We start from the raw sequence: 56,962 nt of genomic DNA on the forward strand, positions 1-56,962 counted from the left end.
CCTTGGCCGCCGCGGTCACCGTGACGTGCGCGCCTTCGCGAAGTTCTCTCAGATATCTGCCGAGCTGCCTACGCGGGACGGTGCTTCCCGAGTCGTCCACGTCATCTCCTTTGGTGTTGTCGCGTAAGGCACCTCATCCCTTGGTCTGCATTCTGCCGCGAAAGATTGTCCCGGGCCAGAGGGGAATTGACCATTGTGGTGCCCGCCGGGGACGCGGCGGGTTCGCGGGGACGGATGCCTTTCCCCGAAACCTCATCCCGGCATCCGTCCCCACGCCTGGCGTCAATCCACAAGGGAGAGTCATGGACTCGATCGATCGTATCCTCGGCGACATTCCGCTTCCGCCCTACATCACCGCCGAGGATGTCGCCTTCGCGGTCCGGGCGATCACCGTGCACGCCCCCGAGCAGTGGCCCGAGGGACCGCGCTGTCGCAACGACCGGGCGCCGCACCCGTGCCGGCTGCACCGCTGGGGCCGGCGGGTGCTCGACGAGCGCGGGCTCACCGACCGCCAGATCCACGCGCTCATCGCCGAGCAGACGGCGCCCGTGCGGTGATCTACGTGACCGGGGAACGCCTGCTCCCGCACCACGTCCGGGCCGCCTACTTCGACCGGCGCTGGCGCGGCCTCGACCCGACCCAGGTGCGCGACCACCTCGACCGGGTCGCCGACGAACTCGAACGCCTGAGCCGTGAGCTGGTCACCACGCGAACCGAGGCCGAACGCGTGCGCCAGGCGCTGCGGCAGTGGCAGTCCCAGCATCGCGCCTGCCGTCTCCGCGACCCGGACGCCCCGCCGGGCGGATGGCCCCGATGACGGCACAGCGCTGGATCATCCACCTGCCCACCACGCTGACCAGCGCCGACGAGGCGGCTGCCCTCGCGGTGACGCTCCGCGACTCGCTCGGCCACGTCACCGTCATCGACTTCGGCGAGACCACGCTGAGCGAGGAGGACAGCCAGTTCGTGCGTACCCGGGTCTGGTGCGACGCCCGGCTCGACGGCGCCGGCCGGTGCGGCCACCTCAACGACCATGACGGCCCGTGCGCGGCGTGAGCGCGGCGGGCGTCAGGGGCGGGGGCGGTCGCGGTCCTTCGACGGCTGGACCCGCTTCGGCTCGCCGGGCATCTTCGGGTATTCCGGCGGGTACGGCATGTCGCCCAGCCCGTCCGCCGCGTCCCGCTCGGCCCACTCCAGCAGCGGCGTGATGTCCCACGGGGCGTCGTCGATGCCGGCGTGCGGGTCGCCGCGCTCGGCGAACCGGGCCGGCACCGTGCCCAGGTGGAAGTCGTCCGGGTCGACCTCTGGCAGTTCGTCCCAGTCGACCGGGGTGGAGACGGTGGCGCGCGCGTTGGCGCGCAGCGAGTACGCGCAGGCGATGGTGCGGTCCCGCGCCATCTGGTTGAAGTCGACGAAGACCCGTTCGCCCCGTTCCTCCTTCCACCAGGCGGTGGTGACCAGCTCGGGGCGGCGTCGTTCCAGCTCGCGGGCCAGCGCGATGGTGGCGCGGCGGACCTCGACGAACGTCCAGCGCGGCTGGATGCGCAGGTAGACGTGCACGCCCCGGCCACCGGAGGTCTTCGGCCAGCCGGGCACGCCCAGCTCGTCCAGCAGGCCGCGCAGCTCACCGGCGGCGGTCACCGCGTCGGCGAAGTCGGTGCCGGGCTGCGGGTCGAGGTCGACGCGCAGTTCGTCGGGGCGGTCGGTGTCGGCGGCGCGCACCGGCCACGGGTGGAACACGACGGTGCCCATCTGCGCCGCCCAGGCCACGTGCGCCAGGTCGGCGGGGCACAGCTCGTCGGCCGGGCGGCCGCTGGGGAAGGCGATCCGCGCGGTGCGGACCCACGGGGGTACGCCCCGCTGCGGCACCCGCTTCTGGAAGAACATCTCCCCCTCGATGCCGTCGGGGAAGCGCTGGAGCGTGGTCGGCCGGTCGCGCAGGGCGCGCATGATCCCGTCGCCGACGGCCAGGTAGTAGCGGAAGACGTCGGCCTTGGTGAAGCCCCGCTGGGGGAAGATCACCCGGTCGGGGCTGCTCAGCCGCACCGTGTGCCCGGCTACCTCGATCTCTTCGACCGTGCCCTTGCCCGCCATCACGCGACCATATGCGATGCCACCGACAGCCGACGTACCGTGAAGGGGTGAGTCTTTCCGACAACGAACTGCCCCGTACCGAGGACGAATGGCGCGTGCGGCTGAGCCCCGAGGAGTTCCGGGTGCTCCGCGAGGCCGGCACCGAGGCGCCCTGGACCGGTGAGTACGTCGACACCAAGACCCCCGGCGTCTACCACTGCCGGGCCTGCGGGCTGGAACTGTTCCGCAGCGAGGACAAGTTCGACTCGCACTGCGGGTGGCCGAGCTTCGACGACGCCATCCCGGGCGCGGTCAAGGAGATCCCGGACAACACGCTCGGGATGCGCCGGATCGAGATCCGCTGCGCGCGCTGCGACAGCCACCTCGGGCACGTCTTCGAGGGTGAGGGTTTCACCCCGAAGGACACCCGGCACTGCGTCAACTCGATCTCGGTGCGGCTGGAGCCCAGCGCCGGCTGACGGCGGCGTCACAGCCGCAGCAGGCCGCCGGCCTCGTCCACCCGGTCGGCGGCCTCGTCGTCCAGCCACACGCCGCCGGTGGCCAGGTAACGGAAGCGGTACTCCCCCGGCTTCAACCGGACCGTCACGGTACGGGTGCCGTCGCGGCGCGGCACCAGCTCGTGCCGGCCGGGCTCCCAGCCGTTGAAGCAGCCGACCACGCTCACCGTGCCGGGCGGGGTGTCCCGGGGCAGCGAGAACGTCACCCGGGTCTGGTTGCCGAAGAGTTTGTTGCGCTTGATCACGGATCCTCCGGGGATTTTCGGCGGTCACCGGAGTCAACGCTCGACACGCCGGGAGCGACTCGCCGTAGGGCCGGATCAGGTTCGCCGGTTCCGGTTGCTCGATGGTGTCGTCTGCGCGACTCTCGGATGACAGGTCCGTTTTCGGGGGGTTTCGCATGGCAACCTGCGAGGTTTGCGGTAACGACTACTGGATGGCGTTCGAGGTGCGCACCGTCGACGGGTCGCGGCACACGTTCGACTGCTTCGAGTGCGCGGTGCACAAGATGGCGCCGATCTGCGAGCACTGCCAGATCAAGATCGTCGGGCACGGCGTCGAGGTCTCCGGCCGCTTCTTCTGCTGCGCCCACTGCGCCCGCGCCGTCGAGGGCGAGCAGGGCGCCGAGGTACGCGACGCGGTCGGCGCCCGCCCCGCCTGACGCGGGCGCTCCCCGGGGCGCCACGGGCGTCGATCTCCGTCTAGCATCCCTCCGGTGTCCCGACGGTTGATCATCGCGGCGGCGCTGGTCGCCGGCCTCGCCGGCCTCGCCGGCTGCGGTTCCGCCACCGAGCCCGGCGCTGCCGCCGCCCCCGCGCCGGCCCTCGCCGCGCCCTCACCCACCGACGGGGGCGCTGCCGAGGCGCTGCGCGACCGGTACGCCGCGACCGGCAGCCTGGCCGGCCTGGCCGAGAAGCCCGAGAACGCCAGCGAGCAACTCGACTCCGACGGCGTCGTGTGCGGTCGCCCGCTGCCCCTGCTCGACCGGCGGCTCGTCGTGTCCACCCGGGTCTTCGGCACGCCGGAGGGCACCCCGGCCGGCGAGTTCGTCGAGATCGCCCAGGAGACGGTGGTCTATCCGGACGAGGCGACCGCCGCGGACGCGGTCCGGCAGGTCTTCGACGTGCTGGAGGCGTGCGAGCGCGACGAGGAGGCCGGCCAGATGACCACCGGCCACACCGCCGGGACGCTGCCCGCCGGGCTGGGCGTGCCGGGCCGGACGGTGTCGGCCACCATGACCCTGTCCGACGGCACCCGTTTCCCGCACCGGTACGGCTGCCTGCACCAGGGCCGGGTCACCCAGTGCGTGGCGGTCTGGACCCGCTCGGCGGCCGACACCGGCACCTGGTTCGAGCGCGCCGTCACCGCCACCGCCACCGGGCTGCGCACGTCGAAGGGCTGAACCGCCGCCCGAGCCGGGGTGCGCACCGCCGGCCGGAAGCGCGCCGCCTAACCTGGGCCGATGCCCGTCGAGTCCCACCTGGCCGGTTTCGCCGACCTGGATGCCCGCACCTTCCACGACCTGCTCCGGCTACGCATCGACGTGTTCGTGGTCGAGCAGTCCTGCCCGTACCCGGAACTGGACGGCCGGGACGTCGAGCCCGGCACCCGCCACCTGTGGCTGACCAGCGACGGCGCCGTGGTCGCGTACCTGCGGATCCTGGCCGACCCCGGCGGCGTGGCGCGGATCGGGCGGGTGGTGGTGGCGTCGGCGGCCCGCGGCGCGGGCCTGGCCGGCGCGCTGATGGCCGAGGCCCTCGCGGTGGTGGGTGACCGGCCGTGCGTGCTCGACGCGCAGACGCACCTCGTGGGCTTCTACGCGGGATTCGGTTTCACGGTCGACGGCCCCGGTTACGTCGAGGACGGCATCCCGCACACCCCGATGCGCCGCGACCCAACTCATTGACGTTTGTCACTTTTTGTGGCAACGTGCGGGCGGAGCCGCCACGCGGGAGAGGGCAACTCCCGACAGTCCGGGCGTCGTGCACCGACACCCATCCCGGAGGCTTTCCATGTCCACTCCGTACCGCCGCCCGTTACCGCTCGCGGCGGCGATCCTCGGCGTCTGCGCGGTCGTCGCGGCGCTGCTCACCACCGCGTTCTCCGGCCCGGCCTCGGCGCACGGGTCGGTGGTCGACCCGGCCTCGCGCGCCTACAGCTGCTGGCAGCGCTGGGGCGGTGACTTCCAGAACCCGGCCATGGCCACCCAGGACCCGATGTGCTGGCAGGCGTGGCAGGCCGACCCGAACGCCATGTGGAACTGGAACGGCCTGTTCCGCGAGGGCGTGGCCGGCAACCACCAGGGCGCCATCCCGGACGGGCAGCTGTGCAGCGGCGGCCGCACCCAGAGTGGCCGGTACAACGCGCTCGACACCGTCGGCGCCTGGAAGACCGTGCCGGTCACCAACAACTTCCGGGTCAAGTTCTTCGACCAGGCCAGCCACGGCGCCGACTACATCCGGGTGTACGTGACCAAGCAGGGTTTCAACGCGCTCACCTCGCCGCTGCGCTGGAGCGACCTGGAACTGGTCGGCCAGATCGGCAACACCCCGGCCAGCCAGTGGACGCGTGAGGTGGACGGCGTGTCGATCCAGATCCCGGCGAACGCGCCGGGCCGCACCGGCCGGCACATCGTCTACACCATCTGGCAGGCCAGCCACCTGGACCAGTCCTACTACCTGTGCAGTGACGTGGACTTCGGCGGGTCCGGCCCGACCACCCCGCCGCCCACCAGCACCCCGCCGACGAGCACTCCGCCCACCAGCACGCCGCCGACCAGCACGCCGCCGACCACGCCGAACCCGGCCGGCGGCTGCACCGCGACGTACGCGATCACCGGTTCGTGGGGCGGCGGCTTCCAGGCCGACGTGAAGGTGACGAACAACAGCGGCTCGCCGATCCGCGGCTGGTCGGTGAGCTGGAACTACCAGAACGGCCAGCAGGTCAGCTCGGCGTGGAACGCCACTGTCACCACGAGCGGAACACTGGTGACGGCACGAAACGCCGCCTACAACGGCTCACTCGCGCCGGGTGTGAGCACCTCGTTCGGCTTCACCGGATCGGCCGGTGCGACGAACCCGGTGCCCAGCATCGTGTCCTGTACGACGACCGCCTGACGCCGGTCTTCCCGGTCGGGGCCCTGCTCGACACCCGCTGGGGTGTTAAGCGGGGCCCCTTCCTCTACCGCAGGCGTTAAGAAGGTGCCCTTCCTTTCACACCAGGCAGTTGACGATGTCGGCCACCGAGCGGCGGCGGCCGGTGTAGAACGGGATCTCCTCCCGCACGTGCCGGCGGGCGCCGGAGGCGCGCAGGTCACGCATCAGGTCCACGATCCGGTGCAGCTCGTCGGCCTCGAACGCGAGCATCCACTCGTAGTCGCCGAGCGCGAACGACGCCACCGTGTTGGCCCGTACGTCCGGGTAGCCGCGGGCCATCTTGCCGTGCTCGGCCAGCAGCTCGCGCCGCTCCGCGTCGGGCAGCAGGTACCACTCGTACGAGCGCACGAACGGGTAGACGCACAGGTAGGGGCGCGGCTGCTCGTCGGCGAGGAACGCCGGGATGTGGCTCTTGTTGAACTCGGCCGGGCGGTGCAGCGCCATCTGCGACCAGACCGGGGTGAGCGCCCGGCCCAGCGTGGTGCGGCGGAACCGCAGGTACGCGTCCTGCAGCGCGTCGCTGGACGACGAGTGCCACCAGATCATCAGGTCGGCGTCGGCGCGCAGCCCGGCCACGTCGTACGTGCCCCGGACCGTGACGTCCTTGCCGGCCAGCTCGGTGAAGAGCGACTCGACCTCGTCGACGACGTTCTCCCGCAGCGACGGCAGCGGGCTGGTGGCCCGGTACACCGACCACATCGTGTAGCGGATGGTCTCGTTGAGCTCCCGCAGCCGCGCCGCGTTGGTCTGCTCGGTCATGCTGCCGATCCTTCCAGTGCCGTGATGATCTCTTCGGCCGCCGTCTCGCCGGAGCGGACGCACACCGGGATGCCGACGCCGTCGTAGCCGGCCCCGGCCACCGCAAGCGTCGGGTACGCGGCGCGCAGCGCCGCCCGGACCGCCGCCACCCGGGCGGTGTGCCCGGGCGTGTACTGGGGCAGCGCGCCGCCCCACCGCTGCACGTGCCGGGCCACCGGAGTCGGCAGCGGCGCGCCGAGCACCGCCGACAGCTCCCGGTGCACCGCGTCGGCCAGGTCGTCGTCGGTGAGCTGCAGCGACGTCTCGTCGCCGTACCGGCCGACCGAGGCGCGCACCAGCGCCAGCCCGTCCGGCCGCCGCAGGTGCCCCCACTTGGTGGTGAAGAACGTGGACGCCTTGATCGTCAGCCCCTCACCGGCCGGCACCAGGAAACCGGACAGCTCCGGCAGGGCCGGACCGGGCAGGGCCAGGGTGATCAGGGCGACGCTGGCGTAGTCGAGCGCGCCCACCGTCTCGGCCGCCTCGGGCGCGGCGGCGGCGAGCAGCCGGGCGGCCGGGCGGGCCGGCACCGCGAGCAGCACCGCGTCGGCCTCGACGTGCTCGGCGTCGCGGGTCGGCCCGACGGTGAGCCGCCATCCGGACGGGGTGCGGCGCAGCTCGCGTACCGCGGCGCCGCGCCGGATCGTCGCGCCGCTCGCCGTCGCCGCCGCCTCGACCAGCGTGCTCAGTCCACCGGCGAGGGTGCCGAAGACCGGGGCGCCGGGCGCGCGCGGCGCGGCGGCCTGCGCGGCGCGTACCGCACCGACAAGCGTGTGCTCGGCGCGTGCCGCGCGGGCCAGCGCCGGCATCGTGGTGACCAGCGACAGGTCGTCGGCCCGCCCGGCGTACACGCCGCCGAGCATCGGGTCCACGAGGCGGTCCACCACCGCGTCACCGAGACGCTTGCGGACCAGCTCACCGACCGAGGTGTCCTCACCGTCGGCCAGCAACGGGTGGCCCGCGTCGCGGTCGGCGTCCGCGGCCGGCGGCGCCACCGCCGCCACCTTCTCCAGATCCCCGGGTACGCCGACGAGCGTCCCGCCCGGCACCGGGCGCAACGTGCCGTCGACGAGCAGGGCCGCCTGCCCGACGGTCGGGTGCACGATCGCCTCGGCCAGCCCGAGGCGCCGGGCCAGCGTCACCGCCGCCGACTCGCCACCGGCCGGGTCGCGCATCAGGAACGACTCCGCGCCGAACTCGACCGGCCCGCCGGCGAGCTCACCGGTGAACAGCTTGCCGCCGAGGCGGCCGGACTGCTCGTACACGGTGACCTCGGTGCCCTCGGGAGCGCTGTCGCGCAACCGGACGGCGGCGGCCAGCCCGGTGATCCCGCCACCGACGATCGCCACCCGCCACGGTCGCACCACTGTCGCCTCCTAGCGCTCCGGTCGCGCGGTCAGCTCGTGCACCAGCGCGACCACCCGGGTCAGCACCTCGGGGTCGGTCTCCGGCAGGACGCCGTGACCGAGGTTGAACACGTGGCCGGGAGCGGCCCGGCCCTGCTCGATGATGCGCCGCACCTCGGTCTCCACCACCGGCCAGGGCGCGAGCAGCACGGTCGGGTCGAGGTTGCCCTGCACCGCCTTGTCCGGCCCGATCCGGCCGGTGGCGACGTCCAGCGGCGTACGCCAGTCCACGCCCACCACGTCGGCGCCGGCCTCGCCCATCGCGCCGAGCAGCTCGCCGGTGCCCACCCCGAAGTGGATCCGCGGCACGCCGGAGTCAGCGAGCCCGCCCAGCACGTACGTCGAGTGCGGCAGCACGAAGCGGCGGTAGTCGGCCTCGGAGAGCGCGCCGGCCCACGAGTCGAACAGCTGCACCGCGGAGACCCCGGCGTCGATCTGCACCTGGAGGAACGCCAGCGTCACCTCGGCCAGCCGGGCGCACAGCGCGTGCCACAGGTCCGGGTCGCCGTACATCAGCGCCTTGGTCTTGGCGTGGGTACGCGACGGCCCGCCCTCGACCAGGTAGCTGGCGAGCGTGAACGGGGCGCCGGCGAAGCCGATCAGCGGGGTGTCGCCCAGCTCGACGACGAGCTGGCGGACCGCCTCGTCCACGTACGACACCTCGTCGCGGCCGATCGGGGAGATCCGCTCGACGTCGGCGGCGGTACGGATCGGCTCGGCCACCACCGGGCCGGTGCCGGGCACGATGTCCAGGTCGATGCCGGCCGCGGCGACCGGCACCACGATGTCGCTGAACAGGATCGCCGCGTCCACGCCGTGCCGGCGCACCGGCTGGAGCGTGATCTCGGTGACCAGGTCCGGCCGGCGGCAGGACTCCAGCATCGGCACGTTCGCCCGGATCTCGCGGTACTCCGGCAGCGACCGGCCGGCCTGGCGCATGAACCAGACCGGCGTGTGCGGGCCCGGCTCGCGCCGGCAGGCGCGCACGAAGGGCGAGTCGGCCGGCCCGCCGCGGCGGGGTTCTCCGTCTCGGGCGGCAGTGCCCGTGGTGTCGGTGGTCATCGCGGCAATCGTGCCACGCCCCCGGCACGCGCCCGCGCTCACCGTCCGCATTTGTGACGTAGAAGGAAGGGCCCCCGCTTAACGCCTCCGGTAGAGGAAGGGCCCCTTCTTAACCGTCGATCACCCGGCGCGCCGTCGCGCGCCGTACGGTGGGCGCGCATAGGCTGCCCGCATGGCCCCCCCGATCGCGCTCCCGGAAACGTTCGCTCGCGCGGTCGCGGGGCTGCGGTCGGTGACACCCCGCCCGGAGATCATCCTGGAGGAGGTCGGCGCGCCCCAGCGGCTGGCCCCGTTCGCGTTCGCGCTCTCCGCCGCCGTGATGCGCGACGACGACGAGGTGGCCACCGGCCGGCTGATCCTGCTGCACGACCCGGCCGGGCACGAGGCGTGGCAGGGCACGTTGCGGCTGGTCACGTACGTCACCGCCGAGCTTGAGGTCGACCTGGCCAGCGACCCGCTGCTGCCGGGCGTCGGCTGGACCTGGCTGACCGACGCGCTGGACGCGCAGGGCGCCGGGCACCGGGCGATCGGCGGCACCGTCACCCAGACGCTCTCCACCCGGTTCGGCGAGCTGGCCGGGCCGCCCGCCGCCGGTGACATCGAGATCCGCGCCTCCTGGACGCCGCTGCGCGCCGACCTGGGTCCGCACCTGCTCGGCTGGTGCACGCTGCTGGCCTCCACGGCCGGCCTGCCGCCGCCCGGCGTCACCGCGCTGCCCCGGCGTTCCGCCGGCGCCGCCTGACCACACCCGGCCGGATACGCGAAGGCCGCCCCGGCGAACCGGGGCGGCCTCGGGCGAGTACAGGTCAGAGATAGTTCTCGGCCTCGTCGCAGACCTTGTCCAGACCCTTGTTCGCCGCCTCGAAGGCAGCCCGGTCGCCACGCGACGCGGCGGCGATGGCGGTGGTCAGCTTGTCCAGGCAGCTCGCGATGACCTTCTTCTGCCGGGCCTGCTCGTCCCGGTCGTTCTTGGTGCCGGTCAGGTCCTGCTGGGTGTCCGACAGCCGCTCCTGCACCGTCTTCAGCTCACCCTTGAGCTTCTCGATCTCCTGCTGGTTCGCCGAGATGGTGCCGTCGCGCTGGCTGACCAGCCGCTGGGACTTGTCCAGCTCGCCGTCCGTGGAGACGTACAGGAAGGTCATCACGCCACCGAAGACGAACAGCAACGCGGCGACGAGGCCGAGGACCAGCGGGGCCCACCTCCGGCCGCCGCCGGCGGGCGCGCCGCCGGCCGGTCCGTAGGGGCCGGGCGGCCCGGACATCGGCGGCGGGCCGTAGCCGGGGCCGGACACCGGTGGGGCGGACAGCGGCGGGGCCGACAGCGGCTGCGGGTAGCCGGGGCCGGAGACCGGCGGTACGGAGACCGGCGGCGCCGACATCGGCGGGGGCACCGGAGCGGCGCCCGGCGCGTAGCCCGGCTGACCCGGCGCGGCGGGCTGGTATCCGCCGTACCCGGGTGCGCCGTCGGGCGCGGTGGGCTGGTGCAGGGTCGGGGCGGGCTGGTTCGGGTCGTACTGCTGGGGCGCGGGCCGGCTGCCGTACACGTTGCCGTAGACCGTGCCCCCCGGCGCCGGGGGCGGGTTGTCGCCCCCGGCCGGTGGGTAGGACATGTCGTTCCTCCAGATGAGCTGGTCCCCCGCGGGGTGGCCCGATGGGCCGGGGTCGATGCGCTGCGGTCGCCCCACACCGGCGTGGGCGACCGGTCAGCAGAGGCGGAACCGGTCGCAGGCGGTCTTGATCGGCACCGCCAACCCGATGCCCTCGGCGTTGCGGGCCTTGGCCGTGGCGATGCCGACGACCTCCTTGGCGCCGTTGATCACCGGGCCGCCGGAGTTACCGGGGTTGATCGGCGCGTCGAACTGGATCACCGGGCCGCCGCCGCGCTCGTCTTCGCGGAACGCGCTGACCACGCCCGTGGTGACGCTGTCCTGCAACCCGAGCGGCGCGCCGACCACGATGATCTGCTGGCCGGACCGCACCGGATCACTGGCCGCGACCAGACCGGCGAACTTGGCGGTGGTGCGCAACTGCGCCAGGTCCTTGTCCTTGTCGGTGGCGATGATCGTCGCCTCGAACCGCTGGTCCTTGCGCTCCAGGAACACCTTGCGCTCACCGGCGGTGAAGACCGACTCGACCACGTGGAAGTTCGTCAGCAGCGTGGTGCCGCCGCCGGACGGGGCCTTGCCGACGGCGAACGCCGTACCGGTGAACTGCCCGGCCCGCACCCGGAACACGCTCGGCAGCACCGCGCTGGCCACCGCCTCCGGGTTGAAGGCGGCTCCGGCCTGCTTCTCCAGGCTGCCGGCGCGCTGCTCCAGGCCGTCGAGCCGGCTGGCGTCCGCGCCCTGCCCCTCGGCCATCCGCTTGTCGGCGGCGGCGAGCCGGTCGTCGAGCCGGTAGATCTGGTACGCCTGCACGCCGCTGACCACCGCAAGCACGGCGGCCAGGGCCAGCGCCACCACCGCGAGCCGGCTGCGCCGGGGGGCGCGCCCCGGCGGACCGAGCGGCGCGCCGAAGCCGGAGACCTGCTGACCCGGGTACGCCGTCGGCTGGGCGGGGTAGGACGGCGCGGACACCGGCTGGCCCGGATAGGCGGGCGCGGAGACCGGCCGGCCCGGGTAGGACGAGCCGGAGCCGGACGGGGCGCCGGAGTGCCGGTCCGCGTACGGCGACGAGGCCTGGCCCGGGAACGACTGTGACCCGGCGGGCGCCTGGCCCGGGTAGGCCGGGGCGGACTGGGCCGGTGCCGAGCCGTAGGAGGACTGCCCCGGCTGGGTCGACGGCGTGCCGTAGGAGGACTGACCCGGCTGGGCCGGCGCGCCGCCGAACGACGACGGGCCCGGCTGGGACGGCGCGGCGCCGAACGACGGCTGGGACGCCGCGGGCGGGGTCGCGACACCCGACGACGCGGAGTAGGCGGCCGACGGCGACGCCCCGGCCGCGTCGGCGCGGCCCGGGTAACCGGCGGACGGCTGCGCGGTCGCCCGCGCCGGATGACCCGCGCCCGAGGACGGGGCCGGGTAACTCGTGCCCGACGAGGCGGGATAGCTGGTGCCCGAGGACCCGGGGTAGCTCGCGCCCGGCGACGCCGGGTAGCTCCCCCCGGACGATCCCGGGTAGCTCGCGCCCGGCGACGTGGCCGGGTAGCCCGTGCCCGGCGCCGCGTGGCCTCCGGTGCCGGCGCCGCTCCACGACGCGCCGACACCGCCCGCGGTCGACCCGGGCACGGTCGACCCGGACAGTGGAGCCGGACCGCCGGGCGGGTCGAAGCGTGGCGGCAGCGGGCCCGGCCGATCGGCCGTCGGGTCACCGCCCTGCCCCGGCACGCCGTCGCCGGTTCCGTACCCGCCTGTCATGCTCGACCGTCCTCCCCGTCGGCTTCGCCGACGCCCCCGACCGCTGTCGTCCGGCCCTGTGCGCCGCTCGCGGCTCGATGGACCGTACCGGCGGAAACGGGCTTTGTCTCCCCCGCTGTCCGACCCTCTCACGGCCCCGCAACCCGGTTCGTTCCGGACACCTGACGGACACCGCGCCGACACGCGCCGGACCGGCTGCGCACACCGGATCGTCCGGCCTACTAGGGTTGTCAGGTGACCGACGAACCACCCCTGCGCCGTCGGGCCGCCGAAAGCCGTACGGGAGAGGTCTCCGCCGATCCGACGTCGGCCCTGCCGGAGCCGGCGGACGCGGGGACCGAGACCGAGCCGGGCGCGGCCGTCCCCCTGACCGCGCCGCGCGACGGCACGCCCGCCCCGGTGGCCACACCGGCCGAGTTGAACGAGGTCGTGGCCCGTTTCGCGGGCGGCACCGGCCCGGTGGCCCTGGACGCCGAACGCGCCTCCGGCTACCGCTACAGCCAGCGCGCCTACCTGGTGCAGTTGCGCCGCGTCGGCGCTGGCACCGCGCTCATCGACCCGCTGCCGCTGCCCGACCTGTCCGCCCTCGACGAGGCGATCGCCGAGACCGAGTGGGTGCTGCACGCGGCCAGCCAGGACCTCGCCTGCCTGGCCGAGCTGGGCCTGCGCCCGCGCCGGCTGTTCGACACCGAACTGGCCGCCCGGCTGGCGGGATTCGAGCGGGTCGGCCTGGCCGCGCTGACCGAACAGCTGCTCGGGTTCAGCCTGGAGAAGCACCACTCCGCCGCGGACTGGTCCAGCCGGCCGCTGCCGGAGTCCTGGCTGACGTACGCGGCGCTGGACGTCGAGCTGCTGGTGGACCTGCGCGACGCGCTGGACGAGGAGCTGGGGCGGCAGGGCAAGTCCGGCTGGGCGGCGGAGGAGTTCGACGCGCTGGTGCGCAACGGCGCCCGTCCGCCGCGCGTGCGCGCCGAGCCGTGGCGGCGCACGTCCGGCATCCACCGGGTACGCGGCGCGCGCGCCCAGGCCCGGGTGCGGTCCCTCTGGTACGCGCGGGACCAGATCGCCGCCCGCCGGGACGCCGCGCCGGGCCGGGTGCTGCCCGACTCGGCCATCGTGGCCGCCGCCGAGCTGGACCCGAAGGACGAGAAGACGCTGCTCACGCTCCCCGGTTTCGGTGGGCGGTCGGTGCGCCGGCTGGCACGTACCTGGCTGGCGGCGCTCGACGACGCGCGTCAGTTGCCGGACGAGGCGCTGCCGGTGAGCCCGACGGTGGAGGGCCCGCCTCCGCCGCACCGCTGGGCCGAGCGTGACCCGGTGGCGGCCGGGCGGCTGGCCCGGGCCCGGGAGGTGGTGGTCGGCACCGCCGGGGCGCACCGGCTGCCGGCGGAGAACCTGATCGCGCCGGACTCGATCCGCCGGCTGGCGTGGCAGCCGCCGGAGGAGATCACCGACGACACCGTCGCGGAGGCGCTGCGCGCCTTCGGCGCCCGGGAGTGGCAGATCGGGCTGCTGCTGCCCGCTCTTACCGAGGCGCTGCGCACCCCCCAGCAGTAACGTCGGTGGCAGGTGTGAGGTGGGCCACGCGGGGGGTGGTGCCGCGTTTGGTTACTGGCGAGTAGCATCCGGGGAAATGCCCGTGCCGAGGGAGGCTCCAAGTGCCCCGTGAAGTCCGGGATGTCGTCTTCGTCGACGGCGTCCGTACCCCGTTCGGCAAGGCGGGTGGGATGTACGCCAACACCCGCGCCGACGATCTGGTGATCCGCTGCATCCGCGAGCTGATGCGCCGCAACCCGCAACTGCCGCCGGAGAAGGTGGAGGAGGTGGCGATCGCCGCCACCACCCAGATCGGTGACCAGGGCCTGACCATCGGCCGCACCGCCGCCCTGCTGGCCGGCCTGCCCAAGACCGTGCCGGGATTCGCCATCGACCGGATGTGCGCCGGCGCGATGACCGCCGTCACCACCGTGGCCAGCGGCATCGCCATGGGCGCGTACGACGTCGCGATCGCCGGCGGCGTCGAGCACATGGGCCGCCACCCGATGGGTGAGGGCGTCGACCCCAACCCGCGCATCGTCGCGGAGAAGCTCGTCGACCCGTCCGCCCTGGTGATGGGCTCCACCGCGGAGAACCTGCACGACCGGGTCCCGCACATCACCAAGGAGCGCACCGACGCGTTCGCGCTGGCGTCGCAGCAGAAGACCGCCAAGGCGTACGCCAACGGCAAGCTCCAGGGCGACCTGGTGCCGGTGGCGGTGCGCGACCCGGAGGCGGGCTGGGGTCTGGCCACCGTGGACGAGGCGCCCCGCGACACCTCGATGGAGAAGCTGGCCGGGCTGAAGACGCCGTTCCGGCCGCACGGCAAGGTCACCGCGGGCAACGCGGCCGGCCTGAACGACGGCGCCACCGCCGCGCTGCTGGTGGCCGAGGAGACCGCTCGTGAGCTGGGCCTGCCGGTCGGCATGCGCCTGGTGTCGTTCGGCTTCGTCGGCGTCGAGCCCGAGGTGATGGGCGTCGGCCCGATCCCGTCGACCGAGAAGGCGCTGCGCATCGCCGGCCTCAGCATCGACGACATCGGCCTGTTCGAGCTGAACGAGGCGTTCGCGGTGCAGGTGCTCGCCTTCCTCGACCACTTCGGCATCGCCGACGACGACCCGCGGGTCAACCCGTGGGGCGGCGCGATCGCCATCGGTCACCCGCTCGCGTCCTCCGGCGTCCGGCTGATGACCCAGCTCGCCCGCCAGTTCGCCGAGCACCCCGAGGTCCGCTACGGCCTCACCGCCATGTGCATCGGCATCGGCATGGGCGGCACCGTGATCTGGGAGAACCCGCACTGGGAGGGTGGAGACAAGTGAGCCTCGCCGCACCGAACGAGGTCGTCACCAAGGCGCTGCTGCGCCAGGTGGCCGTACCCGGGCTGGACCGGCCCGCCGCCCTCATCACGCTGGACAACGGCTTCGACCACACCAAGCCGAACACCTTCGGCCCGGCCGGTCTGACCAGCCTGGACGAGGCGATCACCGCCGCGCTGGCGGCGGAGCCGGCGTTCATCGCGGTCACCGGCAAGCCGTACATCTTCTGCGTGGGCGCGGACATCACCAGCCTGCCCGCGCTGGAGAACCGCGAGCAGGCGCTGGAGATCGGCCGGCTCGGCCACCGCGTGTTCGCCCGGCTCAAGGACAGCGCCGTCCCCACCTTCGCGTTCGTCAACGGCGCGGCGATGGGCGGCGGCCTGGAGCTGGCGCTGCACTGCCACTACCGGACGCTGTCGGCGGGCGCGGCGGCGCTGGCGCTGCCCGAGGTCTCGCTCGGCCTGATCCCCGGCTGGGGCGGTACGCAGCTGCTGCCGAACCTGATCGGCATCCCGGCCGCCACCCAGGTGATCATCCAGAACCCGCTGATGCAGAACAAGATGCTCAAGCCGAAGCAGGCGGCCGAGATGGGCATCGCGGACGTGCTGCTGGAGCCGGCCGACTTCCTGGAGCGGTCGCTGGAGTGGGCCGCCGGCGTGGTCCGGGGCGAGGTCGCCGTGAGCCGTCCCGAGGTCGACAAGGACATGTGGGCGGGCGTGCTCTACTTCGCCCGGCAGACCCTCGACCAGCGGCTGCACGGCGCGGTCCCGTCCGCGTACAAGGCGCTGGACCTGCTGGAGACGGCGAAGGACGCCGACTTCGCCACCGGCACCGCGGCGGAGGACGAGGCCCTCGCGGACCTGGTCTTCTCCGAGGAGCTGCGCAGCGGCCTGTACGCCTTCGACCTGGTGCAGCGGCGGGCCAAGCGCCCGGCCGGCGCGCCGGACAAGGACCTGGCCCGCCCGGTCACCAAGGTCGGCATCGTCGGCGCCGGCCTGATGGCCAGCCAGCTCGCGCTGCTGTTCGCCCGGCGGCTGCAGGTGCCGGTCGTCATGACCGACCTGGACCAGTCGCGGGTGGACAAGGGTGTCGGCTACGTGCACACCCAGATCGAGAAGGCCGTCAGCAAGGGCCGGATGGACAAGGGCACCGCGGCCAAGCTGTACGGCCTGGTCAGCGGCTCGGTCGACAAGTCCGTCTTCGCCGACGCCGACTTCGTCATCGAGGCCGTGTTCGAGGACCTGGGCGTCAAGAAGCAGGTCTGGGCCGAGCTGGAGAAGATCGTCAAGCCGGAGGCGGTGCTCGCCACCAACACCAGCTCGCTGTCCATCACCGAGATGGCCGCCGACCTGGAGCACCCGGAGCGGGTGGTCGGCTTCCACTTCTTCAACCCGGTCGCGGTGCTGCCGCTGCTGGAGATCGTCCGCGGCGAGCGGACCGACGACGCCACGCTGGCCACCGCGTTCGCTGTCGGCAAGCAGCTCAAGAAGTCGTCGGTGCTGGTCAAGGACGCCCCGGCGTTCGTGGTGAACCGGCTCCTGACCCGCTTCCTCGGCACCGTGTTCGCGGCCGTCGACGCCGGCACCCCGCTGGACGTGGCGAACAGCGCGCTGGACCCGCTGGGCCTGCCGATGCGTCCGCTGGCGCTGCTGCAGCTCGTCGGGCCGGCCGTGGCGTACCACGTCGGCGGCACCCTGCACGAGGCGTTCCCGGACCGGTTCGGCGTCAGCGAGAACCTCAAGCGGATCGCCGACTCGGGCCAGCCGATCGTGGTCGACGACCAGATCAACGACGAGGTGGCGAAGCTGCTGGTGGTCGGCGACGAGCCGCTCACCGCCGAGCAGGTGCGGCAGAACGCGCTGGACGCGCTGGCGCAGGAGATCCGGCTCATGCTCGACGAGGGCGTCGTCGCCGAGGCGCAGGACATCGACCTGTGCATGATCCTCGGCGCCGGCTGGCCGTTCCACCTGGGCGGCGTGACGCCGTACCTGGACCGGACCGGCACCTCCGAGCGGGTGACCGGCAAGCGGTTCCTGCCGCGCGGCGTGGCCAGCCTGCGCTGACCGATACCGCATCGATCGCGGTGGTCGGGCTGTCCGAGACGGACGCCCGGCCACCGCGATCGGCGTTTCGCGGGCAGGTCACGGGTCGGATGCGGTTTCGTCCCACCGGCCTTCCACGGACAGCGGCATGTCGGTGCTCCTGGCTACGATCACGCCTTCAGTTTTCTCACAGGAGCTGCCTACATGTCCCAGCCGCCGTCCAATCCCTACCCCGGCCACTACCCGCCGCCCCAGCACCAGCCCGGCGGCTTCCAGCCGCCCCAGCAGCCGCAGTACGGCGGTGGCTACCCGCAGGCTCCGCAGCAGCCCCAGTACGGCGCTGACTACCCGCAGATCCCGCAGCAGCCCCAGTACGGCAACCAGTTCGGCGCGCCGGTCCCGCCGAAGAAGTCCGGCGTCGGCAAGATCCTGCTGATCGTCCTCGCGGTGGTCCTGGTGCTCTGCGTCGGTGGCGGCATCGTCACCTGGCTCGTCACCAAGGACACCGTCGGCGAGGTGGTCACCGCCACCAAGACCCGGGTGGTCGAGCCGCAGACGCTCGGCGGCCGGCCGAAGGTCACCGACCCTCAGCTGCAGAACGCCGCGACGCAGATGAAGGCCTCGCTCAGCAAGGACGTGCCGGACGCGACGAGCACGGCCGGCGCCTTCTACGGCAACCCGGAGAAGAAAGACCTGGTCATGATCGTCGCCGTGTCCGGCGTCATGGCCGACCCGAAGAAGGAACTGGACGACGCCGCCACGGCGGTCACGCCGGACCTGGCCACCAAGGACTTCAAGACGGTCGACCCGGGCCCGCTTGGCGGCGACGCCAAGTGCTCCGACGGCAAGGCCTCGGGTGAGCAGGTGGCCGTCTGCATCTGGGCCGACCGGGGCAGCCTCGGCATGGTGGTCGTCTACTTCAAGTCCGCGGCCGAGCTCCAGAAGGAGTTCGTCACGATGCGCGGCGAGATCGAGAAGCAGGGCTGACACCGCTACGCACCGGGCCCCCGCCGCGACGGCGGGGGCCCGGTGTCGTTTCCGGATCAGGCGGACTCGGCCCGTTCGGCAGGGCTCCGGCAGACGCAGAACTCGTTGCCCTCGGGGTCGGCCAGCACCACCCAGCCGCTGCCGTCCGGCCGGCGCCGGTCGGCCACCAGCGTGGCGCCGAGGTCACGCAGCCGCGCCACCTCCTCGTCGCGGGTGCCCTCGGCCGCGTGCAGGTCGATGTGGAACGCGCCCTTGCCGTGCCGCTCGCCCACCCGGACGAACAACAGGTCGGGGCCGTCGCCGGCGGGCGCGGCGAGGACCGCCTCCGGGTCGTCCGGGTGGTCGTCGTCGGCGAGCCGGCGGTCGAGCACCCGGGCCCACCATCCGGCGAGGGTGTACGGGTCGTCGGATTCGACTGTCACGCAATGGAACTGTGCACTCATCGGTGCTTCCTCCTGTGGGGTACGCGCCCCGGCGGAGTGGGAACGTCAGCGGGGAACGCGGGGCGCGGGACGGTTCACGAAAGACATCGACCACACCCCCTTCCACCTCATCGGGCTGACCGGTTGATCATTCCACCGCCCTCCGGCGCCGGCAACCCCGCCCCGCCGCAAGGAAGGGCCCCTTGTTAACAGCTGCGTGTTAACAAGGGGCCCTTCCTCTACCGGAGGCGTTAAGAAGGTGCCCTTCCTTACGGGCCGACGAACACCGCCTTCGCGCGCCAGTCGACGCCGTCGACCGCCGGGCCGCTGCGCACGGTGAACGTCGCGGCCGGCACGCCGTTCACCCAGTCGGTGGCGGCCAGGTCACCGGTGTTGCGGTTGACCTTGTAGAGCGTGCCGCCGGAGACGAAGACCGCGCCCGCGTCGGCGAACCCGCTCGCCCCGGACACCGTGAACCGGTCGGCGCCGACCACGCCGCTGTCCGGGGTGAACCAGCGCCAGAACAGTCCGTTCTGCCCGTTGAGCGTGTAGTAGAGCCGCCCGCCGGAGAAGAACATGCCGGTCACGTTCGGGATCTCGGCGTAGAAGCCGGTGGTCGCGCCGACGTACGTCTGCCCGGTCGGCCCGGAGTTGGTGATCACGTTGTCCCAGTACGGGTCGTGGTACGGGTCCACCAGTTCCGGCGCACCGAACGTGGTGCCGTTGAACGTACGCCGCCACAGCGCGCCGTCGGCGCCGTAGAACACCGTCCCGCCGACCCAGAACGCGTTGCGCGCGCCCGCCCAGACGGTGCCGTTCGGGTCGGTCACCGGGTCCGGCGCGCCGACCGTGCTCTGCCCGTCGTACGAGCGCACCTGCACCGGCGAGCTGGCCGGGGCGGGCGGGGGCCCGGTCTTGACGATCTCGACGGCGTTCACCAGCGGGTTCTCCCGCACGTGGCGGAACTCCACGTCGATCGAGCCGTCGCTGACCACCGTGAACTCCCGCATGGTGCCCACGTTGTGCCCGGCGGTGGCGGACAGGTCGAGGTCGTCGAGGACGACAGCACCCTCCAGCGCCACGTCGAAGATCCGCGTGCCGGCGTTGGCGGTGCCCGCGTACCGGTTGGCCATGTAGAGCCGCACGTGCACCTCGGTGCCGTTGGGCACCGGGAACTGCCAGGTCATCTCCGCACCGCCGGACGGGTCGTACCGCTCGTGGTTGTAGAGCTCGACCGGGGTGCCGGCCGGTACCGTCGAGTCCAGGCTCGCGGCGGTGGTGTAGCTGGAGACGCTGCTGCCGGTGTTGTGGTACGGGCTGGGGCTGGAGCTGGTGTCGGCCGCCCAGTCCGGCCCGCCGTCGGTGGCGGCGACGGACGAGCCGCCGGCGTTCACCCGGTACAGCACGTTCGTCGGCTGCGGCAGGCCCGCCTGGTAGATGTTGCCGGGCAGGGTGGCCGTGGTGGTGGGGTGCACCGCCGTCCCGCCGGCCAGCGGGAAGAACGCGATCCGCTCCCGGCGGTACTGGAAGTTGCCGATCCACAGCGTGTCGCCGCCGACCCAGAGCCCGGTCGGCGTGACGAGCATCTCGGAGGCGCCGATGCCGCGCGGGTGGCGGCCGGGGTTCCAGGACAGCGGCAGGCCGTTGGCCGGGTCGAGCGCGGCGATGCTGGCCCGGCCGACCGCGCCGGCCCGGGCGTTGTCGGTGCCGGTGGTGTTGTTGAGCCAGCGGAGGTGGCCGCCGACGTAGACCGCCTCTTCGCTGATGCCGACGGACAGGAACGTGTCGCCGCCGCTGTAGTCGACCCAGGTCGGCTGGAGAGCGGAGCCGGTCGCGCCGGCCTCCCAGCGGGCCGCGGTGTCGCAGAGCGTTCCGCTGTACGGCGCGCCGGTGGTGACCACCACGAAGTAGCTGTTGTCCGGGGAGAACGCGACGTCACGGACGTACGAGTCGAAGGACTGCCACTTGCAGCGCGGCGTGTAGCGGGCCGTGTTCCAGTCCGCGACGGTGGCGGCGGTGGCACCCAGGTCGATCTTGACGATCTGGTCGTGCAGCACCCCGTCGGCCTTCTTGAAGTTGCCGATGACGACGAGCTGCGTGCCGTCCGGGGAGACGGCGAGCTTCTCCGCGCCGACGCCGGCCTTGGCGCCGCTGACCCCGTCCCAGTTGTGGTTCTCGGTCAGCGTGGTGGTGAGGTAGCTGTCCACGGCGCCGGTGGTGGCGTTGAGCGACGCCAGTCCGCCGCGCGGGTTGGGGTTGCCGGCCGTGGTGAAGATGCCGCCGACCAGCAGCCGGTTGCCGACCAGCGCGATGTCCTTGATGAGCCCGTTGAACGCGGGCGGCGCGAAGCTGGTGACGACCGCCCCGGTGTTGACGTCGAGCAGGGCCACCTTGCGCCGGGTCACGCCGTTGACGGTGTTGAACTTGCCGGCGACGAAGACCGTGTTCGCCGTGGGCCCGCCCGTGACCGCTGTCACCTCGTTGTCGAGCGTGGGCGCGAACGCGGTGTCCACCGCGCCGGTGGCCTTGTCGAACGCGAGCAGGTAGTCGCGGGGGATGTCGACGTCGGAGTTGCGGTTCTGCACACGGGTGAAGGAGCCGCCCGCGATGATCTTCGTACCGGCGTCGTGGATCGCGTCGACCGAGCCGTCCTGGACGTCGGGCGAGGCCGTGGAGGGGACGGTGTGGACCACTTTGTCGTGGCCGGGCGCGGCGGCGGCCGCGGGCGTGGCCGGAGAGAGGCCGACGACGGTGAGGGCGCCGGCGGTGAGGACCGCGAGAAGACGGCGGCGGCGCGGGGCCGAGAGGTGGGTCACGGGCAGCTCCGGTGGGTGAGCAGGGTGAGGCGTCGCTGCGCTTACTCTCCGTTGATCACCGCTCCGCGTCCAGCGTGAGCCGAGCATTCTGCCCGACCACCGTGCCGCCGGGGGCCGACCACCGCCGGGTCCGGCCAGGACAGCCGAGGCTGTCCGCACGAAAAGGTGAGGCCGCCTCACCGGCTGGACGGGTCGGGATGGGCGGTCAGGTGGCCGCGGGCGGGTCGGCCGACGGAAGCGTGACGGTCACCTCCAGGCCGCCACCGGGCTGGGCGACCGCCTTCACCGTGCCGCCGTGCGCGTCGCAGACGGCCCGCACGATCGACAGACCGAGCCCGGAGCCGCGAGCACCGGTGCGTTCCTGGCCGCCGCGCCGGAACGGCTCGAACAGCCCGGGTACGTCGGCGGGGGCGACCTCGAAGCCGGTGTTCCCCACCACCAGCCAGGACCGCTGCCCGTCGGTGCCGGTGCGCACCCAGATCCGCCCGTGCAGGTGGTTGTAGCGGACCGCGTTCTCCACCAGGTTGCCGGCCAGCCGGTCCAGCAGCCCCGGGTCACCGACCACCGGCGCCGGACGCAGCGACGTGTGCACCTTCAGGCCGATCCGCTCGACCTCCCGGGACACCGCGGACAGCGCGTTGGCGGTGCCGACGGCGAGGTCCGACTCCGCGCGCCGGGCCAGCCGCCGGCCGGTCTGGGCCTCGCTGCGGGCCAGCACCAGCAGCGCGTCGACCAGGCCGTTGGCCCGCTCCGAGGCGTCCCGCACCACCCCGGCCATGCGGCGGTACTCGGCGAGGTCGGCGTCGTCGTCGCTGAGCGTCACGTCGATTTCGGTACGCATCACCGCGAGCGGCGTCCGCAGCTCGTGCGAGGCGTTCGCGACGAACCGTTTCTGTGCCTCGAACGCGCCGCTGATCCGGTCCAGCATCGCGTCGAACGTCTCGGCCAGCTCGGCCACCTCGTCGTCGGCGCCGGACCAGCCGATCCGCTCGTCGAGCGTGGCCTCGCCGAGCCGGCGCGCGGTGGCTGTCACCTGGTGCAGCGGGCGCAGCGCCCGGCCGGCCACCAGGTACGCCCCGGCCACCCCGACGACGCTGATCGCCACGAGCGCGAGCAGTCCCTTGACCAGCAGTTCCTGCGACGCCGCGTCGACCAGTTGCCGCTGCCACTGCCCGGCGTCGAGGGTACGGCCGTCGGTGAGCACCACTGTGGTGCCGGGCAGCAGCTCGTCGGTGGGGCGCAGCGCGTCGCGGACCAGCAGCCAGGCCAGCAGCACCAGGATCGCCCCTGCACCGACCAGCAGGACGCCGTTGAGCAGGGTCAGCCGCAACCGCAGCGTCGGCCGCACCCGCCGGGTGCCCACGCTCACTGCGTGCGGCCGATCCGGTAGCCCGCCCCGACCACCGTGTCGATGAGCGGCGGGTCGCCCAGCTTCTTGCGCAGCGTCATCACGGTGACCCGGACGATCGTGGTGAACGGGTCGGTGTTGGCGTCCCAGACCCGTTCCAGCAGCTCTTCGCTGGACACCACCGCGCCGCGCGCCTTGAGCAGCTCGGCGAGCACGCCGAACTCCTTGTTGGTGAGGTCGAGCGGCACGCCACCACGGGTGACCACCCGCCGGGCCGGGTCCAGCACCAGGTCGGCCACCTCCAGCACCGGCGGCGCGGCCGGGGTGGCCCGGCGCCCGAGCGCCTGCACCCGCGCCACCAGCTCGTCGAACGCGAACGGCTTGGCCAGGTAGTCGTCGGCGCCGAGCTGCAGCCCCTCCACCCGGTCGGCGACGGTGCCGCTCGCGGTGAGCATCAGCACCCGGGTCAGCGCGCCGGAGGCGGCCAGATCGGCGCAGATCTGGTCGCCGTGCACACCCGGCAGGTCGCGGTCCAGGATCACCACGTCGTAACGGGTGACGAACGCCGCCTCGTGGCCGGCGTCGCCGTCGTAGGCGACGTCCACCGCCATCCCGCGCTTGCGCAGCCCGCGCGCGATCGCGTCGGCGAGGTTGCGCTCGTCCTCGACCACCAGTACCCGCATCCCGGCCCTCCCGCCTCGTGACCTCTGACAACCTAGTGCCGCCGGCCAAGCGTGTCGCCGGAGGAGCTGTCCCGGCGGCGCATGATCCTCCCGCCGTCCACCGGGTCGCTCTTCCTCGCACGCGCGGATTTCTGTGACTGTCCGTGAGATTGGCGACGGCGCGCCGCTGCGTCACGCACTGTCACCGACGGTTGCTCCTCCACGCGAGACTGCCGCCGAGTCAGAAGCCGTTGAACTGCAGATATGCCAATTCGGCCGTCGGGGCCTGCGATGCCCTTCCGTCGACTTTGCTCTGCAGCCCGATACGCACTTGTTGCGGTGAGTCACCGTTGCGTCGATGGCTGCAGAGCAAAGTCGGCGCAGGGTGAACCCCGGGACCTCACGTCACGGTTACCTTCGGTGACGAAAGTGCAGTCAGTTGGGCCGCCCCATCGACTCGCTACGCCCCTGATCACACCGGGCCCGGCGAGCAGGCGGACCCTCCCGCGCGGCTGGCCCGAACCCACCGGCCGACCCGTCCAGCGCGGGGCCCGCACCCACCGCCGTTGCACAAAACCTTCGGGTACGCGATGCTCAGCGGCAATGATCGACAAGCACGCGGTCGAGGCACCCGATCCACGCCGGGCGGCACCCCGATGACCGGCCGCGACATCGCGTACCGCCGGTTCCGTTTCCCGGCGGACCGGGACGTGGGCCTCGCCGACGGGCTCACCGCGGGGCCGGACGGGCTGGTGCTCGACGGCGCGCCCGGCCGCCTGACCCACACCGATCCGCACTCCGGGACCACCGCCGAGTACGCCGCCGGGAGCTGGACCTCCCCGGTGACGCCGCTCGGCTTCGCCGCCGTCGAGCTGGTGCCCTCCTGGACCGCGCACACGCCGGCCGGCTGCTGGCTGCGCGTGGAGCTGCGGGGCTGGGCCGGCGACGCGGCCTCCACCGGCTGGTACGAGCTGGGCAACTGGGCCGCCGACGACAGCACGGTGCACCGGGCGTCCGTACCCGGGCAGGCGGACGACCGGGCGCGGGTGGCCGCCGACACGCTGCGGGTGACCGGCGCGACGGTGACCGGCTGGCAGGTGCGGGTGACGCTGCTGCGCCGCCTCGACGCGGCGGACGGCCCGGCGCTGCGCACGATCGGCGTGGTCGCCTCCACCGACCCGCCCGGCGTCGGACAACGAGCCGTCGCAAGAACCGATGCCGGCGCGGGCGGCGCGCGAGGGCGGGTGCTGGACGTGCCGCGCTACGCGCAGCGGCTGCACGCCACCGGGGAGACCCGCTGGGGCGGCGGTGGAGACTCCTGGTGCAGCCCCACCTGCGTGTCCATGGTGCTCGACTTCTGGGGCGCGGGCCCCACCCCGGACCGGTACGCCTGGGTGACGCCGCCCGGCCCCCGCCCGCGGGTGGTGCACGCCGCCCGGCACTGCTTCGACCACGCGTACGCCGGAGCGGGGAACTGGCCGTTCAACACCGCGTACGCGGCGACGCACGGCGTGGACGCGTTCGTCACCCGGCTGCGTTCGCTGGCCGAGGCGGAACTGTTCGTGGCCGCCGGCATCCCGCTGATCGTCTCGGCGGCGTTCACCGCCGGGCAGGTGCCGGGGCTGGACTACGACACCCGGGGGCACCTCATCGTGCTGGCCGGCTTCACCGCCGACGGCGATCCGGTGCTGAACGACCCGTACGCGCCGGACGACGAGCGGGTCCGCCGCACCGTGCCGCGCGCGCCGTTCGAGCATGCCTGGCAGGTGGGCAGCGGCGGCATCGCGTACGTGCTTCGGCCCGAGTCGACGCCCCTGCCGCCGCCACCGGCGCAGGCCAACTGGTGATCAGCGTCCGGCCGGCCAGATCGCCATGCCGCCGGTCGGGCGCAGGCACACCAGCTGCGTACCCGTGTCCGCGCACTCCGACCAGGCGCCGGGCAGGATCCCCCGGATCCGCACCTGCCCGGCCGCCACGTCCAGCGCGCCGACGAGCGTCCGGTCCTCGGTGAGCGTGCGCAGCCCGAGCAGCGGCCCGGACGGGAGGTCGTTGCCGGAGACGCGCCAGCGGCCCAGCCGGGCCAGCACCCGGCCGGTCGGCGGGTCCAGCGCCGACAGTTCCAGCTCCTCCCCGACCCCGCGCTCGGCGGCGATCAGCCGGTCGCCGACCGGTCCCATCCCGAGCCACCGCTCGTCGGTCCAGGCCGGGCGGCCGGTGGCCGGATCGAGGGTCTGCGCGCCGCCCACCTGGTTGCGCAGGCACACCATCCCGGCGCAGTCGGCGAACCAGAGTCCGGCGCGGGAGCCCACCGGCAGGCTCCACCGTTCCTCGAGCCGGTCCAGCCCGTACCCGGTGACCGAGCCCCGGGCGTCCTCGACCAGCAGCAGATCGGCCACCACCTGGGCGTACCGGTAGTCGGCGCGGCCGGCCGCGGGCGCCACCCGGCCGGTGTGCGCGACGGTGCCCGCGTCCGCGTCGTACACGGTCACCCGGCCCTGCGGGGTGACCAGGACGAGCTGTGTCACCCCGTGGTCGTCGCGGCGGTACCCCACCTCCTGGCCCGGTACGGGCAGCGTCCACCGCACCGCGCCGGAGGCCGGGTCCACGGCCCGTACGGTGCCCGCGCCGGGCGGGCGGGGGTTCTCCAGCAGCAGCCCGCCGGAGGCGGTCGGGACCGGGTATCCGGGATGCCGCCAGCGCAGCGTGCCGGTCGCCGGGTCGAGCATCGCCGACACCGAGTCACCGTCCCCGGCCGGGCTGCTCGTCACCAGCAGTCCCCCGGCCACTGTGGTGAGGCCGAGCACGTGGTCGCCGTCGGTCAGCGCGAACCGCCACGCCGGTTCCCCGCCGGGCAGCCGGTACGCGGCGACCACCCGCCCGCCCCGGCCGGTCGCGCCGGGGCCGTCGGCCACCACCACCCGGTCCGGCCGGACCACGAACGCCGCGCCCTGCGGGGCGGGAATCCGGATCGGCACGGGCCGGCGCGGCGGACCGGCGGCAGCGTGCACGACGAGCAGCACCAGTACGCCGAGCAGCGCCACCCGGACCGCCGGGCCGGGCGGCCGACGGGGCGGCGCGGGTTCCGGCTCGTCGGCGGACTCGCCGTGCCGCATCTCGCCCAGTTCGATCACCGGGCTCACGGCAGCCGCCGCACCACGTAGTCACCTGCGGGCCTGCGGCAGACCAGCAGCGTCACGCCGGTCGTGCAGTCGGTCCCGGTGATCACTCCCCTGATCGGGGGCGGACCGCCGGACAGGTCCATCTCGGCCAGGAGCTGCCGGCCGCCGCCCAGCAGCCGGGTGGCCAGCAGCGGGCCGCCGGACCCGTGCTGCGGGGCCAGGGTCCAGCCGCCCAGCTCGGCGATCAGACGCCCGTCGGCCTGGCCGAGCACCGCCAGGCCGCCGGCGCCGATCGCGGTGTCGCCGACGAGCAGCCGGTCGTCGCGCGCCGCCACGACGCGTGCCCACCGGTCCACGCTCCAGCGCACGGCGCCGGTCGCCGGGTCGAGCGCTGTCATCCCGGCGCCCGGCCGGACGGCGCAGAGCAGGGCGCCGCACCTGTCGACGTAGTCGACGAGCTTCTGTTCGACGGTCCAGCGCGGTCGCAGCGTGTCCAGGTCGTACGCCTCGATGAGCCCGCCGCCGATCTCCAGCAGCAGCCCGGCCACGGTCATCACGTGGCGCGGGCCGGGCGGTCGCACCGGGTGCAGGTCCCGGGCCGCGACCCGCGCGCCGGTGCGCGCGTCCACGACCACCACCTGCCCGGTGGCCGGCCACAACAGCATGCGTTCCGTCCCGGAGCCGTAATCGAACCCCAGCATGCCCGTCGAGGGCAGCGTCCACATCGTCCTTCCGTCGGCGGGGTCGACCCGGGTGATCGACGGGCGGGGGTCGGACGCGGCGGACTGCGACAGCAGCACCCGGCCGACCGCGAACGCGACCCCGCGCCGGCGCCAGACGTCCGCGCCGGTGGCCGCGTCGTACGTCACCGTCTCCCAGTCCTCGTCGCCGCCGGCCGGGCCGGCCACCATCACCCGGCCGTCCTGCTCCCACACCGACACGGCGGTGCCGATGCCGGGCAGCGGACTGCGCCACAGTTCCCGCCCTTCGCGGTAGGCGACGATCTCCCGCCCGTCACCGCGGTTCGGCCGCACCACGTACACCACGTCGCCGGAGACGAACACGGCCGAGCCCAGGCCGCCGGGCAGCGTCCACTCCGCCGGTCCTCGCGGCGGCGCGGCGGCGGCGAGCGTGAGCAGCGCCAGCAGCAGGAGCGCCAGGGTGCGGGCCGGCCGCCCGACGCTGCGCGGCGGGCGGGGGGCCGCCGGGGGCGGAGCGTCGTGACGCAACTCCCCCAGATCGATGACGGTCACGACCATCCTCTCCCGCGCGCCCGGCCGCCGTCCGGCCGTGACCGGCATTGCCACAATTCGCCTGTACGATGGCGCGTCGTGGCCGTGCCCGTGGTGGACCCCTCGTTGAACCCCTCGTCCGTCGAGACGGACGCCGTCGTGGCCGATCCGCCACGCCGTGCCCGTCGCCGGCCGGCCCGCGCCGATCTGCTGGCCATCGGAGCCTATGTGCTGCTCGGTGTTCTCGTCTGCCTCAACTACTGGGGCGACGTGGAGCACCGGGTCTCCTCGCACCTGCCGACCGACCACAGCTGGTTCGAGTGGCTGTTCGCGCACGGCGCGTACTCGGTGCAGCACCTGGAGAACCCGCTGTTCACCACCCGGCAGAACGCGCCGGACGGGGTGAACATGATGGCGAACACCTCGCTGCTCGGGGTGACGCTGCCGCTTGCGCCACTGACGCTGCTGCTCGGCCCGCAGGTGATGTACGCGCTCTACCTGGGCGCGGCGCTGTCGGCGACCGCCGCCACGTCGTACTGGGTGCTGTCGCGGCACCTGGTCCGGTCCCGGGCCGCCGCGTTCGCCGGTGGCGCGTTCCTCGGCTTCGCGCCCGGCATCGTCCACCACGCGAACGGCCAGCCCAACTTCGTGTCGAACTTCCTCCTGCCGCTGATCGTGGCGCGGGTGCTGCGGCTGGGCGAGCCGGGGCGGTGGCGGCGCAACGGGCTGGCGCTCGGGCTGCTGGTGGCGTACCAGGTCTTCATCAACGAGGAGATGCTGCTGCTCACCGCGCTGGCCTGCCTGGTCGTCGTGGTGGCGTACGCGGCGCAGCGGCCCCGGGCGGCCCGCGAGCGGGCCGGGTCGTTCCTGGCCGCGCTCGGGCTCGGCGGCGGGCTGGCGCTGCTGCTGACCGCGTACCCGATCTGGTTCCAGTTCAACGGGCCGCAGTCCTACCGCGGATTGCAGGGCGGCGTCTTCCACAACTGGGGTGAGGACCTGGTGGCCTTCGTCACGTTCGCCCGGGACACGATCGCCGGTGACGAGGCGGTGGAGAAGACCATCGGGCTGACCGAGCAGAACACCTGGTTCGGCTGGCCGCTGGTGCTGGTGGCGCTGGGCGCGCTGGTGCTGCTGGTCCGCCGGTCGGTGCCGGCCCGGATCCTGGCCGTGCTGGTGGTCGTCTTCACGATCGCCTCGATCGGCCCGGTGGTGCGGTTCAACGGTGTGGAGACCGACGTCGACGGGCCGTGGGCGTACATTCCGGACGACCTGCCGCTGGTCGAGATGATGATGCCGACCCGGTTGAGCCTGGTCGTGGTGGCCGCCGTGGGTGTGCTGCTCGCCCTGGCGTGGGACGCGCTGGCCGGTGCCGGCCGTCCGCCGGTGCCCGCCCCCCGCGCCGCCGCCGACGACAGCACGGACGACGACGGCGACGGGACGGCCGCGCGCGACACGCGCCGCCGGGTGCTGCGGCTGGCCGGGTACGCCGCGATCGTGGCCGCCCTGGTGCCGCTGATCCCGCGTCCGCTGCCGGCGGAGCACATCGACCCGCCGCCGCGCTTCATCACCGCGGGTGGCTGGCGGCCGTACGTGCCGGAGGGCCGCACGCTGGTGCCGGTGCCGATCCCGAGCAACGTGCACGGGCTGCACACGCTGCGCTGGAGCGCGCTGACCGGGCACGAGTTCCCGATCCCGGGCGGCTACTTCATCGGCCCCAACGAGCGCGGTGAGGGTGTCTTCGGCGCCCCGAACCGCCCCACCAGCACGCTCATCTACTCCACGATGGACGCCAACGCGGTGCCGGAGATCACCGAGGAGAACCGCCGCCAGGCCGTGGACGACCTGCGCTTCTGGCGGGCGTCGGTGGTGGTGCTCGGGTCCGGTCCGCGCGAGGCGGTGCTGCGTGACCTGATGGCCGAGCTGCTCGGCCCGCCGCAGCGGGTGGACGACGTGTGGCTCTGGGACGTGCGCGACCGGGTCTGAGCCGGCGTCCCGCTCAGCCGACGAGCCCGCGGACGTCCCACAGGTGCCCGCCGGGCACGTCCCGGCCGGGGCCGAGAAGTGCGTCCAGCGTGGCGCGTACCGGGTCGGCCGGCGTCGAGTCGGCCTGCACCAGCGCCGCCGCCCGCCAGCGCCGCAGGTCGGCGACCGCCTGCCGGCGTTCCGCGTCGCCGACCGGCGGCACCTGGCCGGTCTCGGCGGCCCGGCGCAGCAGCAGCGACGTGGGCCGGTCCGGCGCGCCCCAGCGGGCGGCCGGGTCGTCCGCCGAGCGCGGGCCGATGAAGTAGCCGCCCGGCGCGTCGAACGCCAGCGCGGTGCGCGCCGACCAGAACATGGCCGGGCTGACCGCCGCCCCGGTCACCGGCGGCACCGGCACCAGCGTGCGGCCCTGCGGCACGTACGCCTGCCAGCCGCCGCCGGACACGACGGCCGGGACCGGCGCGACCGGCACCGTGCGGATCGGGGTCGGCGTCAGCGGCAGCAGCGCGGCGGCGACCGCGCCGGCCCACGGCGCCCAGGCGCGCACGGCGCCGTGCCGGACCCGGTCGACTGCGAGCGCCAGCAGCACCCCGAGCACCGGTACGCACACCAGCGCGAAGCGCGCCGGCACCACCAGGTCCAGCAGCGGCGCCCCGGCGAGCAGGCGGTACGGGCCGGGCAGCCCGGTGTCGTCGCGGTTCACCACCACCGAGGCGCCGAGCGACAGCGCCGCGAACAGCAGGCCGCACGCGGCGAGCGCGCGTACCAGCGGCCGCCGCCACAGCCATACCACGACGAGCAGCGCCAGCAGCGGCAGGAACGGGCCGAAGAACGAGTTCTGCTCGGTCGGGTTCGGCGACAGCAGCCCGGCCCGGTGGGCGTCCCCGGCAACTGTCTGCCGGGCGGAGGCGACGAACGAGACCAGGTCCAGCCGGTAGCCCCCGGTGTGGAACGGCATCCCCCGGTAGTGGCCCGGCCCGGCGAACTGGAACCACAGCGGGTACGCCAGCAGCACGCCCGCCACCAGCGCGCCGACGCCCAGCCGGCGGGCCACCACCGGCGCCAGGCGACGCGCGGCGGCCCGGTCGGCGAGCGCGTACGCCCCGGCGAACACCCCGGCGGCCAGCGCCAGGAAGACGAGCACCTCCTCGCCGAGGAACACCTGGTACGCGACGGCGAGCCCGAGCAGCACGCCGTCGCGGCGTACCCGGTCGGTGGCCGGGCGGAACACCAGCGCGAGGATCACCGGCACCAGGAACTGGGCGGCCATGTGCAGGTGCGCGCCGGCCTGCGCCACCATGCCCGGGGCGAAGCCGCAGACCAGGCCGCCCACCGCGGCGGCGGCCCGGGAGCGGACCAGCCGGCGGGCGAGCAGCGCGTACCAGGCGGTGGCGGTGCCGGCGAGGCTGATCGTCACGGCGACGAGGAACGCCGCCTGGGAGCCGAACGCGACGGTGACCGGGGTGAGCGGGACGCCCAGCCCGAGCACCGACGTGTTCGCCATCAGGTTCACCCCGTCCGGGGCGTTCAGCGCGGCGCTGTGCAGCGGGTTCTCGCCGCCGGTGACCGCGCGGGCGGCCCGGGCCAGCATCCACTCGAACAGGATCTGGTCGCCGGCCTGGTGGAACAGCCGTTCCGGGCGGCGCCACTGGTCGCTGGTGAGCAGCACCGCGAGCGCGAGGTAGCCGGCCACCACCAGCGCGTCGACCGGCCGGCGGCGGGGCGCGGGCGCGGGAGCGGGCTGCTCGGGTGCGGTCAGGCGGGCCGGCTGGTCAGTTTCCGCACGTCCCACAGCCACACGTCCAGCTCCTGCCGTCCGGGCCCGACCAGTTGCTCCACCGTGCGGCGCAGCGGCTCGGCGTTCTGCTCGGCCAGCGGCAGCACCACCACCGCCGCGTTCCAGTGCCGCAGCTCGTCCAGGTAGCGGCGGCGCTGCCGGTCGTCGAGCTTCGGCGTCCGGCCGGTGGACGACACCTCCCGCAGCATCTCGCCGATGCCGCTGGGCCGCCCGCCGAAGCGTCCCGGGTCTCCGGTGACGCCGTTGCGCGGGGCGAGGAAGTAGCCGCCGGGAATCTTGAAGTCGAGGTTGGTGCTGGCCGCCCAGCGCATCGGGTCGGTGTTGCCCATCGCCGGCACCGGCACGGACACGAGCGTCTGGTCCGGGCCGACGTACTGCCGCCACCGGTCGGCGGTGATGAACTTCGGCACCGGCTCCCGGGTGGTGACCCGCAACGGCATCGGCGCGATCGGCAGCAGCGCGAGGATCAGGCCGGCGGCGGTGAGCTTGCGGGCCGTCCGCCGGTCCACGCCCCGCAGCGCCCAGGCGCGGCGCACCGCGTACGCGAGCAGGATCGCCACCGTCACGCTGGTGATCAGGCCGAAGCGGGTGGGCACCACGGCGTCCAGCAGCGGCAGCCGCACCAGGAGCTCCCACGGCCCGGTGACGAGTTCCCGGTCCCACCAGGAGATCCGCTCGCCGAGGGAGAGCACGGCGAAGAACAGCCCGGTCGCGGCCAGCGCCCGGACGATCACGTCGCGCCGCAGCCAGATCACGATGCCCACGGCAATCAGCGACAGGCTCCAGCCGAAGAACGCGTTCTCCTCCGAGTAGTTCGGGGCGAGGTTGACGTTGGCGCGCTCGTTGCCGCCGAACGTGGGCGAGCCGGGGGCGAAGTACGCGGCGATGTCGTTGCCGTAGTCGCGTACCGCGTCGCTGAGCCCGTGGTACGCCATCGGGCCGGCGAACTGCACATACAGCGGGTACGCCAGCAGCGCGCCGGCCAGCGCCGCGCAGACCGCCAGCCCGGCGCCGAGCGGACGCCACGCGGTCGTCCACCGCTCGCGCTGCTGCACCACCACGGCGATCAGGAACACGCCCAGCGCGAGCGCGGTGAAGAGCAGGATCTCCTCGTTGATGAACGCCTGCGCGGTGACCAGCAGCGCCAGCAGCACGCCGTCGCGCACCGGCCGGATCGAGCGGGTCAGCACCAGCACCCGCCACACGATGAACGGCAGCAGGAACTGGCTGATGATGTTCGGATGCCAGTTGGCGTGCGACAGCATGGCCGGCGAGAACCCGCAGAACCAGGCCGCCACGGCGGCGGCCGGGCGGTGCCGGATCACGTGCCGGGACAGCACCCGGTACCAGGCGGCGGCGGTGCCGGCCAGGCCGAGCGTGACCAGCGTGACGAAGGAGACCGCCGGTCCGAACAGGAGGGTCACCGGCACCATCGGGATGCCGAGCGCCAGGATGGCGGTGTTCGCCATCAGGTTGACGCCGTCGGGGTAGTTGAACTGCTCGGTGAAGAACGGGAACTCGCCGTGCAGCACCACCCGTACCGAGTGGGCCAGGAAGAACTGCACCTGCGCCGGGTCGCTGCTGTAGAGCGCGGCCACCCGCCCGGCCGGGTCGGCCCAGATGCCGCTGGTCACCCAGATCGCGGCGAGCAGGAATCCGCCGTACACGATGAGGTCGATCCGGCGGCGGGTCCACCGCCACCGGCGCACGCGCCGCGCGCCCGGCGTGGCCGGCGCCTCGGGCTCGGCCGGCGGTTGCGGAGGTGTCGTGGTCGCCGGCTCCGGCTCGGCGACGGTGACCGGTGGTGGATCAAGGGTGACGGAGCGGTGGCCCGTCGGGGCGGCGGCGTCCGGCGTCGAGGCGCCGCGGGTCTCGGCAGGCGTCACAATCGGCGGAGTCTACCGGAGCCGGATATTGATACCCGAATCGCCCGTCACGTTCCGCAGTGGTCACTCGACCGAAAGGGTGAGCCGGGCGCGGCCGGGCGGCGGGCCGTCTCGTACCATGTGGGCTTCCGACCGACGACCGGCGAGGGGATCAGGGTGCTTTCAGCCCGCCGAAGCGCTACGACGGGCACCGCGCTGGCAGCTCTGCTGCTGGTCACCGCGGGTTGCGGACCGATCGCGGACCGGAAGCCGGCGGATCTGCGGGTCGGCTACGACAGCCTGGACGGCAACCTCGCGGTGTGGCCGCCGCGCGGCAGCCTGGCCGGCGACGCGGCGGCGACCGCCGCGATCACCACAGCGGTACGCGAGTGGCGCTCCCCGGTGGACGACCGGGTACACGTGCCCACCTCCGGCATCCTCTTCTCCGGTCAGGTGGCCGGCTCCGCGCTGGCGCTGGTCGCCGCCGATGTGCCCGGTGACGCCGCCTCCTGGCTGCTGCAACTCGACCGGGACGGGCAGCGCTGGCGGGTGGCCCACGCCACCGAGTACACCGATCCCGGCTACCTGGTCTACTCCGACGTGCTGCCGGTGCGCGACCCGGACGGCCGCCGCTACCTCACCTCGGCCCGCGTCGCACGCCTGCTCGGCCCCGACGGCAAGGCCGTCACCAGCACCGACGGCGTCACCGAGCCGGTCGCCGTGCCGGCGTGCCGGGCCGTCGAGCTGACCGCGGCGCTGCGGCCCACGACGTCGCTGCCGCGCGGCAAGGCCGCGGACCGCGTCCTCGACCTGGGTACGGCCACCGAAGCGCCCCGCTACCCCCTGGTACGCGACGACACGGGCGCCGGGAAGCGCGCGCTGACCGGGCTGGACACCTGCGTGCTGGCCGGTGAGCGGGGCCCGTTCGGCAGTGTGCCGCGCCGCATCGGCGACCGGGACGCGCCCCGTTCCGCGCCGGAGTCCTGGCCGATGGCGAAGATCGCCACCCGTTCGCTCGGTTCGGTGGCGCTCGGCGACGGGGAGCCGGGCGAGTTGGAACAGTTGAGCTGGGACAGTCCCAGCGGGACGATGACCGCGGTGGTCTACCGGCCCGCGGACGGCGGCACGCCGGTGGTCTCCCCCGCCGACCGGTCCACCACGCTCCAGGCGTACCACCTGCCGATGCCCGGCCGGCCGCTGGCGGTGCTGAGCTGGCGTACGGGCGAGGTGTCGTTCTCCGCCCCGCCCGGCACCACCCGCCTGGTGGACCGTCCCGGCCTGGTGGTCGTCGAGCACACCGACCAGCGGCAGACGTTCAGCCTGGCCGGCACCGAGAAGACCTGGTACCGATCCCTCCCCACCCCGTAACCCCGCTCTCCCGCGCCGCCGCCCACCCCGTCGATCATGAACTTGACGGCGACAAACCGGACACAATCCACGGCCAACCTCATGATCACCCCGGGCGCCCCCGCCCGGCGATCTTGCGGTTGCGGCCCTCCCTTATCGGGCGAAGCCGACATCAGGAGGGCCGCAAGTGCAAGATCGACGCGGGCGGGCGGGCGCGACGGAGAGCGGGGTCAGCTCTGGGCTCGGGCTCCGTTCGCGGCCGGGTCGACCGGGGTGGCGTCGAGGCTGGAGATCCAGCCGGTGACGTCGCGTGCCACGTCCTGCGCGGTGAGCCGCAGGTCGGCCAGGATCTGCGCGCGGCTGCCGTGCGGGTGCCAGTCGGCCGGCACGCCCATGTCCTTCACCGGTACGCGGACGTCCGCGTCGCGCATCGCCTGCGCCAGCGCGGAGCCGACGCCGCCGATGCGTACGCCGTCCTCCACGGTGACCACGAGCCGGTGCGCGGACGCCAGCTCGACCAGTTCGGCCGGCACCGGGCGCACCCAGCGCGGGTCGACCACAGTCACGCCGTACCCCTGCTCGGCGACCCGGGCGGCGACCTCGACACCGAGGCCGGCGAACGAGCCGACCGCCACCAGCAGCACGTCGGTACGCGCCGACTCGGCCAGCACGTCGACCGGGCCGACCCGGCGTACGGCCGGCAGGTCGGCGGCGACGGTGCCGGTCGGGAAGCGCAGGATGGTCGGGCCGTCGTCCACGGCGATCGCCTCGCGCAGCTCCTCACGCAGCGTGGCCGAGTCGCGGGGCGCGGCGATCCGCAGGCCGGGCACCACGCCGAAGACCGACATGTCCCAGATGCCGTAGTGGCTGGGCCCGTCGGGGCCGGTGATGCCGGCGCGGTCCAGCACGAACGTGACGGGCAGCTTGTGCATCGCCACGTCCAGCAGGACCTGGTCGAACGCGCGGTTGAGGAACGTGGCGTAGACCGCCACCACCGGGTGCAACCCGCCCATGGCGAGGCCGGCGGCGGAGGTGGCCGCGTGCTGCTCGGCGATGCCCACGTCGTAGACCCGCTCCGGGTACTTGCGGGCCAACGTGGCGATGCCGGTGGGCTCGGCCATGGCGGCGGTGATGCCGACCACGTCGGGCCGCTCGTCGGCGATCGCGACCAGCTCGTCGGCGAAGACGTTGGTCCACTTCACCGACGGCACGGCGAGCAGCTTGCCGGTCTCGGCGTCGAACGCGCCGGGGCCGTGCAGGCAGTCGGCCTCGTCGTCCTCGGCGGGACGGTAGCCGTAGCCCTTGCGGGTGACCGCGTGCACGATCACCGGGCCGCCGAAGTTCTTGGCCGCGCGCAGCGCCGCCTCGACGGCCGGCACGTCGTGGCCGTCGACCGGGCCGACGTACTTGATGCCGAGATCCTCGAACATGGCCTGCGGGGCGACCGCGTCCTTGATGCCCTTCTTGACCGCGTGCAGCACCTCGTACATCGGCTTGCCGACGAACGGGGTGTTGCCCAGTGCGTCCTTGACCGTGTCGAGCACCTTCTCGTAGCCGGGGTTGAGCCGCAGCGACGACAGGTGGTCGGCGAGGCCACCGATGGTCGGCGAGTAGGACCGGCCGTTGTCGTTCACGACGATCACCAGCGGGTTGCCGGCGGTGGCGATGTTGTTCAGCGCCTCCCAGCACATGCCGCCGGTGAGCGCGCCGTCGCCGACCACGGCCACCACTGAGCGCTTCTCGCCGCGCAGCGCGTACGCCTTGGCGAGGCCGTCGGCGTACGACAGGGCGGTGGAGGCGTGCGAGTTCTCGATCAGGTCGTGCTCGCTCTCCGCCTGGCTGGGGTAGCCGGAGAGGCCACCGCGCTGGCGGAGCTTGTCGAAGCCCTCCTGCCGGCCGGTGAGGATCTTGTGTACGTACGCCTGGTGGCCGGTGTCGAAGAGGAGCCGGTCGCGGGGGGAGTCGAAGACCCGGTGCATCGCCAGGGTCAGCTCGACCACACCCAGGTTGGGGCCGACGTGGCCGCCGGTGCGGGAGACCTTGGCGATCAGGAAGTCACGGATCTCGGCGGCGAGGATGTCCAGCTGCTCGGCGGTCATCCGCTTCACGTCCTGCGGGCCGCGGACGGTGCCCAGCAGCCGACCGTGGTTGGCCGTGCCCTCTTCAACACTCATGACCGGAGAGTCTATCGGCCGCGCGACAGTCCGCAGCCCGGCCGTGCATCGACCCAGGTCAGGCGTCGACCACCAGCCGCCGGGGCGCGGGTGGGCGCGGCGCGGCGGCGGACGGGCCGGCCGGCGTCCAGGAGCCGAGCACGGCGGCCCGGGACGCGCCGGTCACCGACGGCACCGCGCCCGGCAGGCCGTGCCAGGACAGCCAGCCGAGCAGCGCGAACGCATACGCCTCCTTGGCCTGGGCGGGTATGCCCAGCTCGTCGGTGGTGCGCAGCCGCCAGCGTCCCGCGCCCAGCGCGGCCAGCCGCGCCCGGAGTGTGGGATTGCGCACTCCCCCGCCGGCGGCCACCACCTCGGTGACCCGGTGCCGGTCGCAGGCGTCGGCCACCGTGCGGGCGGTCAGCTCGGTGAGCGTGGCCAGCACGTCGTCGGCGGCCACCGGCTCGCCGAGCGCGGCCAGCGCCGCGTCCAGGTAGCCGCCGTGGAACAGCTCCTTGCCTGTCGACTTGGGCGGCGGCGCGGCGTAGTACGGCTCGGCGAGCAGCCGGGCCAGCAGCGCCTCGTGCACCCGCCCGGCCGCGGCCCGCGCTCCGCCGATGTCGCAGGGCCGGTCCAGGAAGCGCCGGGCGGCGGCGTCCAGCAGCGCGTTGGCCGGGCCCACGTCGTACCCGAGGACGGGCGCGCCGGGCGCGACCACGGTGAGGTTCGCGATCCCGCCGAGATTCAACGCCGCACGTGGGCCGGCAGCCGGGTCGAGCAGCAGCGCGTCGAACGCCGGGACCAGCGGCGCGCCCTGGCCGCCGGCCGCCACGTCCGCCGAGCGCAGGTCGTGCAGCACGGGTACGCCCACCCAGGCGGCCACCCGGGCCGGCGCGCCGAGCTGGAGCGTGCCGCGCACCCGGCCCGCCTCGACCCAGTGGAAGACCGTCTGCCCGGGCGACACGACCGCGTCGGCAGCGCCCCCGGCCAGCTCGACGCCGGCCGCCGCCGCCTCGGCGAACACCTCGCCGAGGCGGTTGTCCAGCCGGCAGACCGCCTCGATGGTGGTGGCCGCCGGGGGCAGCAGCGCGCTGATCTCGGCCCGCAGGTCGTCCGGGTACGCCAGCTCGCGGTGCCCGAGCGGCCGCAGCCGCAGCGTGTCGCCGTCGGCGGTGAACTCGGCGGCCACCACGTCCACGCCGTCGTAGGACGTGCCCGACATCAGCCCGACGATGCGCAAGGAAGGGCCCCTTCTTAACGGATCCGGTAGTAAAAGGGCCCCTTCTTAACGCGCGGGGCCGGGGCCGTGCGCGGGCAGGAACAGGCCGACCAGCTCCACGTGCTGGGTCATCGGGAACAGGTCGTACCCGCGCAACTCGGCCAGCCGCCACCCCGCCTCGCGGAACGTGCGGACGTCCCGGGCGAAGGCGGCCGGGTCGCACGCCACGTACGCGACCGCGCGCGGCCCGGCGGCCACCACGTCGCGGACCACCGGCGCGCCCGCGCCGGAGCGCGGCGGGTCGAGCACCACCAGGTCGACCGGGCCGGTGATCCGGCGCCGGGCCAGCGCGGTCTCCACCCGCGCCGCGACCACCTCGACGCCGCGCAGGTCGGCGAGGTTCTCCCGGGCCGCGGCCACGCCGTCCGGCGCGGACTCGACGAGCGTCACCCGGGCCCCGTCGACCCGTTCGGCGAGCGCGGCGGCGAACAGCCCGGCGCCGCCGTACAGGTCCCAGGCCGTCTCGCCCGGTTGCGGGTCGAGCAGGTCGAGCACCGCGCCGGTCAGCGCGTCCGCCGCCGCCGGGTGCACCTGCCAGAACCCGGAGGCGGGCAGCGTGAAGGACCGCCCGGCCGCCGTCTCCCGGACCCGCTCCGGCCCGCTCACCGCCGTCGGAACCCCCTCGGCGTACGCGACCACGGCGACGTCCCCGCCGGTGCTGGCGACGGTCTCCACCGCGTCGGCGTCGGGCCAGCGGGCGCCGGTCGGCGGGAGCACCGGCAGCTCCTGGATCGCCGGGTGCGCGATCAGGCACCGCTCGATCGGCACCACCTCGTGCGAGCGGTGCTTGAGCAGCCCGGCCCGCCCGGCCGCGTCGACCGCGTACCGGACCCGGGAACGCCAGCCCAGCGGCCCGCCGGGCAGCGCCTCGACGCGGACGCCGAGCGCGTCGATCTGCTCCGCGGTGAGGGCGCCCAGCCGGGTGAGCTGCTCGCGCACCACGGCGAGCTTCCAGTCGAGCTGGGCGGCCGGGGCGACGTGCTGGAGGTCGCAACCGCCGCACCCGCCCGGCCGGGCGTACGGGCACGGCGGGGTGACCCGGTCCGGTGCGGCGTCCAGGATCTCCACCGCGTCGGCGCGGGCGAAGCCCCGGTGCAGCTCGGTCACCTCGGCGATCACCCGCTCGCCGGGCAGCGCGTGCCGGACGAAGACCACCTGCCCGCCGACGCGGGCCACGCAGTGCCCGCCCGGCGCGACCGCGTCGACTGTCAGCTCGACCCGCTCGGCCTCCTCCAGCCCGGGGCGTTCCGCCGTCGGCACCGGACCGGGACGCTCGTCGGCGCTCACGGCCGCTCCTCCCGCTCGGCGGAGGGCGCGGACGGCGTGGAGGGCGCGGACGGCGCGGACGGCACCGGCGGCGGCAGTGTGCTCTGCGGCGCCACCCGGGGGCCGCGCGCCGGACCCCGGCTGAGCGTGGCGTCCAGGCGGTCCAGGTTCTTGCTGGCGGTGGAGGCGAGCTGCCAGGGCACGCTGGTCACCATCACGCCCGGCTCGAACAGCAGCCGCCCCTTGAGCCGCAGCGCGCTCTGGTTGTGCAGCAGGTTCTCCCACCAGCGCCCCACCACGTACTCGGGAATGAAGACGGTGACCACGTCGCGCGGCGACTCCCGGCGCACCGACGCGACGAAGTTGAGGATCGGCCGGGTGATCTCCCGGTACGGGGAGTCGATCACGGTGAGCGGCACCGGCAGCTCGCGGCGCTCCCAGTCGGCCTGCAGTTCCCGGGTGTCCTGCTCGTCCACGTTCACGGTTACCGCGGTGAGCGTGTCCGGCCGGGTCGCCCGCGCGTACGCGACCGCCCGCAGCGTCGGCTTGTGCAGCTTGCTGACCAGCACGATGGCGTGGTTGCGGGCGGGCAGCACGCCCCGCTGCTCGGTCGGCTCCAGCTCCTCCGCGACCCGGTCGTAGTGGCGGCGGATGCCGAGCATCACCACGTACATCACCGCCATCGCGACGATCGCGATCCACGCCCCGAGCAGGAACTTCGTGGCCAGCACGATGACCAGCACCACGCCGGTCATCACCATGCCGAACGTGTTGATCGCCCGGGAGCGCAGCATCCGGCGGCGCGCCTCCGGGTCCCGCTCGTTGCGAAGGTGCCGGTTCCAGTGCCGGATCATGCCGGCCTGGGAGAGCGTGAACGAGACGAACACCCCGACGATGTAGAGCTGGATGAGCTTGGTCACCTCGGCCTGGAAGCCGATGATCAGCACCACCGCGAAGACGGCCAGGAAGAGGATGCCGTTGGAGAACGCCAGCCGGTCGCCTCGGGTGTGCAGCTGGCGCGGCAGGTAGCGGTCCTGCGCGAGGATCGAGCCGAGCACCGGGAAGCCGTTGAAGGCGGTGTTGGCGGCCAGGAACAGGATCAGCGCGGTCATCCCGGCGACCACGTAGAGCAGCACCGAGCCGCCGCCGAACACGGTCTCCCCGAGCTGCACGGTCACCGTCTTCTGCACGTAGTCGACCGGGCCGGAGACGATCTGCGTCCTCGGGTCCTCGACGAACTGCAGGCCGGTGAGCCGGGACAGCCAGATGATGCCGACCAGCATGGTGACCGCGATGCCGCCGAGCAGCAGCAGCGTGGTCGCCGCGTTCTTCGACTTCGGGGCCTTGAAGGCGGGTACGCCGTTGGAGATCGCCTCCACGCCGGTGAGCGCCGCGCAGCCCGACGAGAACGTGCGCAGCAGCAGGAACACCAGCGCGAACCCGGTGACGCTGTGCTCGGCCTGGATCTCCAGGCCGGCGCTCGGCGCGCGCAGGTCGTCGCCGAGCACGAAGACGCGGACCAGCCCGGTCAGCAGCATGCCGCCGATGACGATCACGAAGCCGTACGTGGGGATGGCGAAGGCGGTGCCGGACTCGCGCAGGCCGCGCAGGTTGATCGCGGTGAGCAGCAACACCGCGCTGACCGCGATGAGCACCTTGTGGGTGGCCACGAACGGCACCACCGAGCCGAGGTTCGCCACGCCGGAGGAGACCGAGACGGCGACGGTGAGCACGTAGTCGACGAGCAGCGCGCTCGCCACCGCCAGGCCGGCCTTGGGACCGAGGTTGACCGTCGCGACCTCGTAGTCGCCGCCGCCGGAGGGGTAGGCGTGCACGTTCTGCCGGTAGCTCGCCACCACGGTGAGCATGACGACTACCACCGCGAGCGCGACCCACGGCGAGAAGAAGAACGCCGAGGCGCCGGCGATGGACAGCGTCAGGAGGATCTCGTCCGGCGCGTACGCCACGCTGGAGAGCGCGTCGGAGGCGAAGACCGGCAACGCGATGCGCTTCGGCAGCAGCGTGTGCTGCAGGCGGTCGGACCGGAACGGTCGACCGAGGAGGAGTCGCTTCAGCAGCGAGGTGGGTCGGGCCACAACCGCCAAGCGTACGACCACCTGGTGCCGGGCGCGGGGGTGGTCGATCTCCGGCCTGCGCGCCCGCGCGGTACGGTTCGGTCCCCCGTCCCGTGGAGGGACGTGGCAGGCTCGCAGGCGACGGGTCGGCGGGCGGCGCCGTGGGAGGAGCGGACACCGTGCATGTGGTGATCATGGGCTGCGGCCGGGTCGGGTCGACCCTGGCCCACAGCCTGGAGTCGCGCGGCCACTCGGTGGCGGTGATCGACCAGGACGCGGACGCGTTCCGCCGTCTCGGGCCGGACTTCGCCGGCATCACGGTGACCGGCGCGGGCTTCGACGGTGAGGTGCTGCGCCAGGCCGGCATCGAGCGGGCCGACGCGTTCGCGGCGGTCTCCAGCGGTGACAACTCCAACATCATCTCGGCCCGGCTGGCGCGGGAGACGTTCGGCGTGTCCCGGGTCGCGGCCCGCATCTACGACCAGCGCCGGGCGCAGGTCTACGAGCGGCTGGGCATCCCCACCGTGGCGACCGTCCGGTGGACGGCCGACCGGATGCTGCGCCACCTGGTCCCCGAGGGCAACGTGGAGATCTTCCGCGACCCGACCAGCACCGTGTCGATCATGGAGGTGCCGGTGCACAAGGACTGGATCGGCCGGCCGCTGCGGCAGCTGGAGCAGGCCGCCGGCGCCCGGGTGGCCTACCTGAACCGGTTCGGCATCGGCACCCTGCCCACCGCCTCCACCGTGGTGCAGGAGGGCGACCAGGTCTTCATGCTGGTGACCGACGACATCAACGGCCCGGTCACGTCGGTGGCGGCGGCGCCGCCGGAAGGGGGGCACTGAGCCATGCGGATCGCCATCGCCGGCGCCGGCAACGTGGGCCGCTCGATCGCCCAGGAGCTGATCGACAACGGCCACCAGGTGATGCTGATCGAGCGGCAGCCGAAGATGCTGCGGCCCGACCGGGTGCCCGCCGCCGACTGGGTGCTCGCCGACGCGTGCGAGCTGGCCAGCCTGGAGGAGGCCGACGTGGCCGGGTGCGACGTGGTCGTCGCGGCCACCGGCGACGACAAGGTCAACCTCGTGGTGTCGCTGCTGGCCAAGACCGAGTTCGCGGTGCCCCGCGTGGTGGCCCGGGTCAACCGGGCGGAGAACGAGTGGCTGTTCACCGAGCAGTGGGGCGTCGACGTCGCGGTCAGCAAGCCGCGCGTGATGGCGGCGCTGGTCGAGGAGGCGGTCACCGTCGGCGACCTGGTCCGGCTGATGACGTTCCGGCAGGGCGAGGCGAACCTGGTCGAGATCACCCTGCCGCCGACCGCGCCCTACGTGGGGCAGGCGATCCACGCGGTGCCGATCCCCCGGGACGCGGCGCTGGTGGCGATCGTGCGCGGCAAGCGGGTGCTGGTGCCCACCCCGGACGACCCGATCGAGGCCGGCGACGAGCTGGTGTTCGTCTGCACCGCCGCGGTGGAGGACGACGTACGCGCGGTGATCCTCGGCCCGGCCAGCGCGGACCGCCACCGTTCCTGAAGCGGCCTCAGGCGCCCGGCAGCGGGGTGGGCGCGCCCTCCCGGGTGACCCGGCGGACCACCCAGACGGTGATCAGCAGCAGCAGCGCGTACGGCGGGTAGCCCAGCGCGAGCCGGGCCACGCCCAGCGCGGTGTCCTGGTGGGCCAGGTAGAGCCCGGCCTGTACGCCGACCTTGGCCAGCCACACCACGCCCCACAGCACGGTGAGCTGGGTGAAGGTGCGGACCAGCTTGGGGTCGTCGCGCCACTCGGAGCGGCCCTTGGCGACCAGCACCGACCAGATCCAGCCGACCAGCGGCTGCCGGATCGCGGCCGAGAGCAGCAGCGCCAGGCCGTAGCCGATGCCGTAGAGGATGCCGGGCAGGTAGAAGTCGCGCTCGTCGCCGGTACGCAGGGCCAGCAGCGCGCCGATGCCGACGCCGAACAGGCCGTTCACCGCGTGCCGCACCGGCTTGCGCTGGGCCAGCCGCAGGCCGGCGATCAGCAGCGCCACCGCCACCGAGGCGTACACGGCGGGGCGCAGCTCGCCGATCACGTTGGCGACCACGAAGACCACCACCGGGATGCTCGACTCGACCAGCCCGCGCCATCCGCCGAGCTGGTCGGCCATCTGCTCGGCGAGGCTGGGCAGCCGCTCCTCGTCCTGCGGGCCGAGACCCGACGGGGTGTGCTGCTGTCCGGTCGTCACTTCGGCGACTCCAGCTCGTAGTACGGGTTGTAGATCACCTTGCGGTCGTCACGCACCGCCACCCGGCCGCGCGCGGTCAGGTGCCGGCCCGGCTCGATCCCGGCGATGTGCCGACGGCCCAGCCAGACCAGCGTGACGACGTCGGTGCCGTCGTAGAGGTCCGCCTCCAGCGTGGGCAGGTTCGTCCGCGGCGTGTAGACGACGGTGCGCAGCCGCCCGGCCACCGACACCACCTGGCCCCTGTTGCACTGGCGGGCCGGCGTGCCGCCGGACTCGGCGCTCTCCCGGCGCAGCTCCTGCGCCTCGATCTCGGCCTCGCTGGCGGTGAGCCGGTGCAGGAGCCGCCGCAGCGACCCCCGGCTCTCGTCGGTCGTCATGACCTCCGCGTCACCCTCTCCACAGCGGGGCCCCGCTGGTGGCGGAACCGTCCCGCCAGAGTACGCCGACACGGCCCGCCGGCGGGAGCGCCGTGGTACGCGTACCGCCGCCCGGGACGCCGGCACGCCGCGGGCCCGGCGCCGTTCGACGCCGGGCCCGGGCACGTGTGGATCAGACCTCCTGCTGCTCGGCGGCGGCCTGCTGCTCGGCGACCTCGCGGGGCAGCCGCAGCGGCAGCGGCTCGCGCACCGGCTTGGCCTCCTGCCCGCGGTCGACCACCAGGCCGTCCAGGCAGGCCGTCAGCGGCCCGGCGGTGGCCGCCTCGGTGGCCGCGAGGCCCTGGAAGACGCCGCGCACCATCCAGCGCGGGCCGTCGATGCCGACGAAGCGCAGGTCGGTCGGGCCGTCCGGGGTACGCACCCGGGCGCGCAGCTCGGGACCGCGCTCCCCGTCGACCTCCTGGACGGTGGCGCCGTCGGCGACGAGCGACTGGCGGATCTCCTCGCGCACCTCGTCCCAGATGCCCTCGGAGCGGGGCGCGGCGAAGACGCCGAGCTGCAGCGCGCTCTGCCCGTGCACCAGCACCACCTGCTGGATCACGCCCTGCGGGTCGGCCTGGACGCGCACCTCCACGTCCGGCACCGCCGGGATCTGGAGGCTGCCCAGGTCGAGCCGGGGCGCGTCGGGGGCCTCGCTGACGTCGTACGGCCCGCGGTCCGGCGCCGACGGGGTCTCCTCGGCGTCGAGGACCCCATTGTCACGCGCCTCGTCGGCCCGCTTCCGGGAGAAGATCACTGCGCCCACCCTCCGCTGTTCGCACTCACCCTGCCACCTCTTCGCTCTGCCCGCCGGACGGCGCCGGGACCAGGCCGGCGTGCCCGCCGGTGGACCCGTGCCCGCCCGTGCCACGCCGGGACGCGGGCAGCTCGGCCACCGGCCGGAACTCGGCCCGGGCGACCCGCTGGACCACCAGTTGCGCGATGCGGTCGCCCCGGCTGATCTTGGCTGGCGTGTCCCGATCGTGGTTGATCAGGTTGACCAGGATCTCACCCCGGTAGCCGGCGTCGACCGTACCGGGCGCGTTGAGCACCGTCACGCCGAGCCTCGCCGCCAGACCGGATCGGGGGTGGACCAGCCCGACGTACCCGTCGGGCAGCGCCACCGACACGCCGGTGGGCACCAGGGCCCGGCCGCCGGGGGGCAGCTCGACGTCCGCGGCGGCCACCAGGTCCGCGCCGGCGTCACCGGGATGGGCGTACGCCGGCAGCGGCAGCTCCGGGTCGAGCAGTCGCACGGGCACGGGTACGACGTCTGTCACGGTCATCCTCTTCCGTCCGGTCCTGCGGGGGTGCCCTGTCATCCTGCCGGTTGCCGGGCCCGCGACGCGCCGTACCCTCGTCAGTGTGCGTCAGTCGTCATCTCCGGCCGCGCCGCCGGCCACCGCCGCGCCGTACGCGGAGCGCCTCGGTCTGCCCTGGTGGGCCTGGCCGCTCGGGCTGGCCGCGGCCGCGCTGCTCGCGGTCGAACTGTGGATGGGCGCGACCGGCGTCCGCGCCTGGCTGCCGTTCGTGCTGCTGATCCCCGCCGCGGTGGCCGCCCTGTGGTGGCTGGGCCGGATCCGGGTCGAGGTGCGCGACGGCGAGCTGCGGGTGGACGACGCCCACCTCCCGGTGCGGTACGTCGCGGACGTGGTGCCGCTGGACGCGGCCGGCCGGCGCGAGGTGCTCGGCGTCGGCTCCGACCCGCTGGCCTTCGTGGTGCAGCGTCCGTGGATCGACGGCGCCGTGCAGGTGGTGCTGGACGACCCGGAGGACCCGACCCCGTTCTGGGTGGTCAGCACCCGGCACCCGGTCCAGCTGGCGGCCGCCGTCCTGGCCGCCCGCGACGCGGCCTGATCCGACGCCGCCCCGAGGCGGCCTGACCCGACGCCGCCCGCGAGCGGCCGGTCCGCCGCCGGTCAGGACGGCTTGTCCGGCAGTGCCCGGGCGGTCCGCCGCAGGTCCTTGCGCAGTTGCTCGCCGAGCGCGCGGGTGGCCCGGCGGTTGAGGTAGCCGGCCACGGCGGCGCCGGTCAGGAACGGCCCGAGCGTGGTGAGGTTGCGCCCGAATCGGCGCATCAGACTGTCCCGCAGCTCGCGGCGGGCGGCGGTGCCGAGCACCGCGCTCACTCCGACGCCCGGCATCATCGGGTTGACCCCGCGCTGGGTGGCCCAGGACTGCACCAGCGACACCGCGCGGCCGGCGCCGCCGGCCGGCAGCGGCACCCGGTGGACCTCGTGCAGCTCGCCGATGAGTTTCAGCTCGATCGCCACCACCGCGACCGTCTCGGCGGCCAGCAGGACGGGGGCGGAGAGCAGCGTGGGCGTCACCGCCCACTCGACAGCTGCCACTCCGCCGCCGGCCGCGCCGACCCCGGCGGTGGCCCGGGACGCGTTGCGGACCAGCCGGTCGGCGAGCGCGTCGTCGTCCAGGCCGGGGAAGTGCCGCCGCAGCGTGGCGAGGTCGCGGATCGGCACGTGCGGGGCGATCTCGGCGACCGTGTCGGTCATCCAGCGCACCGCCGCCCTCGGCTTGAACAGGTCGGTGATCCCCCGGGCGCGGGCCTGCCCGACCAGCCGGGTCAGCAGTTGCCGCCGGCGGGCCGGGGCGATGTCGTCGGCGGTCAGGGCGGCGACCGTCGCGCCGAGTTCCCCGGCGTCCGCGCCCGGCTCACCGGACGTCGAACCGGAGCCGGTAGTGGCCGCCGTCGCGGCGAGTTCGGTGGAGGCCGGCGGCACGGTGGAGCCGCCAGGTGCGGGCACGGCGGAGCCGGTCGGTGTCGCATCCGGCCCGGTCGGTGCCGGTCCCGCCGCTGGAGCCGGGGTCCGGTCGGCGCCGGTCCCCTCGCTGCGCTCGCTCACCCGTCCGCCCTCCTTGCTCCGCGCGGCGTGGCAGCCGCCCGTAACGAGTCAAGCAGCAACCGGCCACCGGCGCACGGCGGCGGCTCGAACAGCGGCGGCCCCGTCGAGGAGGCCGCCGCCGGTGTCCCCGGTCGGGATCAGACGCACTCGCGGCAGATCAGGTCGCCGTTGCGCTCGACCGCCAGCTGGCTGCGGTGGTGGACCAGGAAGCAGCGGGCGCACCGGAACTCGTCCTGCTGCATCGGAAGGACCTTGACCGTGAGCTCCTCGTCGGCCAGGTCGGCGCCGGGCAGCTCGAAGCTCTCGGCCACCTCGGCCTCGTCGACGTCCACGGCGCCCGACTGTGAGTCGACCCGCCGGGCCTTGAGCTCTTCGAGGCTGTCCTCGCCGAGGTCGACCTCGTCGCGACGCGGGGCGTCGTAGTCGGTGGCCATCGGTTTCACTCTCCAATATCGATATTGTCGCTGCCGGTTGTAACGCCGGACGACGCCGTTTCGGTTCCCCTGACCGGCCACCATCTCTGTCGGGCACCCGACCCGACGAGCGGTGGGCCGGGCTCGCCGGTGCGAAATGCCCCCGGTGAGCGCGGAACCTTACCCCCCCTGTGGGCGAGGCATGTATACCGCCCTCGCGGGGGAGATGTACGCCTCGGCGCCCGAAGTTGTTCCCAATGTGACTCAGGCGACACGAAGATAGGGGTAGTCCTACCGGTTCACCGCGTGGCGCGCCGGTATGTCGGACTGTTTCCACGCCTGAGCCGGACAACGGTTAACCTCAGCGGCGTACTGGACGGCCGACCGGTCGCGGCCCGACCGCGTCGCCCGCCACCACCCAATCACTGTCCGGGGAGCGCCCAGGATGAGTTTTGCGCGAGTGCGGGCACTCGTTGTCGTCGGACTGCTGGCGGTCGTCGCCCTGGTCGTCGTGGTCGTCGCCGTGTTGAAGGACAGTCAGGGCACAGCCGGTACGGCGGCCGCCTGCCCGGACGGCTGGCCGCTGGTCGACCTGCGGCTGCGGGAGCAGAAGGACGTCAAGATCAACGTCTACAACGCCACCGACGAGGCCGGCCGGGCCGGCAGCGTCGCGGACGACTTCCGCAACCGCAAGTTCCAGGTCAAGAAGGTCGGCAACGAGAAGAAGGCGTTCGACGGCGTGGCCGAGTTGCGGTTCGGTCCCAACGCCGTGGGGTCGGCGCACCTGCTGCGCGCGTACTTCCTGAACGAGGCCAGCCAGAAGTTCGACGCGAACCGCAAGGACGACGTGGTCGACGTGGTCCTGGGCAACCAGTTCCAGCAGCTCGCCACCACCACCGAGGTCAACCAGTCGCTCGGCGACCTGGGCGCCCCGCAGGCGCCGCCGGAGACCTGCCCGAAGCCGGTCGAGAAGTAGGCGGCCGGCGGCCCGACGACGCAGGGCGGTCCTCCTCCGGGAGGGCCGCCCTGTCGCGTGTGCGGGTCAGGTCACGGCCCGCCGGAGGCGTCCAGGTCGACCAGCCGGGCGTGCAGCGGCCCGTGCAGCGCCGGCGGCGCGGCGAGCACCAGGTCCGGTCCGGCCGGGCGGCCGGACAGGCCGGTCACCAGCAGCCCGGCCTCCCGGGCGACCAGCCCGCCGGCGGCCAGGTCCCAGTCGGCCAGGCCCTTCTCGTAGTACGCATCCACCCGCCCCTCGGCGGCCAGGCAGAGGTCGAGCGCGGCGGCGCCCATCCGGCGGATGTCCCGGATGTGCGGGATCAGCTCCGTCACCACCCGCGCCTGGTGGGCCCGGCGGCCGGCGTCGTAGCCGAAGCCGGTGGCCACGAGCGCCTGACCGAGATCGGTCGCGGTCGAGCCGCTCAGCCGCTGCCCGTCGCGCCAGGCGCCGCCGCCGAGCGTCGCGGTCCACTCCTCGCCGGTGACGACGTTGCGGACCACCCCGGCGACCACCTCGCCGGCCACCTCAGCGGCCAGCGAGACCGCGCAGTAGGGCAGCCCGTACAGGTAGTTGACGGTGCCGTCGATCGGGTCGAGGATCCAGCGCACCCCGTCGGCGCCGGCGGGGCCGGTCTCCCCCGCGCCGTACTCCTCGCCCAGCACCGCGTCGCCCGGCCGCCGCTGCCGCAGCGCGGCCAGCACCTGCCGCTCCACCGCCCGGTCGGCGGCGGTGACCACGTCGGTCACCGTGCTCTTCGTCGCGGCCACCGAGACACCCTCGACCCGCATCCGGTACGCGGTGGCGGCGGCCTCCCGGGCCACCTCGACCGCGATCGTGAGCAACTCCCGCGCCGTAGGCGTCGCGGTGATCATGTTTGTCCCCTTCCCGCACGATCGGGACCGGCCCACCCGTGCGCGGGTATCATCCTTACAAAGTCCACATCTGCGCCGATTCGGCGGTCCCGGACCGCCGGTCCGCCGTGCGGCGCGGGATGATCGCGGCAGACGGCGTTACAATTCACCCTGCCCACGCGCCACGGACCGCCAGCGACCGGACGGCCCGGGACACGGGGGTCCTCAACGACTCGCCCGGCACGGCCGTCCCATGCTGCGCCGGACGACCCGGCCGTGCTCGCTCTTTTCGCCTCCGGAAGGTCTTCGTGACAGATCCCCGCCAGACCGGCGCCGACGTTCGCTCGCTCACCGACACCCTGATCGCCCACGCGCAGAGCGCCGGCGGTCAGCTCACGTCGGCCCAGCTCGCGCGCACCGTCGAGTCCGCTGAGGTGACCCCGGCCCAGGCCAAGAAGATCCTCCGCGCGCTCTCCGAGGCGGGCGTGACGGTGGTGGTGGACGGCTCGGCGAGCACCCGCCGCCGCGTCGCCGCCGCCCGGTCCGCCACCCCGGCCTCCCGCGCGACCACCGCCAAGACCACGAAGAAGGCCGCCGCGCCCGCCCCGAAGCAGGCGCCGGCCGCCGAGGAGGCGCCCGCCGCCCCGGCCCCCCGGAAGGCGACCGCGCGCAAGGCCACCACGGCCGACGTCGCCAAGGCCGCCGCCCCGGCGAAGGCCACCAAGGCGACCCGCGCCACCAAGGCCACGGTGGCCGCCAAGACCGCCGCGGCGAAGCCGGGGAAGGCCGGCGGCAAGGCGGAGGGCCCCGAGGGCGAGATCGACCCGGAGGAGCTGGCCGCCGAGATCGAGGACGTGGTGGTCGAGGAGCCGGCCGAGCTGACCCAGGCCGCCGAGGCCGACGCGGCCAGCTCCGCCACCGACAACGACTTCGAGTGGGACGACGAGGAGTCCGAGGCGCTCAAGCAGGCGCGCCGGGACGCCGAGCTGACCGCCTCCGCCGACTCCGTGCGGGCGTACCTCAAGCAGATCGGCAAGGTTCCGCTGCTCAACGCCGAGCAGGAGGTCGAGCTGGCCAAGCGGATCGAGGCCGGCCTCTACGCCGCCGAGCGGCTGCGCGCCGCCGACGAGGGCGAGGAGAAGCTGGTCCGCGACCTGCAGCGCGACCTGATGTGGATCTCCCGGGACGGCGAGCGCGCCAAGAACCACCTGCTGGAGGCCAATCTCCGCCTGGTGGTCTCGCTGGCCAAGCGCTACACCGGTCGCGGCATGGCCTTCCTCGACCTCATCCAGGAAGGCAACCTCGGCCTCATCCGCGCCGTCGAGAAGTTCGACTACACCAAGGGCTACAAGTTCTCCACCTACGCCACCTGGTGGATCCGCCAGGCCATCACCCGCGCCATGGCCGACCAGGCCCGCACCATCCGCATCCCCGTGCACATGGTCGAGGTGATCAACAAGCTCGGCCGGATCCAGCGCGAGCTGCTCCAGGACCTGGGCCGCGAGCCCACCCCGGAGGAGCTGGCCAAGGAGATGGACATCACACCGGAGAAGGTGCTGGAGATCCAGCAGTACGCCCGGGAGCCCATCTCGCTCGACCAGACCATCGGTGACGAGGGTGACAGCCAGCTCGGCGACTTCATCGAGGACTCCGAGGCGGTCGTCGCCGTCGACGCGGTGTCGTTCTCGCTGCTGCAGGACCAGCTCCAGCAGGTCCTCCAGACGCTGTCCGAGCGTGAGGCGGGCGTGGTGCGCCTGCGCTTCGGCCTCACCGACGGTCAGCCGCGCACCCTGGACGAGATCGGCCAGGTGTACGGCGTGACCCGGGAACGCATCCGGCAGATCGAATCGAAGACCATGTCCAAGTTGCGGCACCCCTCGCGTTCCCAGGTGCTCCGCGACTACCTGGACTGACCGCGTACGTCAACAATTCGTGCCGGTTTGATCACCAGCCGTAGAACACTCATCAGTGATCGATCGGTTGCCTGTTTGTGATCGTTGACGTGGCACCCTTGGTGCACGGCACACTGTCCCCCACGCCATGTGTGACCTCGGTCCCCCGCGGGCACACAGGGAAGGCAGGGCCCGAGATGGGTGTTGCACGATAGGTGAGCAACCGAAGAGAGTGTTCATCGGTGACGACCAGAGGAGGAAGGCGATGACCCCGACCCTCACGCCGCCGCCCGAGACGGTGAGCCCCCCGGCCGCCGATGAACGGTGCGACCGCTGCAATGCTGCCGGCAAGCTCCGGATCACTCTGGCGGGTGGGAGTGAGCTGGTGTTCTGTGGGCACCACGCGAACAAGTACGCGGAGGATCTCGTGAAGATCACCGTGCGCTACGCGTCGGACCCGGAGTTCAGCTGGCGTGGCGCCGATCTCATGGCGAACTGAGGTCCGACAGGAATCCACATCACGACATAACCGGCCGGAGGCACCCACACGGGTCGCCTCCGGCCGGTTTTTCGTGCCGGTGCCGCCTGCGCCGCCCGGTGTTAAGAAGGGGCCCCTGCTCTACCGGAGGCGTTAACAGGGGGCCCTTCCTTACAGGGTCTGCACGGTGGCGATGCGCTCTTCGAGCTGCTCGATCGTCGCCTGCGCGCTGGGTGGGCCGCCGCAGATCCGGCGCAGCTCGGCGTGGATCTTGCCGTGCGGCTGGCCGGTGTGGTGGTGCCGGGCGGCCACCAGAGCGTTCAGCTGCCGCCGTAGCGCCACCCGGCGCTGGGCGGCACTCATCGGTGGGGGCGCCGCCGCCGGGGCCGCAGCGGCCGGCTCAGCGGTCCGCTGGGCGGCCCGGCGCTTCTGCGCGGCGAGCTGCTCGGCCTGCCGCTTGGTCAGCAGCAGCGAGACCTGGTCGGCGGTGAGCAGACCGGGCAGGCCGAGATATTCCTCCTCCTCCGGCGTACCGGCCTGGGCGGCGGTGCCGAACGACGCGCCGTCGAAGATGACCTGGTCCAGCTCGGCGGTCGCGGAGAGCGCGGCGAAGCGCTTCTCCAGCTCGCCACTGGCGCCGTCGTCGCGCTGGGCGCGCTCCAGCAGGTCGTCGTCGAAGCCCTCGCGGTCCTTCGGCTTGCCGAGCACGTGGTCCCGCTCGGCCTCCATCTCGCTCGCCAGCCCCAGCAGGTGCGGCACGCTGGGCAGGAACACCGACGCGGTCTCACCGGGACGGCGGGCCCGGACGAACCGGCCGATCGCCTGCGCGAAGTACAGCGGGGTGCTGGCACTCGTCGCGTACACGCCGACCGCGAGCCGGGGGATGTCGACGCCCTCGGACACCATCCGCACCGCGACCAGCCACCGTTGCTGCGAGGCGGCGAACGTCGCGATCCGCGCGGACGCGCCCTGGTCGTCGGAGAGCACCACGGCGGCCTTCTCACCGGTCACCTGCTCCAGCAGCTTCGCGTACGCGCGGGCCACCTGCTGGTCGCTGGCGATGACCAGGCCGCCCGCGTCGGGCATGCCGTTGTCGCGCAGCACGCTGAGCCGGGCGTCGGCGGCGCGCAGCACCTGCGGCATCCAGTCGCCGGCCGGGTCCAGCGCGGTACGCCACGCCTGGGCGATCAGGTCCTGCGTCATCGGCTCGCCGAGGCGGGCCGCCAGCTCCTCACCGGCGTTGGTGCGCCACCGGGTCTCCCCCGAGTACGCCAGGAACAGCACCGGCCGGACCACGCCCTCGCGCAGCGCGTCGGAGTAGCCGTAGACCGAGTCGGCGCGGGAGCGCAGCAGCCCGTCGCCGCCGCGCTCGTAGCTGACGAACGGGATCGGATTGTCGTCGGAGCGGAACGGCGTGCCGGTGAGCATCAGCCGGCGTACCGCGGGCTCGAAGGCCGCCTTGACGCCGTCGCCCCAGGTACGCGAGTCGCCGGCATGGTGGATCTCGTCGAGGATGACCAGCGTGCGTCGGGTCATGGTGCGCCGCCGGTGCACCTGCGGCGCCATGCCCACCTGCGCGTACGTGACCACCGCGCCGTGGAAGTCGGCGGCGGAGTGCAGGTCGGCGTTGCGGAACGCGGCGTCGAGCTGGATGCCGACCCGGGCGGCGGCCTGCGCCCACTGGGTCTTCAGGTGCTCGGTCGGCGCGACCACGGTGACCGCCTCGACGGTGCCGTCGGCGAGCAGCTCGGCGGCGATGCGCAGCGCGAACGTGGTCTTACCGGCGCCGGGCGTGGCGACCGCGGTGAAGTCCTCGGTCCGGCGGCGCAGGTATTCCACGAGCGCCTTGCGTTGCCAGGCGCGCAGGGGCGGGAACGTGTCGAGCGCCGGCATCCGCGGTGGCACGCGTAGCTCCTCTCCGCCGCGGACGGCGGCGGGCCCGACCGGGGCCACGGGAGCCGCCGCCCATGAAAACGCCCTCGCGCATCCGGTGCCGCGAAGGCGGACTCAGCATAACCAGCGCGGGCCGTACGCCCCACTCGACGCCACGCCTGTCACATCCGCCCACCCCGGTGGGAAGCGGGTCAGGGCAGTGGTCCCCGGGTGCCGGTGCGCGGCGGCCGCAGCGTCGCCACCGGTGCGGACCAGCGTCGGCGCAGCGCGATCAGGCGCAGCCCGAACACGAGCAGGGCGGCGGCGGTGAGCGGCACGGCGGTCGCCTGTCCGGACGCCGACAGCAGCGCCACGGTGACCGCGCCGGCGAGCGCGGCGAGGGCGTAGATCTCCCGGCGCAGCACCACCGGGATCTCGCCGGTGAGCAGGTCGCGGCCCAGCCCGCCACCGATCGCGGTGAGCATGCCGATCATGCAGGCGCCGACCGGCGGCACCGCGGCGTCGAGGGCCTTGAGCGTGCCGATGACGGTGAACAGGCCGAGGCCGGCGGCGTCGAGCACCAGCACCGTGGTGCGCAGCCGGGCGAGCTGCGGGTGAAGCCAGAACACGGCGGCGGCGGTGACGGACGCGGTGGCGGCGTACCGCCAGTCGGCGAACGCCAGCGGGGGCACCTCGTCGATCGCCAGGTCACGGAAGATTCCTCCGCCGAGCGCGGCGACCACGCCGACGAAGACGACGCCGAACAGGTCGAGCCGTTTCGCCACCGCCGCGGAGGCGCCGGAGGCGGCGAAGACCGCCACGCCGGTGAGGTCGGCGACAAGCAGGGCGGTGGAGGTGGTCACCGCCGCAGGTTACGTCGAGGGGCGGCGGAGCCGCCCGCTGTCACTCGGCGTACGAGTCGTAGATCTCCTTGCACTTCGGGCACACCGGCGAGCCGGGCTTGGCCGCCTTGGTGACCGGGAACGTCTCGCCGCAGAGCGCGACCACGAAGGTGCCCATGACGGCACTCTCAGCGATCTTCTCCTTACGGACGTAGTGGAACATCTCCGGACCAGTGTCCGCGTCCTTCAGCTCGGGACGCTCGAGAACCTCTGTGCTCACGACTCCACCTCCGGCGTTCCAGTTTTCCAGGTCGGTCCGTCCTGGTCCACCTGGGCCCCGGGCGGGAGCGGGCCGTACGGTAGCCGACGTGACCAACTTTCACATCAGTCTCGGTAGTGAGGTGGCCGACGCCCTGCGCGACGGCCGCCCGGTCGTGGCGTTGGAGAGCACGATCGTCTCGCACGGGCTGCCCCGGCCGGACAACCTGCGCGTGGCGCGCGAGATCGAGCAGGCGGTACGGGACGCGGGCGCGGTGCCGGCCACCATCGGCATGGTCGCCGGCGAGTTGCGGGTGGGGCTGGACGACGCCCAGCTCACCCGCCTCGCCACCGTCGACGGCGTGAGCAAGCTCTCGGTCCGCGACCTGGCCCCGGCGGCGGCCACCGGCGCGGACGGCGCCACCACCGTCGCGGCCACCAGCGCGGTCGCTGCGGCGGCCGGGATCGGCGTGTTCGCCACCGGCGGGCTCGGCGGCGTGCACCGGGAGGCGGCGCAGACGTTCGACGAGTCGGCGGACCTGGTCACGCTGGCCCGGACCCCGATCGCGGTGGTCTGCGCCGGGGTGAAGTCGATCCTCGACGTGGGCGCCACGCTGGAGCGGCTGGAGACGCTCGGGGTGGGCGTGGTCGGCTACCGCACCCGCCGCTTCCCCGGCTTCTACCTCACCGACGCCGGCTTCGACCTGGACTGGTCGGTCGAGTCGCCGGAGCAGGTGGCGGACGTGCTGGCCGCCCGCGCGGCGCACGGCGTGCACCACGGCGGCCTGGTGGTGGCCAACCCGCTGCCCGCCGACGAGCAGCTCGACCCGGCGCTGCACGACCGGACGCTCGCCGAAGGGCTGGCCGCGCTGGCCCGCGAGGGGATCACCGGCAAGGCGGTCACCCCGTTCCTGCTGTCGCACTTCCACTCGGCGACCGAGGGCGCCAGCCTGGCGGTGAACGTCCGGATCATCCTGCGCAACGCCGACCTCGCGGCCCGGATCGCGGTCGCCGCGGCGACCCGTCGCGCCCCATGAGCGCCACGCCGCGCATCGTCGTCGTCGGCGACGTGATCACCGACGTGCTCGCGGTGCTGTCCGGGCCGCTCGCGACCGGCTCGGACACCGCGGCCGGGATCCGGTTCAGCGGCGGCGGGCAGGCGGCGAACACCGCGGCCTGGCTCGCCGGGCAGGGCGCGGCGGTGACGCTGGTCGCCGCCGTCGGCGACGACGAGACCGGCCGTGAGCGGGTGGCCGAGCTGACCCGGATCGGTGTGGACTGCGCGGTGGAGCGGCACGAGGGCTACCCGACCGGCACCGTCATCGTGCTCGCCCACGACGGGGAGCGCACGATGATCAGTCAGCGGGGCGCGAACCTGCGGCTGACCGCCGCGCACGTGGACGCGGCGCTGGCCGCCGCGCCCGACGCCGGGCATCTGCACCTGTCCGCGTACACCCTGTTGGACGTCGGGTCGCGCGGCGCCGGCCTGCGCGCGCTGGCCACGGCCCGCGAGCGCGGGCTGACCGTCAGCGTCGACGCGGCGTCCGCGGCGCCGCTGCGGCGCGTCGGCGGGGCGTTCCTGACCTGGGTACGCGACGTCGACCTGCTGCTGGTCAACACGGACGAGGCGACGGTGCTGGCCGGCGGGCTGGACCCGGCGGCGCAGGCGCGGGCGCTGACCGCGGTGGCGCACCGGGTGGTGGTCAAGCGCGGCGCGGCGGGCGCGGTGTGGGTGGAGCGCGGCGGTGTGGTGGAGTTCGCGCCGGCACCCGGGGTGGACGTGGTGGACGTGACCGGCGCCGGGGACGCGTTCGCCGCCGGGCTGCTCACCGCGTGGCTGGCCGGGGCCGACCCGCGTGCCGCGCTGGCCCGCGCCGGTGACCTGGGCGCGCTCGCCGTGACGACGGTGGGCGCCCGCCCGGCGCCCTGACGCGGTGGCCGGTCCGGGCGGGTGCTCCGCCCGGGCCGGTCAGGGCTCGGCGTCGATGATCTTGTGCGGGTTCTCCTCGGCGGTGAGGGCGGTGGGCGCGGGCTCCTCGCGGCGCCGGTTCTGGAACCGGTTCGCCAGCCGGTGCTCCTCCTTGGGCGGCCGGTCGTTGGCGAGCAGCACGGCGAGCCAGGGCACGAGCACCATGCCGAGCGCGCACAGCGGCAGCCAGAGCCAGAGCAGCGGTGCCTTCGCGCCGACCAGGATCGCGCCCGCCACCAGACACGCGACCCGGATGGCCATCATCAGCACGTAACGCTTCTG

At 73.8% G+C, this 56,962-nt stretch carries 55 protein-coding genes (2 of these 55 only partly in view); 24 read left to right on the top strand and 31 right to left on the bottom strand.

What is annotated here, in order from left to right; translation table 11 throughout:
* Positions 1-100, bottom strand: partial view of a helix-turn-helix transcriptional regulator gene (locus tag HA073_RS00230; RefSeq protein ID WP_166455450.1) — the start only. The gene continues 782 nt to the left of window position 1, outside the view; 100 of the gene's 882 nt are visible here — the first part of the coding sequence; the start codon lies at positions 98-100; its stop codon lies off the left edge, out of view.
* Positions 101-302: 202 nt separating this feature from the next.
* On the opposite strand from HA073_RS00230, the gene HA073_RS00235 reads away from it, so the two are divergent.
* The 3 genes from HA073_RS00235 to HA073_RS00245 are packed head-to-tail and all read left to right on the top strand — an operon-like array spanning position 303 to position 1,056.
* Positions 303-557 carry a hypothetical protein gene (locus HA073_RS00235; RefSeq protein ID WP_166455451.1) on the top strand — a complete coding sequence of 85 codons (255 nt, stop codon included), beginning with the start codon at positions 303-305 and terminating at the stop codon, positions 555-557.
* Entirely contained in the window at positions 554-817 is a 264-nt protein-coding gene (locus HA073_RS00240) for a DivIVA domain-containing protein (protein ID WP_104114385.1), read from the top strand. The genes HA073_RS00235 and HA073_RS00240 overlap by 4 nt, the downstream gene beginning before the upstream one ends.
* Positions 805-1,056 (top strand): hypothetical protein, encoded by a 252-nt coding sequence (locus HA073_RS00245; protein WP_104114386.1) that lies wholly within the window; start codon positions 805-807, stop codon positions 1,054-1,056. The genes HA073_RS00240 and HA073_RS00245 overlap by 13 nt, the downstream gene beginning before the upstream one ends.
* A gap of 12 nt (positions 1,057-1,068) precedes the next feature.
* Here HA073_RS00245 and ligD read toward each other — a convergent pair whose 3' ends face one another.
* The gene (gene ligD, locus HA073_RS00250; protein ID WP_166455453.1) at positions 1,069-2,094 is read right to left on the bottom strand and encodes a non-homologous end-joining DNA ligase; all 1,026 of its coding nucleotides are present in this window, start codon (positions 2,092-2,094) and stop codon (positions 1,069-1,071) included.
* Between the two features lie 47 nt (positions 2,095-2,141).
* Between ligD and msrB the strand changes: the two genes are divergently transcribed.
* Positions 2,142-2,552, top strand: coding sequence for a peptide-methionine (R)-S-oxide reductase MsrB (msrB, locus tag HA073_RS00255; RefSeq protein WP_030503019.1), 411 nt, complete (start codon positions 2,142-2,144; stop codon positions 2,550-2,552).
* Positions 2,553-2,560: 8 nt separating this feature from the next.
* On the opposite strand, the gene HA073_RS00260 is transcribed toward msrB, so the two are convergent.
* Entirely contained in the window at positions 2,561-2,836 is a 276-nt protein-coding gene (locus tag HA073_RS00260; protein ID WP_043325634.1) for an isoamylase early set domain-containing protein, read from the bottom strand.
* A gap of 155 nt (positions 2,837-2,991) precedes the next feature.
* Between HA073_RS00260 and HA073_RS00265 the strand changes: the two genes are divergently transcribed.
* From HA073_RS00265 to HA073_RS00280, 4 genes are all read left to right on the top strand, one after another.
* Positions 2,992-3,252 (top strand): hypothetical protein, encoded by a 261-nt coding sequence (locus HA073_RS00265; protein WP_030503017.1) that lies wholly within the window; start codon positions 2,992-2,994, stop codon positions 3,250-3,252.
* Between the two features lie 54 nt (positions 3,253-3,306).
* Entirely contained in the window at positions 3,307-3,993 is a 687-nt protein-coding gene (locus tag HA073_RS00270; protein WP_166455454.1) for a hypothetical protein, read from the top strand.
* A gap of 60 nt (positions 3,994-4,053) precedes the next feature.
* Positions 4,054-4,497 carry a GNAT family N-acetyltransferase gene (locus HA073_RS00275; RefSeq protein ID WP_166455455.1) on the top strand — a complete coding sequence of 148 codons (444 nt, stop codon included), beginning with the start codon at positions 4,054-4,056 and terminating at the stop codon, positions 4,495-4,497.
* Between the two features lie 106 nt (positions 4,498-4,603).
* Positions 4,604-5,707 (top strand): lytic polysaccharide monooxygenase, encoded by a 1,104-nt coding sequence (locus HA073_RS00280; RefSeq protein ID WP_166455456.1) that lies wholly within the window; start codon positions 4,604-4,606, stop codon positions 5,705-5,707.
* 96 nt (positions 5,708-5,803) lie between these two features.
* Here HA073_RS00280 and hemQ read toward each other — a convergent pair whose 3' ends face one another.
* From hemQ to hemE, 3 genes are read right to left on the bottom strand one after another with little or no spacing between them, the layout of a single operon-like run.
* On the bottom strand, positions 5,804-6,505 hold the full coding sequence (gene hemQ / locus HA073_RS00285) for a hydrogen peroxide-dependent heme synthase (RefSeq protein WP_043325639.1): 702 nt from the start codon (positions 6,503-6,505) through the stop codon (positions 5,804-5,806).
* Positions 6,502-7,911 carry a protoporphyrinogen oxidase gene (gene hemG, locus HA073_RS00290; RefSeq protein WP_166455457.1) on the bottom strand — a complete coding sequence of 470 codons (1,410 nt, stop codon included), beginning with the start codon at positions 7,909-7,911 and terminating at the stop codon, positions 6,502-6,504. The genes hemQ and hemG overlap by 4 nt, the downstream gene beginning before the upstream one ends.
* Before the next feature lie 9 nt (positions 7,912-7,920).
* Positions 7,921-9,012 (bottom strand): uroporphyrinogen decarboxylase, encoded by a 1,092-nt coding sequence (gene hemE / locus HA073_RS00295; RefSeq protein WP_205795741.1) that lies wholly within the window; start codon positions 9,010-9,012, stop codon positions 7,921-7,923.
* A 172-nt stretch (positions 9,013-9,184) separates the two neighbouring features.
* Between hemE and HA073_RS00300 the strand changes: the two genes are divergently transcribed.
* Positions 9,185-9,754: a DUF3000 domain-containing protein gene (locus HA073_RS00300; protein ID WP_043325643.1), complete on the top strand. Its 570-nt coding sequence runs from the start codon at positions 9,185-9,187 to the stop codon at positions 9,752-9,754.
* Positions 9,755-9,818: 64 nt separating this feature from the next.
* Here the strand turns inward: HA073_RS00300 and HA073_RS00305 are convergent, their stop codons facing one another.
* Positions 9,819-10,622 (bottom strand): hypothetical protein, encoded by an 804-nt coding sequence (locus tag HA073_RS00305; protein WP_069089383.1) that lies wholly within the window; start codon positions 10,620-10,622, stop codon positions 9,819-9,821.
* Between the two features lie 93 nt (positions 10,623-10,715).
* Positions 10,716-12,368 carry a trypsin-like peptidase domain-containing protein gene (locus tag HA073_RS00310; protein WP_166455459.1) on the bottom strand — a complete coding sequence of 551 codons (1,653 nt, stop codon included), beginning with the start codon at positions 12,366-12,368 and terminating at the stop codon, positions 10,716-10,718.
* Between the two features lie 234 nt (positions 12,369-12,602).
* On the opposite strand from HA073_RS00310, the gene HA073_RS00315 reads away from it, so the two are divergent.
* From HA073_RS00315 to HA073_RS00330, 4 genes are all read left to right on the top strand, one after another.
* The gene (locus HA073_RS00315) at positions 12,603-13,925 is read left to right on the top strand and encodes a ribonuclease D (RefSeq protein WP_069089381.1); all 1,323 of its coding nucleotides are present in this window, start codon (positions 12,603-12,605) and stop codon (positions 13,923-13,925) included.
* A gap of 101 nt (positions 13,926-14,026) precedes the next feature.
* The gene (locus HA073_RS00320) at positions 14,027-15,223 is read left to right on the top strand and encodes a thiolase family protein (protein WP_064447157.1); all 1,197 of its coding nucleotides are present in this window, start codon (positions 14,027-14,029) and stop codon (positions 15,221-15,223) included.
* Complete coding sequence (locus HA073_RS00325) at positions 15,220-17,283, top strand: 3-hydroxyacyl-CoA dehydrogenase NAD-binding domain-containing protein (protein ID WP_166455460.1); 2,064 nt, start codon at positions 15,220-15,222, stop codon at positions 17,281-17,283. Before HA073_RS00320 ends, HA073_RS00325 begins: the two co-directional genes overlap by 4 nt.
* 183 nt (positions 17,284-17,466) lie before the next feature.
* The gene (locus HA073_RS00330; RefSeq protein WP_064447155.1) at positions 17,467-18,249 is read left to right on the top strand and encodes a hypothetical protein; all 783 of its coding nucleotides are present in this window, start codon (positions 17,467-17,469) and stop codon (positions 18,247-18,249) included.
* A gap of 56 nt (positions 18,250-18,305) precedes the next feature.
* Here the strand turns inward: HA073_RS00330 and HA073_RS00335 are convergent, their stop codons facing one another.
* From HA073_RS00335 to HA073_RS00350, 4 genes are all read right to left on the bottom strand, one after another.
* Positions 18,306-18,692: a VOC family protein gene (locus HA073_RS00335; RefSeq protein WP_043325653.1), complete on the bottom strand. Its 387-nt coding sequence runs from the start codon at positions 18,690-18,692 to the stop codon at positions 18,306-18,308.
* A gap of 248 nt (positions 18,693-18,940) precedes the next feature.
* Complete coding sequence (locus HA073_RS00340; RefSeq protein ID WP_166455461.1) at positions 18,941-21,487, bottom strand: malectin domain-containing carbohydrate-binding protein; 2,547 nt, start codon at positions 21,485-21,487, stop codon at positions 18,941-18,943.
* 205 nt (positions 21,488-21,692) lie between these two features.
* Positions 21,693-22,850, bottom strand: a complete 1,158-nt coding sequence (locus tag HA073_RS00345; protein WP_176722869.1) for a cell wall metabolism sensor histidine kinase WalK — start codon at positions 22,848-22,850, stop codon at positions 21,693-21,695.
* Between the two features lie 2 nt (positions 22,851-22,852).
* Complete coding sequence (locus tag HA073_RS00350) at positions 22,853-23,518, bottom strand: response regulator transcription factor (protein ID WP_043325656.1); 666 nt, start codon at positions 23,516-23,518, stop codon at positions 22,853-22,855.
* 635 nt (positions 23,519-24,153) lie between these two features.
* Here HA073_RS00350 and HA073_RS00355 point away from each other — a divergent pair.
* Positions 24,154-25,344: a C39 family peptidase gene (locus tag HA073_RS00355; RefSeq protein ID WP_240925448.1), complete on the top strand. Its 1,191-nt coding sequence runs from the start codon at positions 24,154-24,156 to the stop codon at positions 25,342-25,344.
* On the opposite strand, the gene HA073_RS00360 is transcribed toward HA073_RS00355, so the two are convergent.
* Positions 25,345-26,637: a PQQ-binding-like beta-propeller repeat protein gene (locus HA073_RS00360; RefSeq protein ID WP_166455462.1), complete on the bottom strand. Its 1,293-nt coding sequence runs from the start codon at positions 26,635-26,637 to the stop codon at positions 25,345-25,347.
* Complete coding sequence (locus tag HA073_RS00365; protein ID WP_166455463.1) at positions 26,634-27,869, bottom strand: PQQ-binding-like beta-propeller repeat protein; 1,236 nt, start codon at positions 27,867-27,869, stop codon at positions 26,634-26,636. Before HA073_RS00365 ends, HA073_RS00360 begins: the two co-directional genes overlap by 4 nt.
* Before the next feature lie 93 nt (positions 27,870-27,962).
* On the opposite strand from HA073_RS00365, the gene HA073_RS00370 reads away from it, so the two are divergent.
* Entirely contained in the window at positions 27,963-29,831 is a 1,869-nt protein-coding gene (locus HA073_RS00370) for a hypothetical protein (protein WP_375336217.1), read from the top strand.
* Positions 29,832-29,844: 13 nt separating this feature from the next.
* On the opposite strand, the gene HA073_RS00375 is transcribed toward HA073_RS00370, so the two are convergent.
* Together HA073_RS00375 and HA073_RS00380 are read right to left on the bottom strand one after the other, a co-directional pair.
* Positions 29,845-31,626, bottom strand: coding sequence for a hypothetical protein (locus tag HA073_RS00375; RefSeq protein WP_166455465.1), 1,782 nt, complete (start codon positions 31,624-31,626; stop codon positions 29,845-29,847).
* Positions 31,584-33,512, bottom strand: a complete 1,929-nt coding sequence (locus HA073_RS00380) for a hypothetical protein (RefSeq protein WP_166455466.1) — start codon at positions 33,510-33,512, stop codon at positions 31,584-31,586. Before HA073_RS00380 ends, HA073_RS00375 begins: the two co-directional genes overlap by 43 nt.
* Positions 33,513-33,668: 156 nt before the next feature.
* Here HA073_RS00380 and HA073_RS00385 point away from each other — a divergent pair, with 156 nt between their 5' ends.
* A complete protein-coding gene (locus HA073_RS00385) occupies positions 33,669-34,859 on the top strand; it encodes a hypothetical protein (protein WP_064447146.1) in 1,191 nt (396 codons plus the stop codon).
* Between the two features lie 209 nt (positions 34,860-35,068).
* Here HA073_RS00385 and dxs read toward each other — a convergent pair whose 3' ends face one another.
* Genes dxs through HA073_RS00405 form a run of 4 tightly spaced genes read right to left on the bottom strand, consistent with a single transcriptional unit; the run spans position 35,069 to position 41,632 of the window.
* Entirely contained in the window at positions 35,069-37,012 is a 1,944-nt protein-coding gene (dxs, locus tag HA073_RS00390) for a 1-deoxy-D-xylulose-5-phosphate synthase (RefSeq protein ID WP_064447144.1), read from the bottom strand.
* Positions 37,013-37,070: 58 nt separating this feature from the next.
* Positions 37,071-38,231: an anhydro-N-acetylmuramic acid kinase gene (locus tag HA073_RS00395; RefSeq protein WP_166455467.1), complete on the bottom strand. Its 1,161-nt coding sequence runs from the start codon at positions 38,229-38,231 to the stop codon at positions 37,071-37,073.
* A gap of 45 nt (positions 38,232-38,276) precedes the next feature.
* Positions 38,277-39,557 carry a TRAM domain-containing protein gene (locus HA073_RS00400; RefSeq protein ID WP_309227970.1) on the bottom strand — a complete coding sequence of 427 codons (1,281 nt, stop codon included), beginning with the start codon at positions 39,555-39,557 and terminating at the stop codon, positions 38,277-38,279.
* A complete protein-coding gene (locus tag HA073_RS00405; RefSeq protein ID WP_166455468.1) occupies positions 39,554-41,632 on the bottom strand; it encodes an APC family permease in 2,079 nt (692 codons plus the stop codon). Before HA073_RS00405 ends, HA073_RS00400 begins: the two co-directional genes overlap by 4 nt.
* 158 nt (positions 41,633-41,790) lie before the next feature.
* Between HA073_RS00405 and HA073_RS00410 the strand changes: the two genes are divergently transcribed.
* Together HA073_RS00410 and HA073_RS00415 are read left to right on the top strand one after the other, a co-directional pair.
* Positions 41,791-42,456 (top strand): TrkA family potassium uptake protein, encoded by a 666-nt coding sequence (locus tag HA073_RS00410; RefSeq protein WP_043325668.1) that lies wholly within the window; start codon positions 41,791-41,793, stop codon positions 42,454-42,456.
* Positions 42,457-42,459: 3 nt separating this feature from the next.
* Positions 42,460-43,143: a TrkA family potassium uptake protein gene (locus HA073_RS00415; RefSeq protein ID WP_043325670.1), complete on the top strand. Its 684-nt coding sequence runs from the start codon at positions 42,460-42,462 to the stop codon at positions 43,141-43,143.
* 7 nt (positions 43,144-43,150) lie between these two features.
* Here the strand turns inward: HA073_RS00415 and HA073_RS00420 are convergent, their stop codons facing one another.
* The 4 genes from HA073_RS00420 to dut all read right to left on the bottom strand — a co-directional run bounded on the left by HA073_RS00420 (position 43,151) and on the right by dut (position 45,527).
* Positions 43,151-43,831 (bottom strand): DUF3159 domain-containing protein, encoded by a 681-nt coding sequence (locus HA073_RS00420; RefSeq protein ID WP_069089369.1) that lies wholly within the window; start codon positions 43,829-43,831, stop codon positions 43,151-43,153.
* A complete protein-coding gene (locus HA073_RS00425) occupies positions 43,828-44,208 on the bottom strand; it encodes an OB-fold nucleic acid binding domain-containing protein (protein ID WP_043325675.1) in 381 nt (126 codons plus the stop codon). Before HA073_RS00425 ends, HA073_RS00420 begins: the two co-directional genes overlap by 4 nt.
* Before the next feature lie 172 nt (positions 44,209-44,380).
* A complete protein-coding gene (locus tag HA073_RS00430; RefSeq protein ID WP_043325677.1) occupies positions 44,381-45,004 on the bottom strand; it encodes a DUF3710 domain-containing protein in 624 nt (207 codons plus the stop codon).
* 25 nt (positions 45,005-45,029) lie between these two features.
* A complete protein-coding gene (gene dut / locus HA073_RS00435; protein WP_030502984.1) occupies positions 45,030-45,527 on the bottom strand; it encodes a dUTP diphosphatase in 498 nt (165 codons plus the stop codon).
* A gap of 85 nt (positions 45,528-45,612) precedes the next feature.
* Between dut and HA073_RS00440 the strand changes: the two genes are divergently transcribed.
* Positions 45,613-46,104: a DUF3093 domain-containing protein gene (locus HA073_RS00440; RefSeq protein ID WP_064447141.1), complete on the top strand. Its 492-nt coding sequence runs from the start codon at positions 45,613-45,615 to the stop codon at positions 46,102-46,104.
* A 62-nt stretch (positions 46,105-46,166) separates the two neighbouring features.
* On the opposite strand, the gene HA073_RS00445 is transcribed toward HA073_RS00440, so the two are convergent.
* Both HA073_RS00445 and HA073_RS00450 read right to left on the bottom strand, forming a co-directional pair.
* Positions 46,167-47,108, bottom strand: a complete 942-nt coding sequence (locus HA073_RS00445; RefSeq protein WP_373888006.1) for a hypothetical protein — start codon at positions 47,106-47,108, stop codon at positions 46,167-46,169.
* Positions 47,109-47,245: 137 nt separating this feature from the next.
* On the bottom strand, positions 47,246-47,542 hold the full coding sequence (locus tag HA073_RS00450) for a DUF4193 domain-containing protein (protein WP_013284790.1): 297 nt from the start codon (positions 47,540-47,542) through the stop codon (positions 47,246-47,248).
* Positions 47,543-47,981: 439 nt separating this feature from the next.
* Here HA073_RS00450 and HA073_RS00455 point away from each other — a divergent pair, with 439 nt between their 5' ends.
* Entirely contained in the window at positions 47,982-48,497 is a 516-nt protein-coding gene (locus HA073_RS00455; protein WP_181373764.1) for a LytR C-terminal domain-containing protein, read from the top strand.
* Positions 48,498-48,568: 71 nt separating this feature from the next.
* On the opposite strand, the gene HA073_RS00460 is transcribed toward HA073_RS00455, so the two are convergent.
* Complete coding sequence (locus tag HA073_RS00460; RefSeq protein ID WP_043325683.1) at positions 48,569-49,390, bottom strand: inositol monophosphatase family protein; 822 nt, start codon at positions 49,388-49,390, stop codon at positions 48,569-48,571.
* 287 nt (positions 49,391-49,677) lie between these two features.
* Between HA073_RS00460 and HA073_RS00465 the strand changes: the two genes are divergently transcribed.
* Positions 49,678-51,282 carry an RNA polymerase sigma factor gene (locus HA073_RS00465; RefSeq protein WP_043325685.1) on the top strand — a complete coding sequence of 535 codons (1,605 nt, stop codon included), beginning with the start codon at positions 49,678-49,680 and terminating at the stop codon, positions 51,280-51,282.
* 244 nt (positions 51,283-51,526) lie between these two features.
* On the top strand, positions 51,527-51,760 hold the full coding sequence (locus HA073_RS00470; RefSeq protein WP_013284786.1) for a hypothetical protein: 234 nt from the start codon (positions 51,527-51,529) through the stop codon (positions 51,758-51,760).
* 150 nt (positions 51,761-51,910) lie between these two features.
* Here the strand turns inward: HA073_RS00470 and HA073_RS00475 are convergent, their stop codons facing one another.
* The 3 genes from HA073_RS00475 to HA073_RS00485 all read right to left on the bottom strand — a co-directional run bounded on the left by HA073_RS00475 (position 51,911) and on the right by HA073_RS00485 (position 54,733).
* Positions 51,911-53,632, bottom strand: coding sequence for a DEAD/DEAH box helicase (locus HA073_RS00475; RefSeq protein WP_043325686.1), 1,722 nt, complete (start codon positions 53,630-53,632; stop codon positions 51,911-51,913).
* 191 nt (positions 53,633-53,823) lie between these two features.
* Complete coding sequence (locus HA073_RS00480) at positions 53,824-54,474, bottom strand: trimeric intracellular cation channel family protein (RefSeq protein WP_043325688.1); 651 nt, start codon at positions 54,472-54,474, stop codon at positions 53,824-53,826.
* Positions 54,475-54,514: 40 nt separating this feature from the next.
* A complete protein-coding gene (locus HA073_RS00485) occupies positions 54,515-54,733 on the bottom strand; it encodes a DUF3039 domain-containing protein (RefSeq protein ID WP_030502976.1) in 219 nt (72 codons plus the stop codon).
* An 88-nt stretch (positions 54,734-54,821) separates the two neighbouring features.
* Between HA073_RS00485 and HA073_RS00490 the strand changes: the two genes are divergently transcribed.
* Entirely contained in the window at positions 54,822-55,748 is a 927-nt protein-coding gene (locus HA073_RS00490) for a pseudouridine-5'-phosphate glycosidase (protein ID WP_043325690.1), read from the top strand.
* Positions 55,745-56,641 (top strand): carbohydrate kinase family protein, encoded by an 897-nt coding sequence (locus tag HA073_RS00495; protein WP_064447137.1) that lies wholly within the window; start codon positions 55,745-55,747, stop codon positions 56,639-56,641. Before HA073_RS00490 ends, HA073_RS00495 begins: the two co-directional genes overlap by 4 nt.
* Positions 56,642-56,680: 39 nt before the next feature.
* Here the strand turns inward: HA073_RS00495 and HA073_RS00500 are convergent, their stop codons facing one another.
* On the bottom strand, positions 56,681-56,962 hold the 3' portion of the coding sequence (locus HA073_RS00500; protein WP_013284780.1) for a DUF3099 domain-containing protein. Its footprint extends 75 nt past the window's final position; 282 of the gene's 357 nt are visible here — the last part of the coding sequence; its start codon lies off the right edge, out of view; it ends in the stop codon at positions 56,681-56,683.

It is taken from the genome of Micromonospora sp. CMU55-4 (genome assembly GCF_011602315.1).
Lineage (GTDB): Bacteria > Actinomycetota > Actinomycetes > Mycobacteriales > Micromonosporaceae > Micromonospora > Micromonospora chalcea.

Coding starts and splice junctions, on each gene's coding strand:
- HA073_RS00425 (WP_043325675.1), bottom strand. CDS start 44,208: ATGACGACCGACGAGAGCCGGGGGTCGCTGCGGCGGCTCCTGCACCGG.
- HA073_RS00235 (WP_166455451.1), top strand. CDS start 303: ATGGACTCGATCGATCGTATCCTCGGCGACATTCCGCTTCCGCCCTAC.
- HA073_RS00450 (WP_013284790.1), bottom strand. CDS start 47,542: ATGGCCACCGACTACGACGCCCCGCGTCGCGACGAGGTCGACCTCGGC.
- HA073_RS00355 (WP_240925448.1), top strand. CDS start 24,154: ATGACCGGCCGCGACATCGCGTACCGCCGGTTCCGTTTCCCGGCGGAC.
- hemQ (WP_043325639.1), bottom strand. CDS start 6,505: ATGACCGAGCAGACCAACGCGGCGCGGCTGCGGGAGCTCAACGAGACC.
- HA073_RS00275 (WP_166455455.1), top strand. CDS start 4,054: ATGCCCGTCGAGTCCCACCTGGCCGGTTTCGCCGACCTGGATGCCCGC.
- HA073_RS00245 (WP_104114386.1), top strand. CDS start 805: ATGGCCCCGATGACGGCACAGCGCTGGATCATCCACCTGCCCACCACG.
- HA073_RS00335 (WP_043325653.1), bottom strand. CDS start 18,692: ATGAGTGCACAGTTCCATTGCGTGACAGTCGAATCCGACGACCCGTAC.
- HA073_RS00350 (WP_043325656.1), bottom strand. CDS start 23,518: ATGCGGGTACTGGTGGTCGAGGACGAGCGCAACCTCGCCGACGCGATC.
- HA073_RS00305 (WP_069089383.1), bottom strand. CDS start 10,622: ATGTCCTACCCACCGGCCGGGGGCGACAACCCGCCCCCGGCGCCGGGG.
- ligD (WP_166455453.1), bottom strand. CDS start 2,094: ATGGCGGGCAAGGGCACGGTCGAAGAGATCGAGGTAGCCGGGCACACG.
- HA073_RS00470 (WP_013284786.1), top strand. CDS start 51,527: ATGACCCCGACCCTCACGCCGCCGCCCGAGACGGTGAGCCCCCCGGCC.
- HA073_RS00310 (WP_166455459.1), bottom strand. CDS start 12,368: ATGACAGGCGGGTACGGAACCGGCGACGGCGTGCCGGGGCAGGGCGGT.
- HA073_RS00330 (WP_064447155.1), top strand. CDS start 17,467: ATGTCCCAGCCGCCGTCCAATCCCTACCCCGGCCACTACCCGCCGCCC.
- HA073_RS00265 (WP_030503017.1), top strand. CDS start 2,992: ATGGCAACCTGCGAGGTTTGCGGTAACGACTACTGGATGGCGTTCGAG.
- HA073_RS00460 (WP_043325683.1), bottom strand. CDS start 49,390: ATGATCACCGCGACGCCTACGGCGCGGGAGTTGCTCACGATCGCGGTC.
- hemE (WP_205795741.1), bottom strand. CDS start 9,012: ATGACCACCGACACCACGGGCACTGCCGCCCGAGACGGAGAACCCCGC.
- HA073_RS00300 (WP_043325643.1), top strand. CDS start 9,185: ATGGCCCCCCCGATCGCGCTCCCGGAAACGTTCGCTCGCGCGGTCGCG.
- HA073_RS00475 (WP_043325686.1), bottom strand. CDS start 53,632: ATGCCGGCGCTCGACACGTTCCCGCCCCTGCGCGCCTGGCAACGCAAG.
- HA073_RS00280 (WP_166455456.1), top strand. CDS start 4,604: ATGTCCACTCCGTACCGCCGCCCGTTACCGCTCGCGGCGGCGATCCTC.
- HA073_RS00415 (WP_043325670.1), top strand. CDS start 42,460: ATGCGGATCGCCATCGCCGGCGCCGGCAACGTGGGCCGCTCGATCGCC.
- dxs (WP_064447144.1), bottom strand. CDS start 37,012: ATGAGTGTTGAAGAGGGCACGGCCAACCACGGTCGGCTGCTGGGCACC.
- HA073_RS00495 (WP_064447137.1), top strand. CDS start 55,745: ATGAGCGCCACGCCGCGCATCGTCGTCGTCGGCGACGTGATCACCGAC.